Here is a 57,671-nt window from a genome sequence, read left to right on the forward strand (position 1 = left end):
ACGGGATAAGTGCTGAAAGCATCTAAGCATGAAGCCCCCCTCAAGATGAGATTTCCCATTCCGCAAGGAAGTAAGATCCCTGAAAGATGATCAGGTTGATAGGTCTGAGGTGGAAGTGTGGCGACACATGGAGCTGACAGATACTAATCGATCGAGGACTTAACCAATTTGAATGTATGCTTACTGTTATCTAGTTTTGAGAGAACACTCTCAATGGTTTGGTGGCGATAGCGAAGAGGTCACACCCGTTCCCATGCCGAACACGGAAGTTAAGCTCTTCAGCGCCGATGGTAGTCGGGGGTTTCCCCCTGTGAGAGTAGGACGCCGCCAAGCTTTTCTAAAATTTTATCATCGCGGGGTGGAGCAGTTCGGTAGCTCGTCGGGCTCATAACCCGAAGGTCGCAGGTTCAAATCCTGCCCCCGCAACCAAAAAATAAATGGTCCGGTAGTTCAGTTGGTTAGAATGCCTGCCTGTCACGCAGGAGGTCGCGGGTTCGAGTCCCGTCCGGACCGCCATTTTTATTGTAAACGAAACGATCATGTTTTCGTTTTTTTTGTGTTTTCTTTTAAATGCTGGCAGCTTGGTATCTAACCAAGCTTTCTTTTATATCGTTAAAGTCTTGGATATTGAAACATAATCCGATACACTAGAAAGAGCTGTATTTCACAAGAGCGTCAGAAAGGGAGACGGGAGATATATGGATGAGTTTGATTTGATTCACAGTATTACGCCGCATTCGCATTATCATCCTTCCGTCGATGTAGGGATCGGTGATGATGGTGCGGTTTATACAGCATCACCCCATATGCAGCAAATTGTCTGCCTTGATACAATGGTGGAGAATGTCCATTTTAAATTAGAGTATTCCTCTCCTCATGATATCGGTTATAAGGCGCTTGCTGTTAACATTAGTGACGTGGCGGCGATGGGAGGCATTCCGAAGTTTTATTTGGTGTCTCTAGCGGTTCCTTCTTGCTGGCAGAAAGCTGACGTCCAGGCAATGTATGAAGGAATGGCGGAACTGGCGAAACTATATCAAATGGATTTGATCGGGGGAGATACCGTCTCCGCTTCCGGTCAAGCCGTAATTACCGTTACTGTCATCGGAGAAGTTGAGAAGGATTGCGCTTGTCTGCGAAGCTCGGCAAGACCCGGAGATGTTGTGTTTGTTACAGGGGATATCGGTTCGTCCGCAGCAGGACTGTCTCTTTTATTGGGAGAAACACTCCCTTCTGCTTTTCATACGACTGATTATTTTATCCAAAAACATAAACGGCCCGTTCCGAGAGTTCAGGTCGGCCGCTTCTGCTCTCAGCTTCAGCGCGCGGCTCTGAATGATATCAGTGACGGATTGGCCAGTGAGCTGCATGAAATAGCTGAGGCAAGTTCAGTTACGATAGAAATTAAAGAACAACTTCTGCCGGTGCATCCGGATTTGCCTGAGGCAGATTCTGAGTGGAAGAAATGGGTGTTATTCGGCGGTGAAGATTTTGAATTGGTTGGAACGGTTTCTCAGCAAGAGTGGACCTCTCTGCTTGATTACTGCACTCAATCGGGCATTCCGATTGCGAAGATAGGAGCGGTATCTGAACGGAAGGAAGCATGTGTTCTTTTGACAGCTAATGATCAGAGACAAATCGTCCTTGAGAAAAAAGGATACAATCATTTTAAATAAGACGGGTGACTCACTTTGAAGACATTACAATGGAGAACGAAAAACCCCGAAGAAACGAAAGCCGTAGCCAAGCTGGCCGCTTCTTTGGCAAAGCCGGGAGACATTTTGACACTGGAAGGCGACTTAGGCGCGGGAAAAACGACTTTTACAAAGGGTTTTGCCGAAGGACTGGGAATCACGAGAGTGGTAAACAGCCCGACTTTTACAATTATAAAAGAATACCATGACGGTTCGCTTCCTCTATATCATATGGATGTGTATCGTATGGAGGATGAAAGCGAAGACTTAGGGCTTGAAGAATATTTTGAGGGACAAGGCGTCTGTTTAATTGAATGGGCTCATTTAATTCAGGGTCAGCTGCCTGCTGAACGGCTGCAGATCGTCATCACAAGAGCCGGTGATGAGGCAAGGGACATTACCTTTACGGCTTGCGGAACACGGTATGAAACGCTTTGTGAGGAGATAAATAAACATGACAATACTGGCAATTGATACGTCAAATTACACACTGGGTGCCGCGCTCGTTCGTGACAAAACGGTGATGGCGGAGTATATTACATATTTAAAAAAGAATCATTCCGTGCGGGCCATGCCTGCTGTCAATTCATTGCTGAAGGATTGCGGCCTAACACCGCAGGACCTTACGAAAATAGCGGTGGCGAAAGGACCGGGTTCGTACACAGGTGTCAGAATCGGTGTGACGCTGGCAAAAACATTGGCATGGTCGCTGAAGCTTCCGGTTTCCGCTGTCTCGAGTCTGGAGGTGCTGGCGGCTAACGGACGGCACTTTCAAGGACTGATCTGCCCGTTATTTGATGCCCGGCGCGGACAGGTATATACGGGGCTTTATGAATATCAGGACGGCCGATTACAATCCGTTCTTCCAGATCAGAATGTCCTTTTGACTGATTGGCTCGGCATGCTGAAAGAAAAAGCGTCTCCGGTTTTATTTTTAGGGCACGATACAGCCATTCATGAAGAAACCATTCTGCATGAATTGACATCTCAAGCAGTGATTGGAACGGCTGCACAGCATAATCCGCGGCCGTCAGAGCTGGCGTTTTTAGGCTTGGAAAAAGAGGAAGCGGATGTCCACAGCCTTGTTCCGGATTATTTGCGTCTGGCAGAGGCTGAAGCGAAATGGATGGAATCTCAAAAATAGGGTGATAGGGATGAAAACGAAAACGGCGATTCGAAGCATGCGTCCGGAAGATATTGATCAAATTTATGAAATTGAAACAGCATCCTTTACTTCTCCGTGGACGAAGGATTCATTTTATCATGAGCTTTTGGAAAATCCGTATGCCCACTACCTTGTCATTGAAAAGGACGGCTGTCTGGCGGGGTATTGCGGAATCTGGATTATTATAGATGACGCGCAGATTACGAACATAGCCATTAAGCCGGAATATCGGGGCCAATCATTGGGAGAAGCGCTGTTTCGCTCTGCGATAGAATTGTGCAGAGAAAAAAAGGCAAGAAGGCTCTCTCTCGAAGTCAGGGTCTCAAATCATCCCGCCCAATCCTTATATAAAAAACTCGGTCTTCAGGCCGGTGGAATCAGAAAACAATACTATACAGATAACGGGGAAGATGCGTTATTAATGTGGGTGACATTACATGAGTGAAAAACAAGATATTTATGTACTAGGAATCGAAACAAGCTGTGATGAAACAGCGGCCTCAGTCGTAAAAAACGGGAATGAAATTATTTCAAACGTTGTCGCTTCTCAAATTGAAAGCCATAAACGTTTCGGCGGGGTCGTGCCTGAAATAGCGTCCAGACATCATGTGGAGCAGATTACCCTTGTGATTGAGGAAGCTCTTTCAAAAGCGGAGATGGGCTTTGATGATCTTGATGCGATTGCCGTAACGGAAGGACCCGGACTTGTCGGAGCCCTGTTAATCGGAGTCAATGCGGCAAAGGCGTTAAGCTTTGCCCATCAAATACCGCTAGTCGGTGTCCATCACATTGCGGGTCATATTTATGCAAACAGGCTGATAGGAGAGCTTCAATTCCCGGCGCTTGCTTTGGTTGTGTCAGGCGGACATACGGAATTGGTTTATATGAAAGAGCACGGTTCATTCGAGGTTATCGGTGAAACGCTGGATGATGCCGCAGGCGAAGCTTACGATAAAGTGGCAAGAACGATGGGGCTTCCTTATCCGGGAGGGCCGCAGATTGATAAGCTGGCTGCTGTGGGAACGGATTCCATTCCGCTTCCGCGTGCGTGGCTGGAAGAAGGGTCTTACAATTTCAGCTTCAGCGGCCTGAAGTCAGCCGTGATTAACACGCTTCATAACGCCTCGCAAAAAAATGAGGTGATTCCTCCGGAGGATCTTGCCGCAAGCTTTCAGCAGAGTGTCATTGATGTACTGACGGCAAAAACCTCTAAGGCCGCGAAAGAATACGGGGTTAAACAAGTGCTGCTGGCAGGGGGCGTAGCCGCTAACAAAGGGCTGAGAGCCGCACTGCAGCAGGAATTCAGTCATTCGGGAGATCCCGAGCTTATCATCCCGCCGCTTTCTTTATGCACGGACAATGCAGCGATGATTGCGGCTGCCGGAACCGTTGCTTTTGAAAAGGGGATTCGGGGCTCATATGATATGAACGGACAGCCCGGCTTGGAATTAACATCCTTTGATCGTCTCACGTTGTAAAACGTGAGGCTTTTTTTTACTTATTAACAGATAATTCTAACATATCCACAGGATTGTGAATATATCCAGAAATCCAGGCTGGATAAGAGGCTATAAGTTGTTAGTAAAGTGGATAAAGTCAGAAAATTTTGTGGATAGTGTGTATAACACGCTTACTTACATGGCTGACAAGGAGGATAGCTGTGGATAAAAAAGCACCCCTTAAAGAGGTGCTTGACTTTTTCTATTCTTCTGAGGAGAGTTCCTCCCATTCTGCTAATAAGTTTTCGAGCTCTTGATTCAGAGCTTCATTCTCCGCGTGAATGGTCTGTACCTTTTCATGATCCTGATACACGTCAGGATCGCACAGCAGCTCCTCATTGGCGCTGATTTTCTCTTCGGCGGATGAGACGGCTGCTTCAATTTCTTCAATGCGTCTCAGGCGCTGCCGTTCTTTCTTCTTCCATTCTTTTTCTTCCTCGTAAGTTCTTTTCGTATCCTGTTTGACCTTGCCGGCAGGCTGAGCCTGCTCCTTTTCCTGCCGCTTCATTTCTTCCAGTTCCAGCTGCTGGGCTTTTTTCTCGGTGTAATAGTCATAGTCACCCAAATATTCTTCTGCATGATCCGGAGACAGCTCCAGCACCCTTGTGGCGATCCTGTTAATAAAGTAGCGGTCATGCGATACAAATAACAGGGTTCCCGGATAGTCGATCAGGGCGTTTTCCAGCACTTCTTTACTGTCCAGATCAAGGTGGTTTGTCGGTTCATCAAGGATGAGAAAGTTTGCTTTTTGCAGCATCAGCTTGGCAAGCGCGACTCTTGCTTTCTCACCGCCGCTTAGAGAACGGACAGGTTTCAGGACATCGTCTCCGCTGAACAGGAAGTTGCCGAGGCATGTCCTGATCTCTTTTTCCGGCATGTCCGGATATTCATCCCACAGCTCGTCCAGCACGCGTTTGGACGAGGTCAGTTCAGCCTGCTCCTGATCGTAATAGCCGATTGTGACATTGGAACCGTACGTGATCGATCCGGATTCCGGACTGATTGTATTCATAATGGTTTTCAGCAAGGTTGATTTGCCGATTCCGTTCGGTCCGACGAGGGCGGCGCTTTTACCTCTTGTAATGCCGAAGGTCAGGTTTTTCAAGAGCGGAGGCTGGCCGTCATAGCTGATGGAAACATCCTGTACGCGCAGGACGTCGTTTCCGCTCTGTTTTGTAATGTCAAAACGGAAGGCGGCTGATTTTTCATCCCCGAGCGGCTTTGCCATGACGTCCATCCGTTCAAGCTGTTTTCGTCTGCTTTGGGCTCTTTTCGTTGTAGAAGCTCTGGCCAGATTGCGGTCGACAAAATCTTGAAGCTTGGCGATTTCGTCCTGCTGTTTTTCATACAGCTTCAGGTCTTTCTCGTACTGCTCAGCTTTTTGTTCTAAATAGGCGCTGTAGTTGCCGAGATATTTTTTACTTTCTGTCCGTGAGACTTCGTACACTTGGCTGACGACTTTATCAAGAAAGTATCTGTCGTGGGAGACGATCAGAATGGCGCCTGAATATCCCTGTAAATAATGCTCAAGCCATGTAAGCGTATCGATGTCGAGATGGTTCGTCGGTTCATCCAGAATAAGCAGATCAGGCTGGGTCAGCAGCAGTTTTCCGAGCGCAAGTCTTGTTTTCTGGCCGCCGCTCAGGCTTTGCACTTTCACGGAATCGTCAAATTTTCCGAAGCCGAGGCCGTGAAGGATAGATCGGACATCCGCTTCATATTGATAGCCGCCTTTATCCTTGAAATCCTGCTGAAGCCTGTCATAGGTTTTCATCAGCGTCTCAAGCTCCGCGGGGGCGGCCGTGGCCATCTTTTCTTCAATAGAGCGCATTTCTTTTTCCATTGCTTTCAGGAAATCAAAAACGCTCAGCAGTTCTTCTTTTATGGTAAGCTGGGATTCCAAGCCTGTGTGTTGGGCAAGATATCCCATCGTTAATTCTTTCGGTTTGATTAATTCACCCTTTTCATATGAAAGGTGACCTGCGATAATTTTAAGGAGAGTTGATTTGCCGGCTCCGTTTCTGCCTACTATGGCGATGCGATCCCGAGATCTGACTTCAAGCTTTATATTGTTTAAAATAGGATCAGCGCCAAAAGATTTGGATAGCTGATTAATTTGTAAGATCATCATATTATTTCACCTCTGTTATAATAAGTTAAGTGTAGCTTATCAACCTGCTGTCAGCAAACAATACATCAGAATTGGAACATTATAGGATAAGACATCAGGGAGAAAATAGTGTATGATCAGAAGTAAGGAGAGTTTAAATATGAATGGATTTTCTCATTTTAATGAAGAAGGCCGTGCCCGCATGGTGGATATAAGCGATAAATCTTCAACAGTCCGTACTGCCGCTGCGATATCCAGCGTACACATGAAGCATGACGTGTACAGTAGAATCAAAAACCGCGAGATCGGAAAAGGAGACGTGCTGGCTGTCGCACAGGTGGCAGGAATTATGGCCGCAAAGCAGACGTCAGCGATTATCCCGATGTGCCACCCGCTTTCTTTAAGCAGCGTCGACATTTCATTCGGCTGGGAGGAAAAGGATTCCGAAGCCGTTCTTCATATACAGGCAAGCGTAAAAACGAAAGGGAGTACAGGTGTGGAAATGGAAGCGCTAACTTCCGCTTCAGTCTGCGCTTTGACCGTTTATGACATGTGCAAGGCGCTGGATAAAGGAATGGTCATCGGCCCGACCTGCCTCATGGAAAAAACAGGAGGCAAAAACGGTGATTTTAAAAGAGATGCATCTGAGTATAAAGTGGAGGACCAATCATGAACAAGGATCAATCAAAAATTCCACAGGCGACGGCAAAACGGCTGCCGCTTTATTATCGCTTTTTAAAGAATTTACACGCGTCAGGAAAACAGCGCGTTTCATCAGCTGAACTGAGCGACGCGGTAAAAGTCGATTCGGCCACGATCCGCCGGGATTTTTCCTATTTCGGGGCGCTCGGCAAAAAAGGATACGGCTATAATGTGGATTACCTGCTGTCATTTTTCAGAAAAACACTGGATCAGGATGAAACGACGAACGTCATTTTGATCGGTGTCGGGAATTTAGGGACGGCGTTTCTTCACTATAATTTCACAAAAAATAATAACACAAAAATATCTATGGCTTTTGATGTGAATCAGAGTAAAATAGGAACTGAGGTAGGCGGTGTGCCTGTCTTTGATCTTAATGATTTAGAGCTTCACATTAAGGATGAACCCGTGGCGATTCTTACCGTTCCGGCGGTTGCCGCCCAGTCAATCACCGACCGGCTCGTGTCGCTCGGAATCAAGGGAATCCTTAACTTTACGCCGGCCCGTTTGAATGTGCCGGATCACATTCGAATTCATCATATAGATTTAGCTGTAGAGCTTCAATCATTGGTTTATTTCTTAAAGCATTATTCTGTTTTGGAAGAAATTGAATAGCGAAAGGAGGAGCTGCACATGATCGGTCCTGGAAGCCTGGCGGTTATCGGTGTGGTGGCGGTGATTATTTTCGGTCCGAAGAAGCTTCCCGAATTAGGAAAAGCGGCGGGGGACACGCTTCGTGAATTTAAGAACGCTACTAAGGGATTAGCCGGTGAAGAAGAGGAAAAAAAGAAAGAAGAACAGTAAGATAGGATGACGCGTATGAGAGTGAATCAAATGACGCTTGTGGAGCATATTGCCGAACTTCGGAAACGATTGCTGATTGTGGCGTTATCCTTTACGGTTTTCTTTATTGCCGGCTTTTTTCTGGCAAAACCTATCATTGTGTATCTTCAAAAAGCCGATGAAGTAAAAGAGCTCACCCTTAATGCTTTTAACCTGACGGATCCGCTGTTTATCTTTTTGCAGTTCGCGTTTATCATCGGCATCATTTTGACTTCGCCGATTATTCTCTATCAGATTTGGGCGTTTGTCAGCCCGGGCCTGTATGAGAAGGAGCGCAAAGTAACACTCAGCTATATTCCGATTTCGATCGTGCTGTTTGTCGGCGGTGTGTCGTTTTCTTATTATATTTTATTTCCGCTGGTCGTTGATTTTATGAAGCGGGTCTCGAATGACCTCGATGTCAACCAGGTGATCGGGATCACCGAGTACTTTCATTTTCTGCTGCAGCTGACGATTCCGTTCGGACTGCTGTTTCAGATGCCGGTGCTGATCATGTTTTTAACGAGACTCGGTGTTATCACGCCGATGTTTTTATCGAAGATCAGGAAGTACGCGTATTTTGTGCTGCTTGTGATCGCCGCGATGATTGCGCCGCCTGAGCTGCTGTCTCACTTGATGATTACCATTCCGCTTTGCATTTTATATGAGATCAGCATTCTTATCTCAAAAGCGGCGTATCGGAAAAGGCAGACCAGCAGTGAATCCGATCAGGACGTATCAGCATAAAAAAAGCCATTTCTCAATGATGAGAAATGGCTTTTCTTTTATTTTTGATTTTTCTTCACTTTAAATGAGAAAGCGAACATTTTAAACGAGATGCTGATATTATAAGCGGCGAAAACCATCAGCAGTATGGAATAAAAAGACCACATGCTTCCCGGAGAGCTTGCGGCCAAATACGTAAAGATACAGCCGACTGCGAAATAAATCAAGCCCCAAGTCATTGGGTTCCTCATACAAACAATCCTCCAATAATTAATTGCATTTGCTCACTATGCTGTTCAATATATTTTTGGGCGGGGCCGAGCTGCATGACCACGACAATGGTATTCATCATGACATGGGCGAATATCGGCACAATAATCCGTTTCGTCTGCACATACAAGAACGCAAAGGTAAAGCCCATGGCCGTATACAGCAGCAGGTGCGTGAGGTCTTGATGCACAATGCCGAAAATGACGGAACTGATCAGTCCGGCGATAAAGAAATTCGTTTTTTCATATAATACACCGAAAATGATCTTCCGGAAAATGATTTCTTCAAGAATCGGCCCGACGATAGAAGAAACGATAATCATGAGCGGCATGGCTTTAATAATGTTAAGAATGGCTTTCGTGTTTTCGGAACCGCTGCCCACATGAAAGACATACTGCTCAATCATCCCGGCGATTCCCTGAGAAAATAAAGCGAGCCATATTCCCGCGACCGCCCAGAGAATGGACATGCCGGCGGATGCTTTCTTCCCGTTTCTTAATGTCTGCTTCGGCGCGGTTCTCAAAATCAAGAGAACGATAATCAGGCAGATAAAAAAGCTTACGACGGAATAAATCCCCTGAGCCATGGTGAGGTTCGCATTCGTAGGGTGTCCGCCCGCATAGCCGAATTTGTACATTAAAGGAATGCCGATCAATGCGGAAAGCTGCATGATAACATATGTCAAAATGATATACCAATACTGTTTTCTCAAATGATATGTACTCCTTTATCCTATAAAATCAACTTATTTGTTCTTATTGTAACACAAGTGAACTTGACGTGAAAAAAGGAGAAAATCAGTGTGAGAGAGAATCATGTAAGCGTGAAAATTTTTTATTCTTATGACTTGAAATTGGAAGTGAGATTCTTTATTATAATAACTGTGTTAGCACTCTTTAGAGCTGAGTGCTAAAATTACATATTCATACTATTGAGGAGGTTATTACATTGTTAAAGCCATTAGGTGATCGCGTTGTCATTGAACTCGTAGAATCTGAAGAAAAAACTGCCAGCGGAATCGTATTACCGGATTCTGCAAAAGAAAAGCCGCAAGAAGGCAAAATCGTGGCAGCCGGTTCAGGTCGCGTGTTGGAAAGCGGAGAGCGCGTTGCTTTAGAAGTAAAAGAGGGCGACCGCATTATCTTCTCAAAATACGCCGGTACTGAAGTGAAATACGAAGGTACTGAATACTTAATCTTACGTGAAAGCGACATTTTAGCTGTAATCGGCTAAGCAAATAAATATTTTTAAAAATTCGAGGAGGTTTCGTTAACATGGCAAAAGATATTAAGTTTAGTGAAGAAGCACGCCGCGCTATGCTTCGCGGTGTCGATGCGCTTGCTGACGCTGTAAAAGTAACTTTAGGGCCAAAAGGACGCAACGTGGTTCTGGAGAAAAAATTCGGTTCTCCGTTAATTACAAATGACGGTGTGACAATCGCAAAAGAAATTGAACTTGAAGATGCGTTTGAAAACATGGGTGCGAAGCTTGTAGCTGAAGTAGCCAGCAAAACAAACGACGTTGCCGGTGACGGTACGACGACTGCGACTGTACTTGCGCAGGCTATGATCCGCGAAGGCTTGAAAAACGTAACTGCGGGAGCTAACCCTGTCGGTGTGCGTAAAGGTATGGAACAAGCCGTGACTGTAGCAATCGAAAACTTAAAAGAAATTTCTAAGCCGATCGAAGGCAAAGAGTCTATCGCTCAGGTTGCTGCGATCTCTGCTGCTGATGAGGAAGTCGGAAGCCTTATCGCTGAAGCAATGGAGCGCGTAGGAAACGACGGCGTCATCACAATCGAAGAGTCTAAAGGATTCACAACTGAGCTTGAAGTTGTTGAAGGTATGCAATTCGACCGCGGATATGCGTCTCCTTACATGGTGACTGACTCTGATAAGATGGAAGCGGTTCTTGACAATCCTTACATCTTAATCACAGACAAAAAAATCACAAACATTCAAGAAATCCTTCCTGTGCTTGAGCAAGTTGTACAGCAAGGCAAACCATTGCTTCTGATCGCTGAAGATGTTGAAGGTGAAGCTCTTGCTACACTCGTTGTCAACAAACTTCGCGGCACATTCAACGCTGTTGCCGTTAAAGCTCCTGGCTTCGGTGACCGCCGTAAAGCAATGCTTGAAGACATCTCTGTTCTTACAGGCGGAGAAGTAATCACAGAAGACTTAGGCCTTGACCTGAAATCTACTGAAATCGGACAATTGGGACGCGCTTCTAAAGTTGTGGTAACGAAAGAAAACACAACAATCGTAGAAGGCGCCGGCGACACTGAAAAAATCGCTGCACGCGTCAACCAAATCCGCGCTCAAGTGGAAGAAACAACTTCTGAATTCGACAGAGAAAAATTACAAGAGCGTCTTGCGAAACTTGCCGGCGGCGTAGCTGTCATCAAAGTCGGCGCTGCGACTGAAACTGAGCTGAAAGAGCGCAAACTTCGCATCGAAGACGCACTCAACTCAACTCGCGCAGCTGTTGAAGAAGGCATCGTATCCGGCGGCGGTACAGCGCTAGTCAACGTATACAACAAAGTCGCTGCAGTGGAAGCTGAAGGCGATGCGCAAACAGGTATCAACATCGTGCTTCGCGCGCTTGAAGAGCCGATCCGTCAAATCGCACACAATGCAGGTCTTGAAGGATCTGTCATCGTTGAGCGCCTGAAAAACGAAAAAATCGGCGTAGGTTTCAACGCTGCAACTGGCGAATGGGTAAACATGATCGAAAAAGGAATCGTTGACCCGACAAAAGTCACACGTTCAGCCCTGCAAAACGCAGCTTCTGTAGCAGCAATGCTCTTAACAACTGAAGCGGTTGTCGCTGACAAACCGGAAGAAAATGCCGGCGGCGCAGGAATGCCTGACATGGGCGGCATGGGCGGTATGGGTGGCATGATGTAATTAAACGGCGAAAACCCTTGATATAACAAGGGTTTGACCGTTTTTCATCACCCCAATCAGCCGAAAAAATAGCAAAAAGATAACATTCATTGAGGATGCTTCCAAAAGTCTGCTGGGACTTTGTGTGAGGCATCCTCTTTCATAATTCAAATTTAATATATCGGGAACTTTTGTTTTTTATTGGCTAAAAAAGAAAGGCCCTGTTAAGGGCCTTTCTTTAAGCTGCTGTTGTTGTCGTTTTATCTTTTCTGACAAGTCCCATGATACCTGGAATAATAAGAAGAACAGCAGGCAGTAAATAGAACATTGATATACAAATTACTCCGCCAATTCCTGAGATAAGAAGCAATACTCCTCCGACTTTAGGTTTCTTCTTAACTACTACCGAAGCGACAATACCCAAAATTGATAAGACAACAGCTCCCCAGCCTAAACCAATGATTTCGCTTGTACCGCTTGAATTAAAAGAGGCATCAAGTCCACCAATAATCAATGCCATGATCGCTCCAATAAAACCAAAAATTCCACCCAATAATCCTAAAACAAATTCAGTTGTTCTTTTCATTATTAAACTCTCCCTTACTTAACTGGTACTGTAATTGATACAGCTTTATTTTTCATGAAGTCTATGTGACAACATATCCAAGGTTCAATTTAATTTCTTTTGACTTTATCAACATCATTTTTTTCATCTGAATAGAGAATTCAAATACGCCTTTTTGTTTTATTCCGCCTTGGACTTCTCCATCAGTTAAGAACATGTTTGCAGCTAATTGCCAATAACGGCATTTCCTTGGTCAGGATAAAAGGTCAGGTTTTTGTCAGTTGTATTTTTGATGTATATTCCGACGTTTACCTTGTCTCTCATGATCTTTATATCGCCCAGCTTAACTCATGCCCAGTGCTTCAGCATATTGTTTGCTTGTATCGACTTTTTTAGAACAGTCATCTTAGTCTCTCAAGCTTTTTTATTTTTTGAATCACTATCCCTGTGAGACATCATTTGTCGAGCTACTACAAGCCGCTAAAAACTAAGGATAGTACTAAAGACATGAATAAAAAGAGTTGCTTTTTCACCTAAAACCCCCAGTTTATATAATATAATACCTATATATAATCGGCTATAATCAATTAAATTTCAAGGGGATATTACCACTTTTTCTAAAAAATTCTTAGCGGAAGAAATTAAGCTATAAAATATCACTTGAAATATCAAAGTTGGAAATCATTCAACTTACTGCTAGCTTTAAACATTAAAGACCACATACAGTTTGACATCCTATTAAGTTTTAGTGTAGCCCTAGTACTGGTTTTATCATTTTGACGGATTTGTTATCCCATCACTGCTAAACATTGATTCAAAAATATTTATTAAAAACTAATTTTTCATGATGTTAGGAGGAATAATGCCAATAAACAGCAAAAACCCTTGTTATATCAAGGGTTGGATATTTGATTTCCATCTAAATTGCTCATGCATTCTAGCAAAAAAGACCTTATCAGTTGAGTAAACTGATAAGGCCTTATTTATAAATAAGGTGTGAGGGAGTTATCTAAGACGGAACTCACACTTTCCTAACTACAATGTGACTTCATCATTTCCTTCAAGCACCATTCTCAGCTGCTCCACCTCACCCCGAATCCCAATCCCAGGCTCCCACGAATCAATCAAACGCATCGCCTTCTGATTCGATTCCATCGCTTTCTTATTTTCTCCTTTACGATACAACAGCTGTGCCATTCCGTAATAGTAATAGATCAACTCAACTTGATTGGCGTTGTGTTTGTCATAGAGCATTTGTTCAAAGGCTTTTTCCGCTTTTTCGAGCTGATCACACTTCACGTAAGCCATGCCGAGGTTGAAATAGGCTTCTATCGTTTTTTCGCCGCCGTATGCGGCGCTGGTTTTGTTTGCCGCTTCGTATAATATGATGGCTTCTTCGTAGTGAGAGCGGGCGAAACTCAGGTCGCCGCGAACCAGAAGAACTCTGTGGCGGATAATGGGGGAGACGGGCTGATCTTTGATTCCGTCCAGCATTGCTGCCGCTTTGTCCGGTTCTCCGATTTTTAACAGCAGCCTCGATTGCAGGGCGGTTCCCCATACTTTCAAGTCGTCGTGATCCGGTGCGCCTGATTGTTCGAGTATTTTCAGGCCGGCTTCTATTTGCCTGAGAGCTCCGTCTGAATCGTTGACTTCCATCAGCGCCCACCCTGCCGTGTCGATCCGAAAGTAAGCTTCCCGCGTGTGTTCGCCTGATTGACGGGCGGCATCGGCGGCTTTTAATCCGTATTCGATTCGCAGAGGCAGGTTGATTCTGCTTAGAAAATGGCTGGTGCGGATGATGAGTTTAATCAGAATGTCATGTTGTCCGGTTTCGCCCGACCATTCGATGACCTTTAGGATGTTCGGCCATTCCTTTTTCATTTGCTCTAAATTCCGTCCCAGCAAGTAGCTCCAATAGACGGAATTGGGCTGTTCCCGCTTTATATGGGTTTCCGCATAATCAATATAATAATGCGCCCAGCGGCTGCGGGCTTCTTTTGCAAATTCGTGATTTTCGGATAAGTGCTGTTCTCCGTAAGCGACAACGGTTTGATGGGCTGCATATTTAATACTTCCTTCGCTTCGTTCCGGCTGTATTAAAGCATATGACCTCATTTGCTCAATCGCGTAATGACACCGCCGGACGTCTAATCCGGCCGCTTGAGCCAAGCTTTTCTCATCAGGGGGCTTAGCGAAAAAGCAAAGCGTCTGCCATAGTTTTCGTGTGTCTTCATGACATCTGCCCCATGTGCGGCCAAAGAGAACCTCAAACAATTCCAATAATGAGTAGCCCGCTTGTTTAAGTTCTTGAATGAGCTGGGGAGCGGGGATGTCGTCGTCTGACATGTATGCAATGCTCAGTGCCATGGCCTTCGGGTTGCCGGCGGCTGCCGAGATGAATTCATTTTTAAGGTCAGGCGATAGCTCCAACAGCTGCTCCAGCTTTTCCCGTTTTTGCGGGAGGTTGCATGTTTGCAGACAGCGGTTCACTTCTTGATGAAAAAAATCAAGGGCATCCGTTTGTTCAAGGCCGCTCAGCTGGATGGCCGCCAGTTCCCCGAAGCCGTCCCGGTAAGTCTGTTTTACGTTTTCCCGTGCCGTAAGGAGGACCTTTACGCCTTGCGGAAGGCCGATGATAAATTCGTGAATGTCACGTTCCGCTGTATCAATGCTGTCAACGATCAGCAATACCGGTTTTTCGTTTGAATGAGCGGCTAATGCATTGCGGACGATGAACCGTTTTTCGTTGATGGATTTGTCGATTTGTTCTGTGCGTCCGAGCTGATAGGCGATTGTGTTTAAAAAATCGCTGAAGCTCAATCCTTTCCAGTCCGCGCTGATCCAGATGATGCTGTTGAATGCCGGCCAATCTGGTGAACCGCCGGCACAAAGGTAGGCTGCTTCAAGAGCGATTGTTGTTTTTCCCATGCCGGCCCAGCCGGTGAGTAAACAGACCGGTGACGGAGACAGCATCCATTGCCGGATCGCCTCTATATCAAAGTCGCGGCCGATAAAGTTTCCCGTCCGGCGTGACGGTAAGTTATGCGTGACGGAGTTTCTTGTAAGCGCATTCGTTTCGTGGCTTGGTCTGTCATGAAACAGCCGCTTTACTGCTTTTTCAACATCGTCATCACTCGGCGCTCCGAATGATCCGTCTTTCCGGAGTATTTTTGCTTTTTTTAGACAAGACGCCGTCCAAACGGGCAATGCGGGTTTGATGACGGGAATGGTGGTGGTTTCCAGAAGATCGGTCAGCCATTCAGAATCCATATCAGTCTTTTCTATAATGATCCAGATCATGCCGAACAGCTTTCCGTCGTCAATTCGTCCGGGAATGTAGTTTGCGCCCATCTGTCCGATCCAGCTTTTGATCGTGTTAGAGGAAACGCCTAATCGGAGTGCGATTTGATCTATATAAGACTGTCCTGCTTTTTCGTTCTTTTTCCTTCTGACTTTATAATCAGGATGAAGTTTCAGCGATTTGACGGCAGGTGCCAGCAGTTCTGCAAAATGTGTCCGGTTTTCAAGTTCAGCCATTAGCCTGCACCTCCTATTAGTACTATTTTATCAATTCAGTGTTTTTTGTATATGAAAAAATAAAAAGTACAGTGCGGCTGTCCTTTTATACAGCAGGAAAGGCTGCTGAATGTATGGAAAAGCAGATAAAATAGGGGCAGTAACAGAGAAAACAAAAATGTATGCACTTACATTTCAAAGCAGAGAAAGGATTTTGCCAAATGACTCACACAGTGCCTCAAAACATGAAAGCGGCGGTTATGCACAACACGAGAGAAATCAAAATCGAAACATTGCCCGTGCCTGAAATCAATCATGATGAAGTGTTGATTAAGGTGATGGCTGTCGGAATTTGCGGATCTGATCTGCATTACTATACAAATGGCAGAATAGGCAATTATGTAGTGGAAAAACCATTTATCCTCGGTCATGAATGTGCGGGAGAAATTGCCGCCGTCGGATCGTCTGTCGATCAATTCAAGGTGGGAGACCGTGTCGCCGTCGAACCCGGTGTCACATGCGGACGCTGTGAGGCGTGTAAGGAGGGGCGTTATAACCTTTGCCCGGATGTACAGTTTTTGGCGACACCGCCGGTTGACGGCGCGTTTGTCCAATATATCAAAATGCGCCAGGACTTTGTTTTCTCGATTCCGGATTCACTATCCTATGAAGATGCGGCTTTGATTGAACCGTTTTCTGTCGGCATTCATGCGGCCGCGAGAACGAAGCTTCAGCCCGGTTCAACAGTTGCGATCATGGGAATGGGTCCTGTGGGGCTGATGGCCGTTGCGGCAGCGAAAGCATACGGGGCAGGCACAATCATTGTGACCGACTTGGAGCCGCTGCGGCTAGATGCCGCGAAAAAAATGGGCGCAACGCATGTCATCAATGTCCGGGAACAGGATGCCGGTGAAGAAATCAAAACGATCACGAATGGCAGAGGCGTTGATGCTGCCTGGGAAACAGCGGGGAATCCGGCGGCATTGCAATCCGCACTGGCTTCCGTGCGCCGGGGCGGAAAACTGGCGATTGTCGGTTTGCCTTCTCAGAACGAGATTCCGCTCAATGTGCCGTTTATTGCAGATAACGAGATTGATATATACGGAATCTTCCGTTATGCGAATACGTATCCGAAGGGAATTGAATTTCTCGCTTCCGGCATAGTGGACACGAAGCATCTTGTAACGGACCAATATCCGTTGGAGCAGACGCAAGAGGCGATGGAACGGGCCTTTCAATACAAAAATGAATGCTTAAAAGTGATGGTGTATCCAAATCGCTGAGTGAACGGGGAGGATCTTTGCATTCTCCCTCTTGCTTATCAAAAATGAAAACGGATTCTTGGGGTGGGAAATGATGATTGAAACAGAAAAAGCAGCGGCAGTAAAGACGAAATATCGCGGCCTGTCCTGGATGGAACGGATCGGCTACGGATTCGGCGATATGTCGTACAATATTATCTTTCAGTTTGTAAACGCATACTTATTATTCTACTATACAGACGTCGGCGGCATTAAGCCTGCGGTCATCGCAGCTTTGTTTCTTATCGTAAGGGTGCTGGACGCTGTTTTTGACCCGATTATGGGCGTGATTTTAGACAAGACGAATACAAGATGGGGAAAGGCAAGGCCGTATCTTTTGTGGGTGGCGTTTCCTTTTGCGCTATTTACGTTCTTATGCTTCACGACCCCTCATTTCGGCGAGACGGGGAATATGGTTTATGCGTACATCACTTATATTCTGCTTGGGATGTCCTTCAGCATGCAGACGATTCCGGTCAACAGCTTAACGGGGCGGATGACGAATTCCGTGGAGGAACGGACGGTTCTGACGACGACCCGGATGATTTTGGTTTATATCGGAATCCTGTTATCGATTTCCTGTGCGACACCGCTTGCGGACGCCATCGGCGGGAAAGATCAGGCGTTTGGATTTCAGATGACGGCGCTCATCTATGCGGCTGTCAGCATCGTTTTGAATCTATTTAGTTTCTTTACTGTACGGGAGCGGATTCAGCCTGAAAAAAGAAAAAAACAAGGAATGAAAAAGACGTTGTCTGTTTTGTTCCGAAACAAGCCTTTGCTCATTTTGGTTTCTGCATTTTTGGCGTTTGCGATTGGGTTTAACATTAAGCTCAGCACGATGGTGTACTATTTTACGTATAACGTCAGCCATAAGGAATTTGTGTTTTTAGGAACCGTGTTGTTTTTCGGCGCGGCGCTGATCAGCAATCTGTTTATTCCTTTCTTTTCTGAGAAGCGGGGCCGGAAGCAGGTTATGATCATCACGGCGGCGCTATCGCTGATTTCTTATGCGGGCCTTCAGTTTACATCGTATTCTTCGCTGCCGCTTATTTTCTTTTGGCTTTTCGTTTCGGGATTTTTTACGACGCCTTTAAATACGCTTGCTTGGGGAATGGTTGCCGATTGTGTCGATTATGCGGAATGGAAAACCGGAGTCCGGGCTGATGGCGTGGTGATTTCGAGCATGAGTTTCATCAATAAGCTCGGAGTTGCGTTAGCCGGGTCATTTTCGGCCGTTTATCTCGGAATCGCCGGATATGCCGCGAATACCGATCAGACGGCCTCGTCATTGAATGCGATTAAAAATATGAATGCGCTCATCCCGGGATTGTTCATTCTGCTGTCTATTATTCTTATTTCTTTTTATCCTTTAACTGAAAAAAAATATCAGCAGATGATGTCTGATCTGGAGCAAAGGGCTGCCAGATAAGTATACGTAAAATTTAAAATATTCTATGTAAACGGTTGTATTTATGACAGAAAGCACTATACTGAAACTATAATCGAGAATTGACAAATGAGTGTGATAATGTGGGAAGCCAATCTGTTATTTGTATTGGAGAGTTGTTAATTGATTTCTTTTGTACCGATGTGGATGTTGATTTGACGGAAGGGCGCAATTTCTTAAAAAGTGCCGGCGGCGCACCGGCGAATGTGTCGGCAGCGATTGCTAAGCTGGGCGGAGACGCGGCTTTCAGCGGAAAAACAGGCAAAGATCCGTTCGGGTATTTTCTGAAGCAGACATTGGACGCCGCACATGTCGATACCTCTATGCTCGTCATGGATGAGAAAGCGCCTACAACGCTTGCGTTTGTTTCATTAAAACAAAATGGGGAGCGCGACTTTGTGTTTAACAGAGGAGCGGACGCTTTGTTAACGCTGGATGATATTGATCTGGAAAAGGTAAACGATGCGAAAATCCTTCATTTCGGATCAGCGACGGCATTGTTATCTGATCCGTTTTGCTCAGCCTATTTACGGCTGATGTCGATTGCGAAAGACAATGGACAGTTTATTTCCTTCGATCCTAACTACCGTGAGGATTTATGGAAAGGAAGAGTTTCAGAGTTTATAAACACCGCAAAAAAAGCCGTTGCCGTAAGTGATTTTGTGAAAGTCAGTGACGAAGAGCTTGAGATCATCAGCGGTGCGAAGGATCATAAAGAAGGTGTTGCGGTTCTTCATGAGCTCGGGGCCGGCATTGTTGCGGTGACACTCGGGAAAAGCGGTACCCTTCTTTCAAATGGGAAGGATATTGACATCATTCCGAGCATTCCGGTGACATCAATAGACTCAACGGGAGCGGGAGATGCGTTTGTCGGCGCGGCGCTGTATCAGCTGGCGCGCACGGATGAGATTCAGACGGCAGCCGAAGATTCTGCGAAGCTGCGTGATATTGTCTCATTTGCCAATAAGGTGGGGGCGCTCGTGTGCACTAAAATCGGTGCGATTGATGCTTTGCCGAGCTTAAAAGAGGTTGGAGTGACTCTGTAAAATATCGAGGATGCTTCTTGAAAGTCATCGGACTTCGGGAAGCATCCTCTTTATTTAGGTCTGAAACCCTTTTCGATATACGGTATACTTTAGAAAAGCATCCAGTAAATTGAACCGATGTGAAGTACATACAATCACGTTTTTATCAGTTCTGAGTAAAACCAAGTTTCTGCTGCTGCCGTCATGTATAGTGTGACGGCCCATGATATTGAACCGCGGAGGAATGTTTTTCATGAAACATGTTTTTCTTATTGTGCAATGCGCGTTTTCTGTTTTTTGTTTTCTCTGTCTCGCCGCTGTGAATTGGTATCAGGGGAGTGAGCTTGTTTCTGATTCGTTTGATTGGAATGATACGGCGAAATTTTCAAAGCTTTTGAATGGGACGGATACGATTACAAGTCCTGAACAGATTTCGCAGCTTGATTTCTTTGTGTATGCTGCGAAACATTATCCGTTAATAAGCGGGTTGATGATCGGGCTGTTTGTTTATTTTTTGTTCTCACTGTATCTGGTCATAAAGAATTTCCGCCGGCACAAATGGGCTGGATGAGACTATTTTCATATAAAAATACATAAATTCATGAGAAAATGAAACTTTTTTCGAAAAAAACAGTATAGATAACTATGAACTTGTTACTATTTAATTTTGGGAGGAAAATGAAAAATGAGTATTTTAGGAAGATTTAAAGACATCATGTCAAGCAATATCAATGCGCTGCTGGATAAAGCTGAAAACCCTGAAAAAATGGTTGATCAATATTTGCGGAATCTGAACAGTGATTTAGGAAAAGTGAAAGCGGAGACGGCTTCTGTCATGGCTGAGGAACAGCGGGCGAAAAGAGCGTTAACAGAATGCCAGGCTGATGCCGAAAAGATGGAAAGTTATGCGATGAAAGCGTTGCAGGCCGGCAATGAAGCCGATGCGCGGACATTTTTGGAAAGGAAAGCGGCTGTTGAATCAAGACTGACTGAGCTGCAGACGGCTTATCAGCTCGCTTCTTCCAACGCGTCTCAAATGCGCAAAATGCATGACAAGCTTGTCGCTGATATCGGAGAGCTTGAGTCGCGCCGAAATGCCATCAAAGCGAAGTGGTCTGTGGCAAAAACGCAGGAGAGAATGAACAAATTGGGGTCCTCTGTGTCAAATGCGGGCCAATCGATGACAGCTTTCGGCAGAATGGAAGACAAGGTCAACCAAGCGCTTGATCATGCCAATGCGATGGCTGAGCTGAACGCGTCTCCGAAAGACGATATTGACGAGCTGACGGCTAAATATGACAGCAATCAAAGCAGTGTCGATGATGAATTGGCGGCGCTTAAGCAGAAAATGCTTTTCAGTAAAGATCAATAGACAGCGGGCTGCAGCTTTGTCCGATATAAAGAGAAAGTGAGAGAAACAGAATGATCATTTCTTATAAATGCCCGAACTGCGGCGATGATATGGTCTTTGACAGTTCATCCGGCATGCTGACATGTCACAGCTGCGGGCGGCAGGATCAGATTGAAAGCCTGCCAAAGGAGTATATAACGACGAGATTTTCCGAAAATGAGGCGAACGAGTACCGCTGTGAAAATTGCGGCGCGGTATTAATGACTGAGGCGGAAACGACGGCCACGACGTGCGGGTTTTGCGGAGGAGCCGCCGTTCTCGCCGACCGATTATCGGGAAATCTCGCGCCTTCGATGGTGATCCCTTTTACGATCAGCAAGGAAGAAGCCATGAGCGCTTTTAAAAAGTGGTGCCGAAACGGCCGGCTGACACCGAAAGGATTTATGTCTGCCGATCGGGTGAAGAGCATAACGGGCATGTACGTGCCGTTTTGGATGTTTGATTTAAACAGCAAGGTTCAGGTCAATGCCGTTTGTACGAGAGTGCATCACTATGAAGATGGAGAATACCGGGTGACGGAGACCGAGTATTACAACGCGTACCGCGATATCAATCTTGATTATCTCAAAATTCCGGTCGACGCTTCAGAAAAAATGAATGATGAATTAATGGACAAATTGGAGCCTTACTCATACAGTGAGCTGAAGGAGTTTAATACGGCCTATTTAGCGGGATATATTGCGGAAAAGTACAATTATACCGATGACGATCTCTTTCCGCGGGCGAAGGATAAAATCAGCCATTATATTGATTCTTATATCAGATCCACCTTCTCCGGATATACGACGGCTGACATTACGGATGAGCAGATTCAGACCGATAAAATCAGCAGCTTTTACGTACTGCTTCCGGTCTGGATGGTCAGCTACGACTATGAGCGGGCTGAGCACATTTTTGCGATGAACGGGCAGACGGGCAAGGTTGTCGGCAAACCGCCGATCAGTGCCGGAAAAGTGGCCGCGTGGTTCGGCGGCATAACCGCCGGTGCGTTTTTAGCATTAAGACTCGTCTCACTTATGATAGGAGGCGGTTTTTGATGAAAGTATCGATAAAAAAAGCGTGTCTCTTCTGCTTCGTCCTTTTTCTGATGCTGTCTTTTGGTTTACATACATCGGCGTCTGCCGCGGAACAGAAGCAATATGTTTATGACAATGCTCATTTATTAACGAAGGATGAAACGAAGAAACTTGAGGAATTGGCCGGGAAGCTCGGGGCAAAGCGCCATACCGATTTTATCATTCTTACCGCAAACGGAACGGGCGGTAAGGACATCGAGCAGTACGCCGGTGATTTTTATGACAGTCATTTTAGCGAAAGCACGGCGATATTGACTATTGATATGAAGGATCGGGAAGTATTTCTCTCCGGATATAAAAAGGCGGAGACGTATTTGAACAGCAGCCGGCTGAATACGATCAGAAATACGATCTCGTCAGATATTTCCGCAGGCCATTATGAAAAGGCGTTTCAGACCTACATCAAGATGGCTTATAAAGATATGGGGAAAAGCCCGGACGACAAGTCTGACAATCTGCTGCTCACATGGTGGTTTCAGCTCATTCTTGCCGCAGCCGCGGCCGGCATCGCCGTCACCGTGATGGTGTACAATTCCGGCGGCAAGGTCACCGTCACCGGCAGCACGTATATGGACCACGATACGTCTGAAGTGCTGAGCCAGCACGACACATATATCCGAACCGACGTTACAAGGGAAAAAAAGCCTGATAAAGATAATGACAATGACGGCGGAGTCACGAGGGGCGGCACGAGTTACAGCGGAAGCAAGGGAAGTTTTTAAATTATATGTAAAGGATTTGAGCATACATGGGTTTTTTCAGAAATCAGTTAGCAAATGTGGTGGAATGGGAAGAATTCAGAGATGACATGGTTTTCTATAAATGGAACAACCGTGAAATTAAAAAAGGCAGCCGTCTGATCATCCGGCCGGGACAGGATGCCATCTTTTTATACAACGGGAAGATTGAAGGGATTTTCCGTGATGACGGCGATTATGATATCGAATCAGAAATCATTCCGTTTCTATCTACACTAAAAGGGTTTAAGTTTGGCTTTAACAGCGGCATGCGGGCTGAAGTGCTGTTTGTGAATACGAAGGAGTTCACCGTGAAGTGGGGCACAAAAAACGCTATCAACATTCCGGCGGCAGGTATGCCGGGCGGTATGCCGATCCGCGCAAACGGCACATTTAACTTCAAGGTCATTGACTACATCGGATTGATTGATAAGATTGCGGGTGTCAAAGACAGCTATTTAGTGGAGGACATTAAAATCCGGATTACGTCTATTCTCGATCAGCTTTTGATGAAATGGATCACCAGAGAAGGAAAAGACATGTTCAATCTGCAGTCGAATTCCTTTGAAATCGGAAAAGGGATTCAAGAAGATCTTGATATGCAGCTGATCGGAGACGGCATGTCGATTACGGGCTTCAATATTATGAGCTTTAACTATCCGCAGGAAGTTCAGGATATGATTACGAAAAACGCTTCTTACGGCATGGTGGGCGATGTGAACCGCTATCAGCAGATTTCCATGACGGACGGAATGTCATCCGGCCAAATGAGCGGAAGCGGCGCCGCCTCAGACATGGCAGGCATGATGATGGGAATGAATGCGGCAAATCAAATGATGAACCAAATGAACCAAAATCAGCAGAACCAGCCGCAGCAAAATCAAAGTCAGCAGAATCAGGGGACGGCACCGGCGAACGGCTCGGAAGGAGCGGCTAAGCCGAAATTCTGTCCGAACTGCGGAACGAAAACGGAAGGCGCGAATTTTTGCCCGAATTGCGGACAGAAGCTTGCGTGACGATATACGAAAAAGAGGCCTTTTTTGGGCCTCTTTTTTTGTCATGATTTCATTGTTTGAACGATGAGGGATGTCAGCGCTTTTGATCCCTCAGGTATGAGATGGACGCCGTCCGGTGTGAAGTATTCAGGGTGCTGCAATGCTTTTGCGTGCCAATCGACAAGCGTCACATTTTTCCGTGACTCGGCCTGCCGGCGCAATGACTCGTTTACTTTGCTTTCCCACTGCCGCGGCACACGTGTGTTGACAAGATAGATATCGGCTTTTGAAAAGGAGCTGATCAGTGATTCAATTTGGCTGTTTGTGAAATAGCCGTTCGTCCCTAACTCGATGATGACCGCTTTGTTCGGCTGATTAAATGACGCATATTCCGAAGTAAGCTGGAGTGCTTGAGAGACTTGTCTTCCTACCTTTCCGTCGATGGTGACATGAGGGAGGGACTGCCGCAGGTATGACGCAATGTCCAGCATCACCGAGTCACCGATAGCCAGCACGTCTTGCTGAGGCTGTGTTTGTTTTGGATCAGCCGTTTTTTGAGATGACCGTTCCTTTTTCTCTTCGTTTTTCTTTGTATTTGATTTGTCTGTTGGTTCTTTCTTGTTTGTGTCTGACGCGGTGTCTGTTTTTTCGCCGCTGTGTTTTTTCTTGCTGTCATCTTCTTTTGCAGGCTGATCGTGATCGGCCGTTTCTTGCTGATCATTTTGCGCGTACGTCCATTGCGGCTGTTTTTTCTCTTCGGCTATTCCTGACAGCCCGCCCGCAAATACGAGAATGGCGGCAAGAATGAGGCCGAGCGACATTCTGCTGATGACAGAGGACGTCTTCCATTCCAAAAAGCGGTTCAGAAACACGCGGCGTAAAAATGGCCGGAAGCCCGCAGTGCGGATCGGCTGTTCAATGAAATGGTAAGATAGCTCGGCAAGAATGAAAGTGGCGCCGATTCTGACGGCGCAGTGCCAATAAACCGGATTTCCGATTTCCTGCACGGGTGTGCTCAGTACGATAACCGGGTAATGCCAAAGATAGATTCCGTATGATCTCGTTCCGATCCAGCGAAGCGGCTTCCATGAAAGAACATGTCCCAAAAAGCTGCTCGGATGGCATAAACATGCGACAAGAACCGCTGCGGTGATACTGATCAAAAGCATGCCGCCCTTGTACAAGAAGGGTTCATATTCATCCGTGTAAAAGACGCAAAGCAGCAGCGCGGCAAAAGCCGCAAGCTCCGTCCCGTGAAGCAGGTGTTTCATGCTGCTCGGCAGCCGTTTGGAAGATAATCGTTTCATCGGCCACACTAAAGCTAAAGCGCAGCCGATCAGCAATTCAAATGAGCGGGTATCCGTCCCGTAATAAACGCGGCTCGGATCTCCGCCGGGCACATACATCATACTCATTACGACTGCCGAACATAACGCGAGGAACATGACCGCGGCCGCAAGCCGGGCCCGTGTTTTACATATGTACATTCCCGCAAGCAGCAGGAAGGGCCATATGATATAAAACTGTTCTTCAATCGCCAGCGACCAAAGGTTTTTTAATGGCGAAGGGGAGCCGAAGCTGTCGAAATAAGAAAGCTGATGAAAGATAAACCACCAATTGCTTATGTAAAAAAGTGAGGAGACCGCATCCCCGCGTACGGTATGCAGGAGCTCGCTGTTAAACAATACGACCCAAATGACCGTCGTGATAATCATGAGATAAGCCGCCGGCAGAAGCCGCCTGATCCGGCGCACCCAAAAATCACGCAAATCAAGGGTGATGGCATTGCCTTGGGCAGGCAATATAATAGATGTAATTAAATAACCCGATAAAACAAAAAAGATATCAACACCAATGAAACCGCCGTCGGCCCAGTTAAAATTCAGATGATATGCGATAACTGCGAGGACGGCAAAGGCGCGAAGTCCATCCAGTCCGGGAATATAGCGGTGATGCAGTGACTTGTCTGACATGGTATTCCTCCAATAATGTGTGCGGAAATTCTCGCTGTTTTGCGGATGGCTATGGCAGATTTCTGTACAGTCTTCCATTTGTTCCGTTAATTAGACGCATTCGGAAGGGGATTTTGTTTCAGAAAAAATGAATGAAATGCTGTGATTTTCTTAAACTTTTCAGCCCCCGTCCGGCGTCTGATATATGAAAAGGGTCCCTTGTGCATCTTGGCTGTTGCGGGACGAAAGAAAAAATCCATGATCTGCGGATATCATGGATTTTTTTCTTTCTTTATCTGATGTAGCGGTCTCCGACAAGCAGCTTGGAGATGACGGAGGTCGGTATTGTAAACTCTGTAACGCCCATATATCCGGGTGCCGCTTCGTATTCATCAAATGAGATGACAAGTTTGTGCTTATCTGTAATATAAAAATTCTGGTCGGCGCGGATCGCTTTAAAAGGCTCCGACATATCATTATCTTCGACCCAGTATATTTTATTCGGATCTTCTTTCATCTGTTTTTTCATTTGTTCTTTAATATTTTCGCTGATGACTTTAATATAACGGTCATCTTTAAATAAGCTCTTTAACGTAAGCACGGCCTCATTCTTTTTATCAATCGTGATGTAACGGCTTTGCGTATAAGAGGAAGCTTGCGTTTTTTCGATATCACGGCGGATTGAGATCAAATCCGCTGTGTCAGTAACGGTTTCATAATCGCTGTAAATACTGAGGTGGCCTTTTTTGCTTTTTGAGGTCGCCTTCATAAATTCCTGATACAGCTCTTTGCTTTCTTTCATATAATGCCGGTTGATGCTGTCTTCGAGTTTATGATCGGAAAGGCCGGACAGAGCGGGCGTTTTCACATCAATGCTTGATTGGTTCTTTTCTTCCTTCATCTCCGTGAATGTGATGGCTTGGACGACTTTGCCGATGACGGGGATTTTAGACATGGCTTGTGCGGCATCCGGATTGATATTGACAACGGCGGTAAATAAGACGGCCGCAGCGACTGCCGCGGATGTCGGCCACATCACGATTCGTTTTTTCTTCGGTTTTTGCTGAAGGGCTTTTTCGACAATGCTGTCCAGTTCCTTAGGAATGGGTACGCTTTTATACTCTTCTCTTAATTGTTCTAATCTCTTTTCCATTAAGAAAGATCCTCCTTCGTCAGCTGAATGCGCATGAGCTTCAGCCCCCTGTAAAGGCGTGTTTTGACGGTGTTGATGTTTTCCCCCGTGATGTCCGCGATTTCTTCTAATTTCAGGTCTTCAAAGAAACGCAGAATGATAATGGTTTTATATTGATGCGGCAGGTCATCAAGCGCTTCGTGAAGGTCTGTGTCTTTGTAGTGATCTTCCTTTCCGCGGCTTAAAAACTCGATCGTTTCATCGTCCATCACTTTCAGTTTTTTCTGTTTGCGGAGAAAATCAATGGCCGTGCGCACTAAAATTTTATAAAACCAGCTTTTGATCACATCGGGGTTTTTGACGGATTCGACCGATGTCAGCGCTTTTTGAATTGATTCTTGAACAATATCTAACGCGTCATCCTTGTTCTTTACGTAACTGTACGCCAGCCGGTAAAAGTCTTCCTTGCGCTCAGTTATGCACGTCACAAGCGACGCTTTGGCTGTTTCGTTCTTCATTGCTTCAAAGGGCTCCTTTTTTTAAAATACGTATCATAGGCTGCTGCCTAAGGATAGACGGGACAGGGTGAAAAATAGTTTGCGCAGAGGGGATCATTTTTAAAAGGAAAAGGAAGGAAAGACGATGAGATAAAAAAAAGAGCCGGAACGGCTCTTTTTCGGATGTGTTGATATTCAGCTGAACGGTTTAGTTCGGTTTGACTAAGATTTTCACTTGGTTTTTCTCTTTGATTAAAGCACCGAAGCCTTCTTCAATCAGATCGTCGAGCACGATTTTTTTCGTGACGAGCTTATCTGCTGAGAAGTACCCCTCTTTCATCAGTGCAAGAACGGAAGGGAAGATGTCACGGTATCCGATAATGCCTTTTACGGTCCGTTCTTTGATGACGATATCGTTCGGATGAATTTCCGCTCCTTTTTCCCAGATGCTGACGATAACCGTTTCACCGGCAATGTTTGTTGACTGGATCGCCTGGCGGAGAACGACAGGAACGCCTGTTACTTCATAAGAAACATCAACGCCGCCGTTTGTGCGTTTAGCGATTTCTTCAACGACATCGTCCGTTTTTGACGGATCAATGATGATAGCGCCGAGTTCTTTCGCTTTTTCCTGACGCTCCGGTGAAAGTTCAACCGCGTAAATATCTGTGGCGCCGGCCGCTTTCAGGGCTTCAATCACAAGCAGCCCGATCGGTCCGCAGCCAAAAACTGCCGCCTTGTCGCCCGCTTTTAATTTGCTTTGGCGGACGGCGTAAAGCGCTACCGCTGACGGCTCAACAAGCGCGCCCTGTTCGTAAGAAAGCTCTTCAGGAAGCTTAAACAGCAATTCTTCGTCAACGGATACATATTCAGAAAATCCGCCGCCGCCTCCGGCTAAGCCTAAGAATCCCATTTGTTCATCAAGGTTATAGGCTCCCTGATGTCCGTGTGTGGCAAAAATCGGTTCCACGACGACACGGTCGCCGACGCTGTAATTTTTGACGCCTTCGCCCACTTCAACGACTTCTCCTGAGAATTCGTGACCCATCGTGACGGGCGCCATTTCGTTTGTTAACGGATGAGGTTTGCCGACCGGAATAAAGATCGGGCCTCCCAAATATTCATGAAGGTCGCTTCCGCAAATCCCGCACCATTTGACTTTAATTTTGACTTTACCCGGTTCTGCTTTAGGTTCATCAATGTTTTCGATTCGAATGTCTTTTTGATTGTGCCATCTTGCCGCTTTCATTGATTATCACTCCTAGTCTGATTGAAACGAGTATAGGTACATGATCAATATGAACCACGGTTAAAAGGAATAAAGTGCCTGCTTCCTAAAGCCTGATTTTTCTCAAAATATATCATATTATGCAACTATCAATAGGCCTTATAAAAAGTCCATATTGAATGCAGAAATACTCTATGAATATTATAACGCTAATGAATTAAATTTTGTAGTATAATTTACCATGGAATTATATAGAACAGGAAATTGTGCCGTCGTTGTGTGCATGTCTCATCACGTTGTAATGAACATGTAAAGTGATTGAAATATTATAATCGTCTTCTTGGTGTATAATTTTGCCTAGAATAAAGAATCAGGAGGACGAAAGCTTGAAGAAGTTATTCTTAGCCTTATTGATTTTAGCAGGAAGTACGCTGGGAGCGATCAGTTACTCTTCTGATGCAAGTGCTAAAAAAGTGAACGGAAATATTACATGGTATAATGGAGTCGGTAAAAAAGGATCTTCCGGTAAAAAACTGGGACACTGGGATTGCGCGACAAAATTAGGATTTGACGTTCCGAGAAACGGAACGAAAATCAGAGCTTATGCGAAAGCAAAACCGAAAAAGGTTATCACCGTATACAAAAATGATGTAGGCCGTCTGCCGAATGCCGTATTGGATGTCAGCCCGAAAGCGTTCAAAGCGCTCGGATATCCGTTAAGCAAAGGAAGAGTATCCGGACACTACAGCTATTAAAATAGACCATCTTAAAAAGCAAGGACTCTGATTCTTGCTTTTTCTGATTGACGGAGAGATTGATAATGAAGAAGAAACGATGGATCTGGATGTTGCTGGCAGCCGTTTTGGCGGCGGCGGTCATCGCGTCCGTTTTACTGATTAAAGGAAAAAGCGACGGCGGCGGAAAAGCCGTTGTCTCCGGCGGCCATGACAAGCTGCTTGTTTCCATTACAGACAAAGATCTGATGACGAAATATTACGAGGACGGCCGCGTGCTGTATGAGGAAAAGCTTTCGGCATATCCGGCGTTTGCGCTGGATGACGCCCATCAGGTGCTCTATTTTGTCGGGAATAATGACCAAAATGAGATGCGTCTCTATAAGCTTGATCTGAAGACGAAAAAGAAGACGGTGCTTTATAAAGGAACGGCAAGCGCTGACAGTCTGTTTTTATCAAAGGATCTGACGCACATTTATTTCCGTCTCGGAAAAGCGGATGAAGATATTTTCCGTCTCGCATCTTTTGATTTGAAAACGAAACGTTATGAAAATCTGTATCCCGCCGCCGATGAGAAAGACGACAGTGTAAGCAGCTTCTTTTATAACCGCAGCCAAAACGATTTTGCGCTTCTGCATTATTCCGTAAAAGAGGATTATCAAAAAACGGATGAGGCAAATGAGAAGGGGATTGACCCTGAACCGACGAATATCCGGTTTGCAGCAGGAGCGGGCGAACACCTTCAGGATCTGACAAACCTTGAACAGTTTATCAGCGACGTGGCGGTGTCACCGGACGGAAAGAACCTTGTCTTTACATCTTATACCCAAAAAGGGACGGAACAAAAAGCGTCCATCCGTCTGATGAATGTCAAAACGAAAAAAGATGAAACGATTATCTCAAACGGGAAGGACTTCGCTCCGCTGATTGATGCCCAGCCTCAGTTTTCTAAAGACGGCAGCATCATTTATTTCATGGCGGAAGCAAAAGGCGCTAAGCGTCTGAAGGATGAAACGGGGCGGAATGCGAAGGTCCGGACCATTTATGCTTATCATTTGGATACGAAAAAATGCGAAAAAGTCTGGGAAAATGACAACGGCATTATCAACAGTTTTTCCGTCATCCAATCATGAAAAAAACACTCAGCGCCCGCTGGGTGTTTTTTAATGAACAAAGCTGGCTGCGGCTGAGGCGAGCCATTTGAAAAAACGGAGAATCGGAACGGCAAAATGAAGCGTTTCGATGAATGACTGTGCGGCAAGGTTCATTTTCCGCCGTTTTGCCATTTCCTTCAGATCTTTCTGCTGCCGATCGTTTTTCATGTTCATTGCTCCTTTGCATCATAAAAGGAAATGATAACGCAAAGGCCTCTCATGAGACATGGAGGCCTTCTCTATGTTGAGACTCGTAAAAGGGAGGTCTAACTTGATGCCGTTTGGTTATTGTTTTGGAGATTTACCAACGAACGGACGCCGTCGATCATTTTACTGCCGCAAAGGGGGCAAGTCGGGGTATCACTGCCGGCAAAATTCTTTCTGCTCCAGCCGATACAGTCCTCTTTTGTGCATTCCCACGTACTGACATCTTCTTTAGGCAGCGGTTCCTGATTACGTTTGTTGTAGTAAGACATAAAGTCACTTCTTCCCTTATGAATTTTCGTGCACTCCTTCATTGTCTCATACTTTTCCCTAATCTCCTAATTCCTTTTTCTATCCAGATTTCCAATGAGGGTGCATCGTCTTCCTGTTATTACAGTATATGCAAATAAGTGTCTTTTTATTTTTTCTTTTTGGATAAATAAAAAATCCCCTTCTCTAAAAGGGGGGATATTTGTTTACTGCTTATTCGTGACGTCCATCGGTCTCATCATGTCGTAATCTTCATGTTCTAGAATATGACAGTGCCATACGTAGCGTCCGCTGTAAGGAGCGAAGGTCGCCGCGATTCTGATGACCTCTCCCGAGTGCGCCTGCACGGTATCTTTCCAGCCTTTTTCACTTGGAGGAGGCGGGACGGCGGGGCCTGTATACACAATGTCGCCGAATTTGTTATAGCGCTCTAAGTCAAAAGGACGCCGGTCAAGGATTTGGAAGGAAACAAGGTGCAGGTGTATCGGATGGGTTCCCCCCATCGGATTGATAATCGACCAGATTTCCGTTGTGCCGAGCTTCGGCGCTTCTGTCACAGGATCATGCCATCGCTTGTTATTCAGCGTCAAAACGGGCCGGCCGTATTTGTCTTGCGTATTTGTGAGTTTAAGCGTCCTGATATTGTGTATTCTCTTTGATGTCACATTAGGCATTGTTGAAAGATATTTAGGCTTCCGGCTTGTGTCTGCTCCCTTCAGCGGTTTTGTGACGCGGAATTGCATCACATTGGCGTCTGTATCCGGATCGGCGTCGCCCCCGCAGCCGGTGCCGTTCGTTAAAATGATATGTTCTCCGTCAAAGGCGGAGAAATCGATGAGCACATCATACCGCTCTGCCGGGGCTAAGCTGATAGATTGTGTTTTGACAGAGCGGGGAAGCAATCCGCCGTCAGAACCGATTTGAATAAACTTCCCGCCGTTATTGAGCGAGAGAGAAAATGTTCTCGTATTGGAGGCATTAAGGATGCGGAAACGATATGTCCGCGGTTCAACTTCCATATACGGCCACGCTTTACCATTGACGAGAATGGTATTTCCGCAAAAAAACGGGACGATGGAAGGGTCGGGCAGCGTTTCGGAAGGGTTAGCAGGTCCGCTCGGGTAAGACAAGGAACCGTCGTCATTTAATGTGCGGTCCAAAATCATAAGCGGTACGTCATACTCTCCGGAGGGAAGCTTCAGCTGCTTTTCTTTTCGCTCGCGAATGATATACATCCCGGCAAGCCCGGCGTACACATTGAGCCTCGTAATCGCCATGGCGTGATCGTGATACCATAACAGAGCCCCGCGCTGTTTGTTTGGATAATGGTATACCTCTCTCTCAAAATAAGGACCCGTTTCCTTAAAATCCTTTGTGAACCATGCTTCCGGGTAGCCGTCGCTGTCCGGCGGCGTTGCTCCTCCGTGTAAATGGACGACGGTTTTGACATCGGGTTCCTGATGGCCGCTTTCTGAATGGTGAATGGTATGATCCACGGGCAGAAAATGCTTATCCGGAAGGTCATTCATCCATTTAATATAGACGTTTTCATCTTGGTTCACGTCGATCGTGGGGCCCGGAAATAAACCGTTATACCCCCACAGCCGGGTCGGCGGGAGATCGCGGTGCAGCTTGTGAAAGCATTCCTTCATGGTGACTTCATAATACGTGCTGCCGTCTGATTTCTTCTGCGGCTGGAGTGTTTCGATAATCGGCAGTTCATCTGCAAATTTTTCTAGAGCCATTTTTCATCCTGTCCTTATCATTTATTGAAATCCTGTACTACAGTTAATGCTGCCTTGAACAGGTTGGTTAAAAAAACACCCGCCCTTTTTTGAGGGGGGTGTTTGCGGTTATTGCGCAATCCGGCTTTCGGAAGCGCTCTCTTTCGGTTTTTGTTTTTTGCGGAATACATATGAGGCAAGTACCAGCAGAGTAATAAATCCTGTCAGTAGAAATTCAGACCGCATTGAACTGATAAACAGCATAGATAACAAGATGGCGCAAATGGCGATGATCGTCAGGTAGGTTAAGTACGGATAAAACCACATTTTGATTTTAAGAGATTCAGGGTTTGTCCGTTCGATTTTCTTTCTCATTCTCAGATGTGAGACGGCGATGACGAGATAGACGAGCAGTGCGATCGCCCCTGATGAATTGACCAGGAACAAAAATACGGAGTCGGGAGAAAAGTAGTTCATAACAACGGCAATATAGGAGAAAAAGGTGCCGGCGATAATGGCTTGAACCGGTACGCCTCTTTTGCTCAGTTTCATAAAACGCCGCGGCGCTTCATTTCGCTCTGCCAGTGAATACAGCATCCGTGACGTCGTATAAAGCCCGGAGTTCAGGCAGGACAGAACGGCTGTCAGGACGATGAAATTCATGATTTGAGCGGCTGCGGGAACCCCGATATGGCTCAAAACGGCAACGAAGGGGCTTTCCAAAATATTGGCTGAATCCCACGGCAGCAGTGTGACCACAACCGCAATGGAGCCGACGTAAAAAATAATGATCCGCCAAACGACTGAGCGGGTCGCCTTTGTGACGGATTCGACCGGATTTGACGTTTCTCCCGCTGCGATTGCGACGATTTCAGATCCCATGAAAGAAAAAATGACAACGACGATGCCGAGCAGAACGGAACTTGGACCTTTAGGGAAAAATCCGCCGTGTCCCGCCAGATTTTCCAGCCCGACCGGTTTGCTGCCGGGGACGATTCCGAAAATGAACGCAAATCCTGCGATTAAGAAGACAACGATCGTCGCTACCTTCACTAAGGAAAGCCAGTATTCAAATTCGCCGAACGATTTAACTGAATAAATATTCGTCAGTGTTAACAGCACGGTCAGAAGCAGACTCGTCAGCCATAACGGAATGCCCGGGAACCAGTACTGTATGATTCCGGCGCCTGCAATGGCTTCAATGGCAATGACGATGACCCAGAAAAACCAATACAGCCATCCGATCGTAAAACCGGCCCAAGGACCGATGGCGTCATGCGCGTACTGTGAAAACGAACCGCTTGTCGGGTTGACGGAGGACATTTCCCCCAGCATTCTCATAATAAAAATCACTAATAATCCTGCTAAAGCGTAGGAGACAATCGCTCCGGGTCCGGTGGAATGAATGACGGATCCGCTTCCGACAAATAATCCGGCGCCGATCACGCCGGCAATTGAAATCATAGTCATATGCCGGGTTTTTAATCCCTTTGATAAAGAGTTAGGCTGATTCATTCTTTGCCTCCTTTTGGTTTGTTTATGCTGAATATTCAGACAAGTATTATTCTATCATAAATGCCACAGGCAGTTGAAAATGATGTAAGAAAATATGACATTTTTTCTCGTCCGTACAGCAGAAAGTGCCGGAAGGAAAAGAAATAATTTTCTGTTATTTCTGTGTTTTAATGGTTTTGAAAATAATTCCATGAACATGGGTTGGCGAGAATCCTTGATACGATTGGGATGAGAGGGGTTTTGTGAATGAAAATAAGTTTCCTGAGTGCATAAATGTTCTATGCTTACTATTTTTCTGTGGAAAGTGAATCATGTTTCTATAGACCCACTGTGTCCTCGCTTTGTATGATAATGAAGGAAAAATTGAACGGGAAGGAGGATTTTCAGTGGAGAGATATCATGAATTGAAAAAAGGCGAAACCGGAGCGATTGTCAGTATTGGCGCATATGCGGCATTGTCGGCTGTGAAGCTTGTGATCGGTTATTTGTTTCACTCAGAAGCGCTTCGGGCCGACGGTTTAAATAATGCGACTGATATCGCGGCATCTGCGGCTGTTTTCATCGGTTTGCGCATCTCTCAGAAACCTCCTGACGAAGATCATCCTTACGGCCATTTTCGGGCGGAGACCGTCGCGTCACTCATTGCTTCCATTATTATGATGCTTGTCGGAATGCAAGTGCTGTTCAGCGCCGCGCAATCTATTTTTTCCGTTAAAGAGGAAACACCGGATATGATAGCCGCCTGGACGGCCGCGGGGAGCGCCGTCGTGATGCTGATGGTCTGCCGCTATACGAAAGGGCTTGCCAAAAAGGTAAACAGCCAGGCCCTTTCAGCTGCGGCCGCTGATAATAAATCAGATGCGCTCGTCAGTATCGGCACGTTTATCGGAATTTTTGCTTCACAGTTCCATTTGGCTTGGGTGGATACGGTTACCGCGTTTATCATCGGGTTGATCATCTGCAAAACCGCGTGGGATATTTTTAAGGAATCCTCTCATTCGCTGACTGACGGTTTTGATGTCAAACATATTTCTGATTATAAAAAGACGATTGAACAGATTGCGGGCGTCAGCCGTTTAAAAGATATTAAAGCGAGATATCTGGGCAGCTCCGTTCATATTGATGTCGTCATTGAAGTGCCGTCAGATCTGAACATTAAAGAGAGTCATGAGATCGCAAATGAGGTAGAACGCAAGATGAAAGAGGAACATGCCATTGACCATTCACACGTTCATATGGAGCCTCTCCAGCTGAAATAAAGCTTCCTTTCTAAAGGGAGCTTTTTCCTTTTTCAGACTGGAAACAATTCGCTGGAAACGTTTTTTTATACTGTTTATATTTTGTGGTAAAGTTAGGTTACGATAATTGAAATTTGAGAGATGACTAGGAGGAGAAGAATGGCTTATAAAGAAGAGCTGCATCCGCTGCTGGAGAAAGCCGTTGAGCATATTGAAAACATCATCATAGGAAAACGGGATATCGCCATACTCAGTCTGGCCGCCATTCTCGCAAAAGGGCATGTGCTGCTGGAAGACGTGCCGGGAGTCGGAAAAACGATGATGGTCCGCGCTTTGGCCAAGCTGATCGGAGCTGACTTTAAGAGGATTCAGTTCACGCCGGATCTTCTGCCGTCAGATGTGACGGGTGTCTCTATTTATAATACGAAAACGATGGAATTTGAATACCGCCCTGGACCGATCATGGGGAATATCGTGCTGGCTGATGAAATTAACAGAACTTCTCCGAAAACGCAGTCTTCCCTGCTTGAGGCAATGGAGGAAGGGAATGTTACGATTGACGGAAAGACAATGCGGCTGGCTGAGCCGTTTTTCGTCATGGCCACACAAAACCCGGTTGAATATGAAGGAACGTATCCGCTTCCCGAAGCCCAGCTTGACCGGTTTTTATTTAAGCTGCGCATGGGCTATCCGACTGCCGAGGAAGAGCTTCAAGTTCTGTCTTTGCAGGAAGGGCGCAATCCGCTTGAAACAATCGAGCCCGTCATTTCTAAAGAACAGTTTATCAGCCTTCAGCGAAAATTGGAGCAGGTGCGGGTGGATGATGGAATTAAAGCGTATATCGTCGGCATTACTCAGCATACCCGCCGGCATCCGTCCGTACATCTGGGCGTAAGTCCGCGCGGTTCAATCTCATTAATGAAAGCCGCGCAGGCGTACGCGCTGCTTCATGACCGCGATTACGTCATTCCTGATGACGTCCAGTATTTGGCTCCGTATACGCTGCCGCACAGAATGATCTTGACCGCCGAGGCGAAATTTAACGATGTGACCCCGGAAGCGGTTATAGAAGACATCATGCAAACGGAAAAAGTCCCCGTCCAAAGGATGTCGGTCCGCTAATGAGAAGGAAGATGCATTGGCTTCTATATGGCTGGAAGCTGCTTATGTTGGCCGTACTGACGGCGGCTGTCTTTTCTTATGCCATGTTTCAGGGCGGATTTGTGAGCTGGTTTTTATTTTATGCGTTTTTGCCGTTTACCGTTTACGCCGGGCTGGTCGCTGTGTACCCGTTACGGGCGTTTCAGGTGACGCGTGACGTGTCCTCCGCCCAGTTAACCTCAGGCGACAGGCTGTCTGTCACCATCAGGCTGACGAGGCGCCTGCCGTTTCCGCTGACATATATGGTCATTGAAGATGTGATGCCGGAAACGCTTGGCGAGAGGCGCAGTGCGAAACAGCTCGTGTTTCCGTGGTTTCAAAGGAAGCTGACGTTACAATATGAGCTGCCGCAGGTGCCGCGCGGAGAGCATCATTTACATACGATAAGAGTGCGGACGGGAGATGTTCTCGGGCTTTTGGACAAGACGGCGTCGTTTTCCGTAACGGATACGGTTCTGGTTTTCCCGGCGTACGGGTCTGTTCACTATAAGCCGCAGGTCTCATCCGGAGAAGAGGGTGCGGCTGCCGGCGCTCCGTTTCAGGTACACCGCTCCGCAATGGCTGCGAGCGTCAGAAATTATCAGCCGGGCGACCGGTTTTCCGCACTTGACTGGAAAACATCGGCGCGGCGAAATGAGCTGATGACGAAGGAATTTGACCCGCTGCAGAGTGTGAATATGATTCTCTTTTTGGACTGCAGGCCGTCCCCATCGTTTGAAGCCGCGGTATCAGCTTCGGCATCCCTGCTTTACACGGCGCTTGTGAAGGGCTCTCCCGCAGGATTTATTTCATTGGGGAGCGACCGGACCGTATTTCCCGTCCGGGAGGGAGACCGGCATTTCAGAAAGATGCTGCGTTACCTGGCATCAGCTTCAGAATCGGAAGAAGCCGATGCAGGCGGGCGTTTAGGAAAAGAGCTGGCGGATCCGCGCGTCCGCAAAGCTTCCATTGCCGTCGTGACGGGCAGTCTTACAGAAGACCTTCTCAAACAGGCTGAGCCCGGCCGTGCTGACATGACGGTGTTTTTGGCGAAAGAAACGAATGCCGCGCTTTCGGAGAAAGAACGGAAACTCGCTCTTATCTTCGCTCAAAAAAATATTAAGGTGCAAATGATCAGGGACAAACGGGTGTCCCATGTTGTTTAGAAAGAGAGGTGGCGCGCCATGCCGCATGACGAGAACCAGGGAAGCAGGCTGAGTCTGCTGCTGTTTTATTTTCTCGCTTTTTTATTGTTATGGGAATGGCTCAGGCCGCTGCACAATTTTACAGATACAAAACATACCGGTTTTTTCATCGTTTTTATCGGTTTGGCATTTCTGCTGTCATTCTTCCGGATGAGGTGGTACGTCACCGTGCCGTCCTGCATTCTGTTTACGTTGATCAGTATTCACATCTTGTTTTATAAAGGTTCGGTTTTTCAGCCGGAATGGCTCGTTTCTTTTTTGCGGGACGTGATGCAAAATGCCCGCCACATCGGGTCCGGAAGATGGAATGACATGAATCCGTCATTCCGCACATTGCTGTTTTTTGTGCTTTTATGGCTGCTCGTGTATTTGCTGCATTACTGGGTGATCTATCAGCGGAAAATATTATTCTTTTTTATCATGACGGTGGCGTATATCACCGTGCTTGATACGTTTACTCCTTATGATGCCGCGTACGCCGTCATCCGGATCGTCTTTATCGGCTTTTTGATGATGGGGCTTTTGTATATGGAGCGCATCCGGCTTACGGAACACATAGCGTTTAAAAAAAGATTGATACTCAAATGGTTTCTGCCGCTGATGCTGTTTATCTGCGCTTCCGTCGTGTTCGGGCTGGCGGCTCCGAAATCAGACCCGAACTGGCCGGACCCCGTGCCGTTTCTTAAAAAAATAACAAACCACAAAGAAGTGCCCGCCGCCGAAAGCAAAATCGGCTACGGCAATCATGATGAAACATTGGGCGGCCCTTTTCAGCAGGATGATACGCCGGTTTTCACATGGAAGGGAAAAGAACGGGCGTACTTCCGGGTGGAAACGAAGGATACATACACGGGGAAAGGCTGGGTGGAGACCGATCAGGGCATGTCCTATAAACTGAACGGAGGCAACGTGGAAGATATATGGTTTGACCGGAGTGTGCAGACGAGACGATATACGGCACAGGTGTCCATTGATGAGAATTATCTCTATAATCACGTCATGTATCCGATCGGCGTCTCCAATATTAAACCGAAGCACTCGATTCAGCTTGAAATGAACGGAAACACCGAGCAAATTATGCCGGTCAGTGAACAAGTGGGCAACATCCGCAATATGGGACGGTACACGGTGACTTTTCAGGCGCCCGTCTTTAAGCTGAATGATCTCAGAAAAGTGAAAGTGAAACGATACCGTGAGCAGAATCAATTCAATGACCGTTATTTACAGGTCCCCGACAGCCTTCCGAAAAGAGTGAGACAGCTTGCGGACAGACTGACGCGGGATCATCATAATATGTTCGATAAAGCGAAGGCGATCGAGGATTATCTCGGATCTTCCGCATTTTCGTATAATACACAGGATGTCGCGGTTCCGGAGCACAATCAGGATTATGTCGATCAATTTCTGTTTGAAACGAAAAGAGGATATTGTGATAACTTTTCATCGGCAATGGCTGTGCTGCTCCGCTCTGCGGGAATCCCCGCCCGTTGGGTGAAGGGCTATACATCCGGCGAATATAAAGGGGCAGGCGACCATAATGGCCACATTTATGAAGTCACAAACAACAACGCCCATTCGTGGGTAGAAGTGTATTTTCCCGATCAGGGCTGGGTGACGTTTGAGCCGACAAAAGGCTTCACCAATCCGACGGAGTTTACGTCAGAGCAAAATCATACCGCGGCAAAAGACAGCGGAGGCTCAGCGGGGAATTCGGATTCATCGTCTGACAAGCAGCGTCAGGAAACAAAGCCGGAAAAAGAAAAAACACCGAAAAAGCGGGATCACCGTGCGGCACCGCAGCCTGTGATCCGCAACAAAACCGCGGCACAGCTGTGGCCGTATGCAGCCATCGTCATCGTGATTTCAGCCGCGGCGGCACTCGCCTGGCTGTTCCGGGCGCGCTGGATTCCGCACGTTACAGCAGCCAGATTGAAGCGGCGTACGGATGAAGACGTCTTTTTCGACGCATATGCCGCGCTGCTCCGCCAGCTGAAACGAAAAGGATTCAGCAGGGGAGACGGAGAAACGCTGCGCGATTTTGCCGCGAGGATTGACGAGGCGTACCATACAAACGACATGTCCGAGCTGACGCTGCTCTATGAGCGGGCCTTATACCGCAGGGATAATGCAGCGGAGCTTTGGAATGAATCGGGACAGTTGTGGGAAAATATAATTAAAACAAGATAGTCTTGACCGCATATCGTCCTGTTGTTAGAATAAATGAATGTTAAATGGGAGCCCGGGAGCGTTAAAAAGCCGGGCTTCCGGACAAGTCTTGCGCGACAGAGGGCTGAACGTGTGTCCTCCGTTTTTTCTGTGTCAAAAACTTAGAGGAGATTAGGTGACAACCATGACGAAGTTAGTGAATGAAATGATTCTTGTTCTTGATTTCGGCAGTCAGTATAACCAGCTGATTACCCGCCGGATCCGTGAATTTGGCGTATATAGCGAGCTGCATCCCCATACGTTGACAGCTGAGGAAATCAAAGAAATGAATCCAAAAGGAATTATCCTTTCAGGCGGACCAAACAGTGTATATGATGAAGGATCTTTCCGCTGTGATGAAAAAATCTTTGAACTTGATATTCCTGTATTGGGCATCTGCTACGGCATGCAGCTGATGACTCATTATCTCGGAGGAAAAGTCGAGGCGGCAAGCCAGCGCGAATACGGAAAAGCCAACATTCAGATTCAAGGAACCCCTGACTTGTTCAAAGATCTTCCGGAAGAACAGGTTGTGTGGATGAGCCACGGCGATTTGGTTGTAGAAGTTCCTGAAGGCTTCACTGTTGACGCAACAAGCCATCACTGCCCGAATTCAGCGATGAGCAAAGCGGACAAGAATTGGTACGGCGTTCAGTTCCACCCGGAAGTGCGCCACTCTGAATACGGCAATGATCTTCTGAAAAACTTTGTATTCGGCGTTTGCGATTGTGAAGGCAAATGGTCAATGGAAAACTTTATCGAAATCGAAATGCAAAAAATCCGTGAAACAGTCGGAGACAAGCAGGTTCTTTGCGCGCTAAGCGGCGGTGTTGATTCCTCTGTTGTGGCTGCTTTAATTCATAAAGCGATCGGCGACCAGCTGACTTGTATTTTCGTCGATCACGGCCTGCTTCGTAAAGGCGAAGCGGAAGGCGTCATGAAAACGTTCAGCGAAGGCTTTAATATGAATGTCATTAAAGTTGATGCGAAAGACAGATTCTTAAACAAGCTGAAAGGTGTTTCTGATCCTGAGCAAAAACGCAAAATCATCGGCAACGAATTCATTTACGTGTTTGATGATGAAGCGGACAAGCTGAAAGGCATCGATTACCTTGCGCAAGGAACGCTTTACACGGATATTATCGAGAGCGGTACTGCTACGGCGCAAACGATCAAATCGCATCACAATGTCGGCGGACTTCCTGAAGATATGCAGTTTGAACTGATCGAGCCGCTGAACACCCTTTTCAAAGACGAAGTGCGCGCGCTCGGCACAGAGCTCGGCCTTCCGGATGATATCGTATGGCGTCAGCCGTTCCCGGGCCCTGGACTTGGCATCCGCGTACTCGGCGAAGTAACGGAAGAAAAACTTGAGATCGTTCGTGAATCAGACGCGATTCTGCGTGAAGAAGTGGCGAACCACGGCCTTGAGCGCGACATCTGGCAGTACTTCACGGTTCTTCCTGACATCCGCAGCGTCGGCGTCATGGGAGATGCGAGAACGTATGATTACACAATCGGTATCCGTGCCGTAACATCAATTGACGGCATGACATCTGACTGGGCGCGTATCCCTTGGGATGTGCTCGAAGTGATTTCGACACGGATCGTCAATGAAGTGAAACACATCAACCGCGTCGTGTATGACATTACGAGCAAGCCGCCTGCAACGATTGAGTGGGAATAGTCAAAAGAAGCTTAGAATCCTTGGTTTATAAGGGTTCTAAGCTCTTTTTTCTTTTATAGCAACAATTGATCCAATATTATTAATTGAACCGTGAATTTTAAAGAAAAAGTATTCCACAATGGGATAATAATTAATGTTGTTTTAGAATAAAGTTTGTTCAAATTAAGCAAATTAAAGAAACCCTCTATTCAAATACAACTATTTCTCCGACATCTATAAATCCAAATCGCTTATAGATATTTTTTCCATCCTCTGAAGCCTGTAATACAACTGGTTTTTGTTTATCCTTTGTTTGCTTTAGAAGAAATTGAAACATTTCACTGCCAATTCCTTTACCTCTAAATGTTTCTTTTGTCATCACATCATAAATACCATAGCTATCTTTGGTTTCTATTAATAAACCGGTAGTTACAGGCATTTCATCTTTGCATCCAATAAACATCTGAACTTCTGAACCTAATTTTACTTGTGAAAACGTATTAAAATAACTTTCTAGTGCATCTTTTTCTGGTGTACCCTCAAATAAGCTCGTGAATATGTCTATATATTTTAAAAGTTCTTCATCATTTTTCACAGCAGTAATCATAAGCTGATGGGAAATTCTTTGCCCAACATTAAGAGTATTTTCAAGTTTCATCATTACATTACGTTCCGCTTCTTTTAGATCATATTCTTGTATAAGTTTTGTCCAATCCTCAGTTAAATACTGAGGATCAATCCAAATACTAAAGGGATATTTTTTATATGAAAAATTATCGATTCCATGTCTGATCTTAACTGTATTTTTGATATTTGGAGATTTCGGTAATATTACATTAAATGTATCAGTGGGGATTTTTGTATTTGCTATGATGAAATCTTCTTCCTTTGTAAGCTCTCCGCTAACTGTATGGGTAAATGATTTTAATTTTTCTTCCAAATTGTTTATGACTAATTGTTGATTTGTAATCATGTTTTTGCACCTTTCAATTCGATTTAGTGCGCTTTTTTTATTATAAGGTCAACTAAAACACTAAATCACAGTATTTACCCCCTCCCATAATATTCAGAACACGGGGGAGCAATATTTTTAATGGTAACTTCTAAATCAAGGAACTACAAACCCCAAAAGGCTTGATATTCAATAAATTAATTCTTATAATGTTTAGAAAGCATTGAATGGGAATAAACCAAGATAAAAAAACGTCTCTTTTAAAAAAGAGGCGTTTTTTTTCATCTTTTTGAAACCGTTTTGCCCCGATTCATATCTAACAGCATAGGAGGTGGATAAGGTGAAGGAAGAACGATTGATCAAAAAGGCGAAAAAAGGTGATGCCGCAGCCTTTGAAAAACTGATCACAGCTCATCAGGAGACTTTATATAAAACAGCTTATCTCTATTTGCATCACAAGGAAGATACACTGGACGCTGTTCAGGAAACGGCTTACAAGGCTTTTCTTCATATCGCGCAGTTGAAGGAGCCGAAATATTTTCAAACGTGGCTGATCCGGATTTTGCTTCATACGATTTTTGCGATGAGGAAAAAGCACGGAGACGTCATCCCGTTTGAGCCGCAACATGATACACGCGCGGAGAATAAGAACATTGAAGAATACATAGATCTTCGGAATGCCCTGGAAACGCTTGACGAACATATACAGCTGACCATTCAGCTTTATTATTTTCAAGATTTCTCGATTGCTATGATCGCTGAACAGACCGGTATGGCGGAAGGCACTGTAAAAACGCATCTGCACAGGGCGAGAAAAGCATTGAAGCAGGAGCTGGAAAAGGAGGATAAACATATATGGAAAAGCATCAAATGAAGCAATTGTATCAGGACATTGACGTGCCGAAAGCTGAATTGAAAAACGTGATACACAGCGCCGCAGTCCGTGCCGGAAAAGAAGGCGCCGTCAGACGGAGATGGGGACGAAAAGTGATAAACGGCCTCGCGGTTGCTGCTGCTTTGTTTATTCTGTATCTGTCCTCAGGCTTATTCATGCCCTCCGTTAACACGGCTATGGGAAACATTCCTGTTGCCGGACAAATTTACAGTCTGTTTCAGGATAAGGCAGGTTCTGCGCTGTTTAAAAGCAATTTGGTGACAAAACTGAATGAGAAAGCGGAATCACGCGGGATTACGGTGACAGTGAAAAGTGTGTATTACGACAGCGGACAGCTCGTTTACAATTTTACCGTTGACAATTTGAAATCAGATGAGGAGAGCATCTCTTTTCAAGTTGATTATAAAGATCCACGGAATATGTTAGCAGAGGATTATGACAGCAGTGATATGAAAAAAATGAAAGACGGGCGGTACGCGGGGCAGCTTCGCCTGTTCACGGACGGCTCAAAGCTGAAAGACGGTGATAAGCTTCCGCTTGTCATTACACAAATCAAGGATATCCCCGGAAATTGGCGCTTTACACTTCCGATCAAAAAACAAAAGTCCGTTTCTCTTGAAGGAACGAAAGCTGTGAATGTAAATCACGGATTATACCGCTTTTTCGATATCCGGGCGGAAAACGGAACGATGGGATCGGCTCTCCTGTATTCTATCGACTTTCAAGATGCAGCTAAAAATGATGCCATCTCGATTGACGAAGCAACGGATGATGCAGGAAACCATTATGAAATGACGATGTCGAATATTGAACTTGGCGGCAGAAAGAATCTTCCCGGAGGCGGGAAAAGAATACGCGGCCAAACTCAATTCAGCAAACCGATAGACCCGAAAGCGAAAACACTTTTCATAATGGGTAATTTAAAATCAGAATCAGAGCCGGGAGAAATCGTGCCTCTGAAAACAAAACTGCCTGTCAGTTATGAAACGAAACATCATCATGTCGGCATTACCGTCAAAAAGATCAAACAGCAAGGCAGACGGGTGATCGTCGATTATCAATTCACAGGAATTAATTACAGCAAAGCGGAAAAAGATCAGCTGATCAATGTCGGTGAGTCAATCGGTCTCGGCAATACGAAAAAAATGAAAACCTGGCCATCAGTTGATGAGTATGAAAAAGGCTATTATCTGAAAGGAAATAAGGCGAAAGTCATGAATCTTAAAACGGGTGAAATGGAATCCGTTTTTGAATTGGATGATTCATCCGATAAAGACTATTCGTTGCGCGATTTTTCATTCGATTCATATGCTTTGTACGTCAATCAAACGGTTATGAACTTGCTGGCGGATGACAGCGGAATCACATTCGCGGTGCCGGTTCGGCCTGCGGACGGAAAATGATGTATGGAAGGCGGCTTTTGCCGTCTTCCATTTTTGGTCAATTAACGAATAAACCAATTTTTTTTAACGGGATTGTTCGTTTTTTTATTGAGTTTTCAAAATTGAATTGATACAATAGACTCAGAAATCAAATATGCAGATATCGTATAATGGCGGGGATATGGCCCGCAAGTTTCTACCAAGCTACCGTAAATGGCTTGACTACGGATCAATCTCAATCGTTTGATATAAATAATCCATTCTTATTTATTCAGACTGAACGTATGTAGTCAAGCGTCCCAAATGTATTTGGGGCGTTTTTTATTTGGCGGATAACGGGCAGAATAAATGGGAGAGAATGAAGGAGGCAATTGGCTTGAAGCAATTTTTTCAGTTTGATGAGCTGGGGACAAGCTATCGTAATGAAATCATCGGCGGTTTAACGACCTTTTTGTCAATGGCGTACATTCTGTTCGTCAATCCGCTGACATTGTCTTTAAACGGTGTGAAAGGATTTCCCGAAGCATTAAAAATTGATCAGGGCGCGGTGTTCACCGCTACAGCCTTGGCGTCTGCGGCCGGCTGTATTTTAATGGGGCTCATTGCAAAGTATCCGATCGCGATTGCGCCGGGTATGGGATTAAATGCGTTTTTTGCTTTCTCTGTCGTCCTCGGCATGGGGATTTCATGGCAGGCTGCGCTTTCCGGCGTCTTGATTTCCGGAATTATCTTCGTGGCGCTTTCGCTGACGGGATTGCGGGAAAAAATCATTAATGCGATTCCGCCTGAGCTGAAATTAGCGGTCGGCGCGGGTATCGGTTTGTTTATCACATTTGTCGGTTTGCAGGGTTCGGGCATTATTGAAGCAAACTCATCGACTTTGGTGTCTATCGGCAATATTCACAGCGGTCCTGTGCTGCTGACGGTTTTCGGTGTTATTGTGACGGTCATTTTGATGGTGCTTCGCGTAAACGGCGGCGTATTTATCGGAATGCTTCTGACGGCGGTTGCCGGCATGGTCTGCGGACTGATTCCGGTTCCGACGCACATTGTCGGCAGCGTGCCGAGTCTTGCGCCGACTTTCGGACAGGCGTGGATGCATCTTCCGGATATCTTCTCCGTACAAATGCTGATTGTCATTTTAACTTTCTTGTTCGTCGGGTTTTTCGATACGGCCGGAACGCTGGTGGCTGTAGCGACACAGGCCGGGCTGATGAAGGAAAACAAACTTCCGCGTGCGGGAAGAGCGCTTCTGGCGGATTCAACATCAATCGTTATCGGAGCCGTACTCGGTACGTCTACAACGACTTCTTATGTTGAATCCAGCTCAGGCGTTGCGGCGGGCGCGCGCTCCGGCTTCGCGGCTGTTGTGACGGGCATTCTCTTTTTGCTGGCGATGTTTTTCTCGCCGCTTCTGTCAGTTGTCACCACGAATGTGACGGCTCCGGCTTTAATTATTGTCGGCGCGCTGATGGTGGCGCCGCTCGGGAAGATCGCCTGGGATAAATTCGAGGTGGCTGTGCCGGCATTCTTAACGATGATTATGATGCCGCTGACGTACAGCATTGCGACGGGGATTGCGATCGGTTTTATATTCTACCCGATTACAATGATCTGCAAAGGAAAAGGAAAAAGCGTTCACCCGATTATGTACGGGCTGTTCGTCATCTTTATCCTGTATTTCATCTTCTTAAAATAACGGAAAAACCGGCTGAGGAAAGCCGGTTTTTTGTTTTTGTCCTATTCCGTAAAACCAATACATACTATAAAACGTCATGTGGGTGTCCGGGTGAAGAAAACCGCTTGACTGTTTAAGGACGCTTCGGTACCTTATATAAGTGTTTTATTTTCTTGTTTAACAAATTCCGCCGTATTTTTTTGATAGGAGTTGCTGACATGACGGAAGAAAGAAAAGAAACGTTGGAAGAAGAAAAACAGCATCAGGGGACTGATGAAGAACCGCTGTCGAGAATGTCCAGAAATGCTGGACGTTATCAAAAGCAAAAGAAAAAAGAAAAGGAACGGCGCCCGGCTCCGGCTTTTACGGAAAAACTCGCTTCTGCATGGGCCGCGGTCAAACGTTATTGCCGTTTCGCGCTGCGCATTTTGACATCACCGGTGAAGGTCGTTGGGGAAGACGGCTTTTCCCGCTTTAAATATGCTCTTATTTCAATGCTTGTATTCAGTATCTTTTTCTCAATCGGAAATTGGTTTCAGCTGAGAGCAAGCCAGCAAAGGCCTCTCGGATACGGGGAGCGGCATCATACGTTTTTTGACGGCTTTACCGTCGTTCTCGTGTATACGCTCGTCTTTTTTGCCGCTGCGGCCGGGGCGGTCTGGCTTGTATCACGCTATATGATGAAACAGAAAATCACGATGCGGGATGCGGCCGCGGGGGTCGGATCGCTTTTGGTTCCGGCTGTCGCCTGCTCTATCGTGTGGATGATTTTCGCGATATTGAATCTGCCGGTCATCACCGTGGTGTTTACGGCGCTGACCTTGTTTCTGGCCGCCTCGGCGATGGTGCAGTTTGTGCAGATTCTATACAAATCGGCTGAAAAGCCTGCGGCTGACGTGATGTACTGTATTTCCGCGGCGGTTATCATCATGCTCGTTTTTACGGCTGTGACATGGCCGCTTATTTCAGAGTACTTTACTGCTTCGCTGATCCCTTTATAAGTCGAAATTTGTCTTTCACAATGTTTACAAATTTTTCTGATAAAGCGTGTTGTTTTGAAAAGCCGTCCGATATATGATGGGAGCAACAGCAATTCGAAAGCGGCACTACTCTTTATGATTCGGAAAGGGATGATGAAGATGGCCCCGTTGTTGCGAGAAGCCATTAATCGGAAAAAACAGCACCTGAGGACAAAGCTGATCCGCTCAGGGTTTTATCAAGACCATGTTCAGGAACTGTCCGGATACACGCTGAGTGAACTTGAAAAGGAATATGAAGCCGTCAAACGATTGAAAAAAGCCGAGCTTCACTGATAAGAGCTTGAAAGTCTGCCTTGCGGGGCGGGCTTTTTTTTCTTTTGAAAATGATGAAAAGAGGGTAAACTATCCTTAATTGAAGGATTGATGCTTTTCAAAGTATCAGAGGAGGGGAATCAGTGATGCAGACGATTTTATCCAACAGTATAGGTATGGTTCTCATTATTCTCATCATTAACATTATATATGTCTCTTTCTTTACGATCAGGATGATTCTGACATTAAAGGGACAGCGCTATTTCGCCGCAGGCATCAGTACGGTTGAAATCCTTGTGTATGTGACCGGCTTGAGTCTTGTGCTCGGCAATCTGAATCAGATTCAAAACGTCATTGCCTATGCGCTTGGCTACGGCCTCGGCGTCATAGTGGGAATGAAAATTGAAGAAAAACTGGCGCTCGGCTACATAACAGTCAACGTCATTACGAAAGAGCTTGATCTGGACCTGCCGAAACAGCTCCGGGAAAAAGGATACGGGGTTACAAGCTGGGTTGCGGGCGGACTTGAAGGAGACCGGACCGCCATGCAGATTCTGACGCCGCGCAAATATGAGCTTCAGCTTTATGATACGATTAAAACGCTTGATGAAAAAGCGTTTATCATCGCTTTTGAGCCGAAAGCGATCCACGGCGGATTCTGGGTGAAAGCAGTGAAAAAGAGGAGAATTAAGGAATGACAAAGCCAAAGAAGAAACGGTTTGAAGTAACGGAACATGAAACGATTGATACCATTCTCACTTTAATGAAGGAAGAGGGCTATATGCCCGTCCGGCGGATGGAAGAGCCGATCTTTACAGAAAAGAAAGAAAATGGATCAATTCAAGTCGTTCCTTGCGGGAAAAAAATCGTATTTGAAGGGAAATTGATCTAAACACGAACATTAAAAGAAAGAATTTTTATATCGTTCGATAATGTCGTTGACATTATCTAAGTCCGTTGTTAAGATAAACATGAAATCAAAACACGACCTCATATAATCTTGGGAATATGGCCCATAAGTTTCTACCCGGCTGCCGTAAACGGCCGGACTATGCAGGAAAGTGATAAACAGCTGACATGGATATCGCAGAAGCGAACGACTGACGATACGCGCGCCATGCCCGGTTTGTATTGCTTCCTCATAGTTGCAATATAAGCCGGGCTTTTTTTTCTGAAAAACAAAGCATGAGAAGGTGGGAACAGAATGCAGCCGCTAGCAGGAATCATCATGGGAAGCACTTCCGATTGGGAGACAATGAAACATGCATGCGACATACTTGACGAACTTCACATTCCTTATGAAAAACAGGTGGTATCCGCGCACCGGACGCCTGATTTGATGTTTGAATATGCAGAAAGCGCCAGAGACAGGGGCTTAAAAGTCATTATTGCCGGAGCCGGAGGAGCGGCGCATCTGCCGGGAATGACGGCGGCCAAAACGACGCTGCCGGTGATCGGCGTACCGGTTCAGACAAAATCGCTTAACGGGCTTGATTCTCTTCTGTCTATCGTACAGATGCCAGGCGGCGTGCCGGTCGCGACGACGGCGATCGGGAAAGCGGGCGCAGTGAACGCGGGTCTGTTAGCCGCGCAAATTTTGTCGGCATTTGACGACGACATTGCGGATAAACTAGAGGCGAGAAGAAATGCGACAAAACAAACGGTGCTGGAAAGCAGTGATCAGCTTGTCTGATAAAAAAACGATTTACCCCGGCGCCGTTATCGGCATTATCGGAGGCGGACAGCTCGGAAAAATGATGGCTGTCGCCGCAAAACAGATGGGCTATAAAGTCGCTGTCGTCGATCCCGTGAAAGACTCGCCATGCGGACAGATCGCCGATATTGAGATTACCGCCCAGTACAATGACCGTGAAGCGATTCAAAAATTGGCCGGAGTCAGTGACATCATTACGTACGAATTTGAAAATATCGATTACGAGGCGCTCAACTGGCTCAAAGAACATGCATATCTTCCCCAGGGAAGCGAGCTGCTGCTCATCACCCAAAACAGGGAAACGGAAAAAAAGGCGATCCAGTCAGCAGGCTGTCAAGTCGCGCCTTATCGGATCGTAAACAGCGGACGGGAGCTTGAGGAAGCCGTTCAGGCACTGGGGCTCCCGGCGGTGCTGAAAACATGCCGCGGCGGATATGACGGCAAAGGCCAATTTGTCATTAAGGAAGAAGGACAGACAGATGAAGCGGCTGCGCTGTTAGAAAACGGCACGTGCATACTTGAAAGCTGGGTATCGTTCCGGATGGAGCTTTCCGTTATCGTGACGAGATCGGTGCACGGTGAGATTTCAACCTTTCCGGCTGCTGAAAATATCCACAAAAATAATATTCTGTTCCAAAGCATCGTGCCCGCGAGAGCGGAGGAAACGGTTCAAAAGCGGGCAGAGGCGCTTGCCGTTCAGCTCGCGGAGAAATTGGAACTTGTCGGGCCCCTTGCGGTGGAAATGTTCGTCACGGAAGATGGAGACCTTTTGATTAATGAACTGGCGCCGCGTCCTCACAACTCCGGGCATTATACGCTCGACCTTTGTGAAACGAGCCAATTCGAACAGCACATCAGAGCGGTCTGCGGACTTCCTCTCGGCAGAACCGATCTTCTCAAACCGGGAATGATGGTGAATCTGCTCGGTGATGAAGTGAAGCTTGCGGAGGAGCATACGGAGCTTTTAAAGGAAGCCAAACTGTACCTGTACGGAAAACATGAGATTAAAAAAGGCCGCAAAATGGGGCATATGACATTTTTGCGGAAGCCTGATGAAACATGGATTCAGGACATCACGAACATATGGATGAAAAGAGACGGAGGACGAGCATAATGATCGAACGTTATTCAAGACCTGAAATGTCCGCGATCTGGACGGACGAAAACAGATACCAGGCATGGCTGGAAGTCGAGATTTTAGCCTGTGAAGCCTGGGCTGAGCTTGGCGTCATTCCGAAAGAAGACGTCAAAGTCATGCGCGAAAACGCGTCTTTCGACATCAACCGCATTTTGGAAATCGAGCAGGATACGCGCCATGACGTCGTTGCATTCACCCGCGCGGTTTCAGAATCATTAGGCGAAGAAAGAAAATGGGTTCACTACGGCCTGACGTCAACAGATGTCGTGGATACCGCTCTTTCCTATCTATTAAAACAGGCGAATGAGATCTTGCTCAAGGACATTGAGAGATTTGTTGACATTATAAAAGAAAAAGCGAAAGAACATAAATACACGGTCATGATGGGCCGCACGCACGGCGTACACGCGGAACCGACAACATTCGGCCTGAAACTCGCGCTTTGGCACGAAGAAATGAAACGCAACCTTGAACGTTTCAAGCAGGCAAAAGAAGGGATCGAAGTCGGGAAGCTTTCCGGCGCGGTCGGCACATATGCAAATATTGATCCGTTCGTAGAGCAGTATGTCTGTGAAAAACTCGGCCTGAAAGCGGCGCCGATTTCCACTCAGACATTACAGCGCGACCGTCATGCGGATTACATGGCAGCACTGGCTTTGATCGCGACGAGCATTGAAAAATTCGCAGTGGAAATCCGCGGTCTGCAAAAGAGTGAAACACGTGAAGTGGAAGAGTTTTTTGCAAAAGGACAAAAAGGCTCATCGGCTATGCCTCATAAACGGAACCCGATCGGGTCGGAAAATATGACGGGCATGGCGCGCGTGATCCGCGGGTACATGCTGACGGCATACGAAAATGTACCGTTATGGCATGAGCGTGATATTTCTCATTCATCAGCTGAGCGCATCATTCTTCCTGACGCGACAATCGCGCTGAATTACATGCTGAACCGATTCAGCAATATCGTCAAAAACTTAACGGTATTCCCGGAAAATATGAAACGCAACATGGACCGCACACTCGGTTTGATCTATTCTCAACGCGTGCTGCTTGCTTTAATCGACACGGGTCTGCCTCGTGAAGAAGCATATGACACGGTTCAACCGAAAGCGATGGAAGCGTGGGAAAAACAAGTGCCGTTCCGCCAGCTTGTCGAAGCGGAGGAAAAAATCACGTCCCGTCTCACACCGGAACAGATTGCCGATTGCTTTGACTACAATTATCATTTGAAAAACGTCGACTTGATCTTTGAGCGTTTAGGTTTATAGAAGAAGCCAGCCGGAGGCGGCTTCTTCAGCCGCCATAGATTGAATATTCCCAACATTCGGGTTAGGAGGCCTTCCGTGAATATTGTGAACAATAATCTTCTTTATGAAGGAAAAGCGAAACGAATTTATCAAACTGAAGACGAACAGATTCTCCGCGTGGTCTACAAGGATTCCGCAACAGCCTTTAACGGTGAGAAAAAAGCGGAGATCAGCGGAAAGGGCCGTCTGAACAATGAAATTTCAAGCCTGATTTTCAAACATCTGCACGCCAAAGGAATTGACAACCACTTTGTGGAGCGTGTTTCAGAATCAGAGCAGCTTATCAAAAAAGTGACCATCATTCCCCTTGAAGTCGTGGTCAGAAACATTGCCGCCGGAAGCATGTCGAAACGTCTCGGCATCCCGGAAGGAACTGAGCTTCCGCAGCCGATTATCGAATTTTACTATAAAGATGACGCACTCGGTGATCCGCTCATCACAGAAGATCATATCTGGCTTTTAAAAGCGGCGGCTCCTGAGCAGGTGGAAACGATCAAATCGATTACAAAACAGGTGAATCAAGAGCTGCAGCATATTTTTGAAGACTGCGGCGTCAGATTAATAGATTTTAAGCTGGAATTCGGCTTAGACGCAGAGGGACGGGTGCTTTTAGCGGATGAAATTTCTCCTGACACGTGCCGTCTGTGGGACAAAGACACAAACGAAAAGCTTGATAAAGATTTGTTCAGACGGAACCTGGGAAGCTTAACCGACGCATATGAAGAGATTTTCAAAAGACTGGGAGGCATTTCATAATGTATAAAGTGAAAGTTTATGTCAGCTTAAAAGAAAGTGTGCTCGATCCTCAAGGAAGCGCGGTGCAGCATGCATTGCACAGCATGACCTACAATGAAGTGCAGGATGTGCGCATCGGAAAATACATGGAGCTGACGATTGAAAAATCTGACCGCGATCTTGACGCGCTCGTGAAAGAAATGTGTGAAAAGCTTCTTGCCAATACAGTCATTGAAGACTACCGATATGAAGTTGAGGAGGTTGTCGCACAGTGAAATTTGCGGTGATTGTGTTACCCGGCTCCAACTGTGATATTGATATGTTCCACGCCGTAAAAGACGAACTCGGCGAAGAAGTCGAGTATGTCTGGCACGAGGAAACAAGCCTTGACGGATTTGACGGCGTGCTCATCCCCGGCGGGTTTTCATACGGCGACTACTTGAGATGCGGCGCCATCGCCAGATTCGCAAACATCATGCCGGCTGTGAAAAAAGCGGCTGCCGAAGGAAAACCGGTTCTTGGCGTCTGCAACGGATTCCAGATTCTGCAGGAGCTCGGACTTCTGCCCGGCGCGATGAGACGCAACAAAGATTTAAAGTTCATCTGCCGACCGGTTGAATTAATCGTGCAGAACGGCGGCACGTTATTCACATCTTCCTATGAAAAAGGACAATCGATTACGATTCCGGTTGCCCACGGCGAAGGCAATTTCTACTGTGATGACGAAACGCTTGAAAGATTAAAAGAAAACAATCAAATCGCCTTCACATACGGCGGCGATATTAACGGAAGCGTCAGCGGCATTGCCGGCGTCGTGAATGAGAAAGGCAACGTATTAGGCATGATGCCTCACCCTGAGCGCGCAGTCGATGAACTGCTCGGCAGCGCAGACGGTCTTACATTGTTCCGGTCTATCGTGAAAAATTGGAGGGAAACTCATGTCGCTACTGCTTGAACCAAGTAAAGAACAAATAAAAGAAGAGAAACTCTATCAGCAAATGGGTGTCAGTGATGACGAGTTCGCACTCATTGAATCTATTATCGGAAGATTGCCGAACTACACGGAAATCGGGATTTTTTCCGTCATGTGGTCAGAGCACTGCAGCTATAAAAACTCAAAACCGGTTTTACGCAAATTCCCGACTAGCGGCGAACGCGTGCTGCAGGGTCCCGGAGAAGGCGCGGGAATCGTTGACATCGGTGACAATCAGGCGGTCGTGTTCAAAATTGAATCTCATAACCATCCGTCAGCGATTGAGCCATACCAAGGTGCTGCGACGGGAGTGGGCGGCATCATCCGTGACGTTTTCTCAATGGGCGCCCGTCCGATAGCTGTATTAAACTCTCTTCGATTTGGTGAGCTCACTTCACCTCGTGTGAAGTACTTGTTTGAAGAAGTAGTGGCGGGAATCGCGGGATACGGAAACTGTATCGGAATTCCGACGGTCGGCGGAGAAGTGCAGTTTGACGCAAGCTATGAGGGCAATCCGCTTGTCAATGCAATGTGCGTCGGCTTAATTGATCATAAAGATATTAAAAAAGGCCAGGCGAAAGGTGTCGGCAACACGGTCATGTACGTCGGCGCTAAAACGGGCCGCGACGGCATACACGGCGCTACTTTCGCATCGGAAGAAATGTCAGATTCATCTGAAGAAAAACGTTCCGCGGTGCAGGTCGGCGATCCTTTCATGGAAAAACTTCTCCTGGAAGCATGCCTTGAAGTCATCCAATGCGACGCTTTAGTCGGCATTCAGGATATGGGGGCGGCCGGTCTGACAAGTTCGAGTGCTGAAATGGCAAGCAAAGCTGGCTCAGGCATTGAAATGAACCTTGATCTCATTCCGCAGCGGGAAACAGGTATGACCGCTTACGAAATGATGCTTTCAGAGTCTCAGGAACGCATGCTTCTCGTCATTGAACGCGGACGTGAACAGGAAATTGTCGATATTTTTGATAAATATGATCTTGAAGCGGTTTCCGTAGGTCATGTTACGGATGATAAAATGCTCCGCCTCCGCCATAACGGAGAGGTTGTTTGCGAGCTTCCGGTCGACGCGCTGGCGGAAGAAGCGCCTGTATACCACAAGCCGTCAGCAGAACCCGCGTACTACCGCGAGTTTCAGGAAACGGAAGTTCCCGCGCCTGAAGTAAAAGATGCGACAGAGACGCTTTTTGCCCTGCTGCAGCAGCCGACAATCGCCAGCAAAGAGTGGGTGTACGATCAATATGACTACATGGTGCGCACAAATACGGTGGTCGCTCCGGGCTCTGACGCGGGAGTGCTCAGAATCCGCGGCACGAAAAAAGCGCTGGCGATGACGACGGATTGTAACGCCCGTTATTTATATCTAGATCCAGAAGAAGGCGGGAAAATCGCAGTTGCCGAAGCGGCGCGCAACATCGTATGCTCCGGCGCCGAACCGCTTGCGGTCACGGATAATCTGAATTTCGGAAACCCGGAAAAACCTGAAATTTTCTGGCAGATCGAAAAAGCGGCCGACGGCATCAGCGAGGCGTGCAATGTTCTCAGCACTCCCGTCATCGGCGGTAACGTATCACTTTATAATGAATCGAACGGAACGGCGATCTACCCGACGCCTGTTATCGGCATGGTCGGCTTAATTGAAGATACCGCTCATATTACGACACAGCATTTCAAACAAGCGGGGGATCTTGTATACGTGATCGGCGAAACAAAACCTGAGTTTGCCGGAAGCGAACTGCAAAAAATGACAGAAGGCCGCATTTACGGCACAGCGCCGCAAATCGATCTTGATATAGAGCTGTCACGCCAAAAAGCATTGCTTGACGCGATTAAAAAAGGTTTCGTTCAATCAGCGCATGACGTATCAGAAGGCGGCTTAGGCGTAGCGATTGCAGAAAGCGTCATGACGACGGAAAACCTTGGCGCCAACGTGACTGTAGCAGGAGAAGCGGCATTATTATTCTCTGAATCTCAATCCCGCTTCGTCGTTTCAGTGAAAAAAGAACACCATGAGGCGTTTGAAGCGGCTGTGGCCGATGCGGTTCATATCGGTGAGGTAACGGCTGACGGACTTCTGGCGATTCAAAACCAGGACGGACAACAATTGGTTCACGCGCAAACGAAAGAACTTGAGCGCGCGTGGAAAGGAGCTATTCCATGCTTGCTGAAATCAAAGGCCTGAATGAAGAATGCGGTGTGTTTGGCATCTGGGGACATGAAGAAGCTCCGCAGATCACATATTACGGCCTGCACAGCCTCCAGCACAGAGGACAGGAAGGCGCGGGAATTGTCGCAACTGACGGTGAAAAACTGACGGCGCATAAAGGACAGGGGCTTATTACCGAGGTTTTTCAAAACGGCGAACTGAGCAAAGTGAAGGGAAAAGGCGCGATCGGGCACGTCCGTTATGCGACGGCAGGCGGAGGCGGATATGAAAATGTCCAGCCGCTCCTATTCCGTTCGCAAAACAACGGCAGCCTCGCGCTCGCCCATAACGGCAACTTGGTCAACGCCACACAGTTGAAGCAGCAGCTTGAAAACCAAGGGAGCATCTTTCAGACTTCCTCCGATACGGAAGTGCTGGCTCATCTGATTAAACGCAGCGGACACTTTTCGCTGAAGGATCAAATCAAAAATTCGCTATCTATGCTGAAAGGCGCTTATGCCTTTTTAATCATGACTGAAACAGAAATGATCGTAGCGCTTGACCCGAACGGACTCAGACCGCTGTCAATCGGCATGATGGGCGATGCTTACGTCGTCGCATCAGAAACATGCGCATTCGATGTGGTCGGCGCGACATACCTTCGCGAGGTAGAGCCGGGCGAAATGCTGATCATCAATGATGAAGGCATGAAATCAGAGCGTTTCTCCATGAATATCAACCGTTCCATATGCAGCATGGAGTACATTTATTTCTCAAGACCTGACAGCAATATCGACGGCATTAACGTGCACAGCGCCCGGAAAAACCTCGGAAAAATGCTTGCCCAGGAGTCCGCGGTTGAAGCGGATGTCGTCACAGGCGTGCCTGATTCCAGTATTTCTGCGGCCATCGGCTATGCCGAGGCAACGGGCATCCCGTACGAACTCGGTCTCATTAAAAACCGTTATGTCGGCAGAACGTTTATCCAGCCGTCACAGGCTCTCCGTGAGCAAGGCGTCAGAATGAAGCTGTCCGCCGTCCGCGGTGTTGTCGAAGGAAAACGGGTCGTCATGGTTGATGATTCCATCGTGCGCGGGACGACAAGCCGCCGGATTGTCACAATGCTCAGAGAAGCGGGAGCGACAGAGGTGCACGTCAAGATCAGTTCACCGCCGATCGCTCATCCGTGCTTCTACGGCATCGACACATCAACCCATGAGGAGCTGATCGCTTCCTCTCATTCCGTGGAAGAAATCCGCCAGATCATCGGTGCTGACACGCTTTCTTTCTTAAGTGTAGACGGATTGTTAAAAGGAGTCGGCCGAAAATTTGAAGACACCAATTGCGGACAATGCCTCGCTTGTTTTACGGGCAAATATCCGACGGAAATTTATCAGGATACAGTGCTTCCTCACGTAAAAGAAGCGGTGCTGACAAAATAAAATCTGAAAATGACATAAAGGCAGCGGGAATTCAGGCTGCCTTTCTCTTTCTGCCTTTTAAGGAGAAACGAATTGATAAGGAGTGATAGGGATGTCTGATGCTTATAAAAATGCCGGAGTTGACATCGAAGCCGGGTATGAAGCCGTCAAACGAATGAAAAAACACGTGGAGCGCACGAAAAGGCTCGG

56 protein-coding genes, 2 tRNA genes, 2 rRNA genes and 2 riboswitches (2 of these 62 only partly in view) are annotated in these 57,671 nt (G+C 46.5%); of the genes, 46 read left to right on the forward strand and 14 right to left on the reverse strand.

Features of this window, described 5'->3' with window-relative positions; genetic code table 11:
* The 9 genes from NYE62_RS03095 to tsaD form a co-directional block, all read left to right on the forward strand.
* A 23S ribosomal RNA gene (locus NYE62_RS03095) occupies nt 1–167 on the forward strand; it begins 2,763 nt to the left of the window's first position.
* Nucleotides 168–217: 50 nt separating this feature from the next.
* Nucleotides 218–333 (forward strand): 5S ribosomal RNA (gene rrf / locus NYE62_RS03100).
* A 19-nt stretch (nt 334–352) separates the two neighbouring features.
* Nucleotides 353–429 (forward strand) — tRNA-Met (locus NYE62_RS03105).
* A 10-nt stretch (nt 430–439) separates the two neighbouring features.
* Nucleotides 440–516, forward strand: a tRNA-Asp gene (locus tag NYE62_RS03110).
* 182 nt (nt 517–698) lie between these two features.
* Nucleotides 699–1,676: a thiamine-phosphate kinase gene (gene thiL, locus NYE62_RS03115; RefSeq protein ID WP_342497224.1), complete on the forward strand. Its 978-nt coding sequence runs from the start codon at nt 699–701 to the stop codon at nt 1,674–1,676.
* A 15-nt stretch (nt 1,677–1,691) separates the two neighbouring features.
* Nucleotides 1,692–2,168 carry a tRNA (adenosine(37)-N6)-threonylcarbamoyltransferase complex ATPase subunit type 1 TsaE gene (gene tsaE, locus NYE62_RS03120; RefSeq protein WP_325085229.1) on the forward strand — a complete coding sequence of 159 codons (477 nt, stop codon included), beginning with the start codon at nt 1,692–1,694 and terminating at the stop codon, nt 2,166–2,168.
* Complete coding sequence (tsaB, locus tag NYE62_RS03125) at nt 2,149–2,838, forward strand: tRNA (adenosine(37)-N6)-threonylcarbamoyltransferase complex dimerization subunit type 1 TsaB (RefSeq protein ID WP_007408854.1); 690 nt, start codon at nt 2,149–2,151, stop codon at nt 2,836–2,838. The genes tsaE and tsaB overlap by 20 nt, the downstream gene beginning before the upstream one ends.
* Before the next feature lie 10 nt (nt 2,839–2,848).
* On the forward strand, nt 2,849–3,304 hold the full coding sequence (rimI, locus tag NYE62_RS03130) for a ribosomal protein S18-alanine N-acetyltransferase (RefSeq protein ID WP_209387945.1): 456 nt from the start codon (nt 2,849–2,851) through the stop codon (nt 3,302–3,304).
* Nucleotides 3,297–4,337, forward strand: a complete 1,041-nt coding sequence (gene tsaD, locus NYE62_RS03135; protein WP_007408855.1) for a tRNA (adenosine(37)-N6)-threonylcarbamoyltransferase complex transferase subunit TsaD — start codon at nt 3,297–3,299, stop codon at nt 4,335–4,337. Before rimI ends, tsaD begins: the two co-directional genes overlap by 8 nt.
* Before the next feature lie 223 nt (nt 4,338–4,560).
* Here the strand turns inward: tsaD and NYE62_RS03140 are convergent, their stop codons facing one another.
* On the reverse strand, nt 4,561–6,489 hold the full coding sequence (locus tag NYE62_RS03140) for an ABC-F family ATP-binding cassette domain-containing protein (RefSeq protein ID WP_342497225.1): 1,929 nt from the start codon (nt 6,487–6,489) through the stop codon (nt 4,561–4,563).
* Nucleotides 6,490–6,628: 139 nt separating this feature from the next.
* On the opposite strand from NYE62_RS03140, the gene moaC reads away from it, so the two are divergent.
* Genes moaC through tatC form a run of 4 tightly spaced genes read left to right on the forward strand, consistent with a single transcriptional unit; the run spans nt 6,629 to nt 8,739 of the window.
* Nucleotides 6,629–7,141 carry a cyclic pyranopterin monophosphate synthase MoaC gene (gene moaC, locus NYE62_RS03145; RefSeq protein ID WP_003155986.1) on the forward strand — a complete coding sequence of 171 codons (513 nt, stop codon included), beginning with the start codon at nt 6,629–6,631 and terminating at the stop codon, nt 7,139–7,141.
* Nucleotides 7,138–7,785 (forward strand): redox-sensing transcriptional repressor Rex, encoded by a 648-nt coding sequence (locus NYE62_RS03150; protein ID WP_003155984.1) that lies wholly within the window; start codon nt 7,138–7,140, stop codon nt 7,783–7,785. The genes moaC and NYE62_RS03150 overlap by 4 nt, the downstream gene beginning before the upstream one ends.
* An 18-nt stretch (nt 7,786–7,803) precedes the next feature.
* The gene (locus NYE62_RS03155) at nt 7,804–7,974 is read left to right on the forward strand and encodes a twin-arginine translocase TatA/TatE family subunit (protein ID WP_003155981.1); all 171 of its coding nucleotides are present in this window, start codon (nt 7,804–7,806) and stop codon (nt 7,972–7,974) included.
* A gap of 6 nt (nt 7,975–7,980) precedes the next feature.
* Nucleotides 7,981–8,739, forward strand: a complete 759-nt coding sequence (gene tatC, locus NYE62_RS03160) for a twin-arginine translocase subunit TatC (protein ID WP_094032596.1) — start codon at nt 7,981–7,983, stop codon at nt 8,737–8,739.
* A gap of 38 nt (nt 8,740–8,777) precedes the next feature.
* On the opposite strand, the gene NYE62_RS03165 is transcribed toward tatC, so the two are convergent.
* Complete coding sequence (locus NYE62_RS03165; protein WP_003155975.1) at nt 8,778–8,969, reverse strand: YdiK family protein; 192 nt, start codon at nt 8,967–8,969, stop codon at nt 8,778–8,780.
* A complete protein-coding gene (locus tag NYE62_RS03170) occupies nt 8,966–9,700 on the reverse strand; it encodes a type II CAAX endopeptidase family protein (protein ID WP_060674399.1) in 735 nt (244 codons plus the stop codon). The genes NYE62_RS03165 and NYE62_RS03170 overlap by 4 nt, the downstream gene beginning before the upstream one ends.
* A 236-nt stretch (nt 9,701–9,936) precedes the next feature.
* Here NYE62_RS03170 and groES point away from each other — a divergent pair, with 236 nt between their 5' ends.
* Both groES and groL read left to right on the forward strand, forming a co-directional pair.
* A complete protein-coding gene (gene groES, locus NYE62_RS03175) occupies nt 9,937–10,221 on the forward strand; it encodes a co-chaperone GroES (protein ID WP_003155970.1) in 285 nt (94 codons plus the stop codon).
* A 41-nt stretch (nt 10,222–10,262) separates the two neighbouring features.
* Complete coding sequence (gene groL, locus NYE62_RS03180) at nt 10,263–11,897, forward strand: chaperonin GroEL (RefSeq protein WP_003155941.1); 1,635 nt, start codon at nt 10,263–10,265, stop codon at nt 11,895–11,897.
* Between the two features lie 217 nt (nt 11,898–12,114).
* Here groL and NYE62_RS03185 read toward each other — a convergent pair whose 3' ends face one another.
* Nucleotides 12,115–12,462, reverse strand: coding sequence for a DUF4064 domain-containing protein (locus NYE62_RS03185; RefSeq protein ID WP_014417068.1), 348 nt, complete (start codon nt 12,460–12,462; stop codon nt 12,115–12,117).
* Between the two features lie 1,014 nt (nt 12,463–13,476).
* The gene (locus tag NYE62_RS03190; RefSeq protein ID WP_342497226.1) at nt 13,477–15,978 is read right to left on the reverse strand and encodes an NB-ARC domain-containing protein; all 2,502 of its coding nucleotides are present in this window, start codon (nt 15,976–15,978) and stop codon (nt 13,477–13,479) included.
* Nucleotides 15,979–16,178: 200 nt separating this feature from the next.
* Between NYE62_RS03190 and gutB the strand changes: the two genes are divergently transcribed.
* The 8 genes from gutB (at nt 16,179) to NYE62_RS03230 (ending at nt 23,973) form a co-directional block, all read left to right on the forward strand.
* Nucleotides 16,179–17,240, forward strand: a complete 1,062-nt coding sequence (gutB, locus tag NYE62_RS03195) for a sorbitol dehydrogenase (protein WP_342497227.1) — start codon at nt 16,179–16,181, stop codon at nt 17,238–17,240.
* A gap of 73 nt (nt 17,241–17,313) precedes the next feature.
* Nucleotides 17,314–18,690, forward strand: a complete 1,377-nt coding sequence (locus NYE62_RS03200; RefSeq protein WP_031378835.1) for an MFS transporter — start codon at nt 17,314–17,316, stop codon at nt 18,688–18,690.
* A 101-nt stretch (nt 18,691–18,791) separates the two neighbouring features.
* The gene (locus tag NYE62_RS03205) at nt 18,792–19,754 is read left to right on the forward strand and encodes a carbohydrate kinase (RefSeq protein ID WP_342497228.1); all 963 of its coding nucleotides are present in this window, start codon (nt 18,792–18,794) and stop codon (nt 19,752–19,754) included.
* A gap of 232 nt (nt 19,755–19,986) precedes the next feature.
* Complete coding sequence (locus NYE62_RS03210; RefSeq protein ID WP_342497229.1) at nt 19,987–20,304, forward strand: YjdJ family protein; 318 nt, start codon at nt 19,987–19,989, stop codon at nt 20,302–20,304.
* A 114-nt stretch (nt 20,305–20,418) separates the two neighbouring features.
* Nucleotides 20,419–21,105, forward strand: coding sequence for a PspA/IM30 family protein (locus NYE62_RS03215; RefSeq protein WP_138091797.1), 687 nt, complete (start codon nt 20,419–20,421; stop codon nt 21,103–21,105).
* A 50-nt stretch (nt 21,106–21,155) separates the two neighbouring features.
* Nucleotides 21,156–22,181 carry a TFIIB-type zinc ribbon-containing protein gene (locus NYE62_RS03220; RefSeq protein ID WP_047935395.1) on the forward strand — a complete coding sequence of 342 codons (1,026 nt, stop codon included), beginning with the start codon at nt 21,156–21,158 and terminating at the stop codon, nt 22,179–22,181.
* Complete coding sequence (locus tag NYE62_RS03225; RefSeq protein WP_342497230.1) at nt 22,181–22,942, forward strand: TPM domain-containing protein; 762 nt, start codon at nt 22,181–22,183, stop codon at nt 22,940–22,942. The genes NYE62_RS03220 and NYE62_RS03225 overlap by 1 nt, the downstream gene beginning before the upstream one ends.
* Before the next feature lie 26 nt (nt 22,943–22,968).
* A complete protein-coding gene (locus NYE62_RS03230; RefSeq protein ID WP_342497231.1) occupies nt 22,969–23,973 on the forward strand; it encodes an SPFH domain-containing protein in 1,005 nt (334 codons plus the stop codon).
* Between the two features lie 41 nt (nt 23,974–24,014).
* Here NYE62_RS03230 and NYE62_RS03235 read toward each other — a convergent pair whose 3' ends face one another.
* From NYE62_RS03235 to NYE62_RS03250, 4 genes are all read right to left on the reverse strand, one after another.
* Nucleotides 24,015–25,925, reverse strand: coding sequence for an acyltransferase family protein (locus NYE62_RS03235; RefSeq protein WP_039252506.1), 1,911 nt, complete (start codon nt 25,923–25,925; stop codon nt 24,015–24,017).
* A 271-nt stretch (nt 25,926–26,196) separates the two neighbouring features.
* Nucleotides 26,197–27,057, reverse strand: coding sequence for an anti-sigma-V factor RsiV (gene rsiV / locus NYE62_RS03240; RefSeq protein WP_015416955.1), 861 nt, complete (start codon nt 27,055–27,057; stop codon nt 26,197–26,199).
* Nucleotides 27,057–27,554, reverse strand: coding sequence for an RNA polymerase sigma factor (locus tag NYE62_RS03245; protein WP_003155802.1), 498 nt, complete (start codon nt 27,552–27,554; stop codon nt 27,057–27,059). Before NYE62_RS03245 ends, rsiV begins: the two co-directional genes overlap by 1 nt.
* A gap of 187 nt (nt 27,555–27,741) precedes the next feature.
* Nucleotides 27,742–28,782: a 2,3-butanediol dehydrogenase gene (locus NYE62_RS03250; protein WP_007408876.1), complete on the reverse strand. Its 1,041-nt coding sequence runs from the start codon at nt 28,780–28,782 to the stop codon at nt 27,742–27,744.
* Between the two features lie 365 nt (nt 28,783–29,147).
* Between NYE62_RS03250 and NYE62_RS03255 the strand changes: the two genes are divergently transcribed.
* Nucleotides 29,148–29,516 (forward strand): RlpA-like double-psi beta-barrel domain-containing protein, encoded by a 369-nt coding sequence (locus NYE62_RS03255; RefSeq protein WP_007408877.1) that lies wholly within the window; start codon nt 29,148–29,150, stop codon nt 29,514–29,516.
* A 65-nt stretch (nt 29,517–29,581) separates the two neighbouring features.
* A complete protein-coding gene (locus NYE62_RS03260) occupies nt 29,582–30,628 on the forward strand; it encodes a PD40 domain-containing protein (protein ID WP_007408878.1) in 1,047 nt (348 codons plus the stop codon).
* Nucleotides 30,629–30,658: 30 nt separating this feature from the next.
* Here the strand turns inward: NYE62_RS03260 and NYE62_RS03265 are convergent, their stop codons facing one another.
* The 4 genes from NYE62_RS03265 to gabP all read right to left on the reverse strand — a co-directional run bounded on the left by NYE62_RS03265 (nt 30,659) and on the right by gabP (nt 34,362).
* Nucleotides 30,659–30,817 carry a hypothetical protein gene (locus tag NYE62_RS03265; RefSeq protein ID WP_003155794.1) on the reverse strand — a complete coding sequence of 53 codons (159 nt, stop codon included), beginning with the start codon at nt 30,815–30,817 and terminating at the stop codon, nt 30,659–30,661.
* A 98-nt stretch (nt 30,818–30,915) separates the two neighbouring features.
* Nucleotides 30,916–31,125: a cold-shock protein gene (locus NYE62_RS03270; protein ID WP_007408879.1), complete on the reverse strand. Its 210-nt coding sequence runs from the start codon at nt 31,123–31,125 to the stop codon at nt 30,916–30,918.
* Between the two features lie 204 nt (nt 31,126–31,329).
* The gene (gene cotA / locus NYE62_RS03275; RefSeq protein ID WP_039252495.1) at nt 31,330–32,868 is read right to left on the reverse strand and encodes an outer spore coat copper-dependent laccase CotA; all 1,539 of its coding nucleotides are present in this window, start codon (nt 32,866–32,868) and stop codon (nt 31,330–31,332) included.
* Nucleotides 32,869–32,976: 108 nt separating this feature from the next.
* Nucleotides 32,977–34,362, reverse strand: coding sequence for a GABA permease (gene gabP / locus NYE62_RS03280; RefSeq protein ID WP_144464647.1), 1,386 nt, complete (start codon nt 34,360–34,362; stop codon nt 32,977–32,979).
* Nucleotides 34,363–34,748: 386 nt separating this feature from the next.
* On the opposite strand from gabP, the gene NYE62_RS03285 reads away from it, so the two are divergent.
* From NYE62_RS03285 to guaA, 5 genes are all read left to right on the forward strand, one after another.
* On the forward strand, nt 34,749–35,621 hold the full coding sequence (locus NYE62_RS03285) for a cation diffusion facilitator family transporter (RefSeq protein ID WP_199022394.1): 873 nt from the start codon (nt 34,749–34,751) through the stop codon (nt 35,619–35,621).
* Nucleotides 35,622–35,759: 138 nt separating this feature from the next.
* A complete protein-coding gene (locus NYE62_RS03290) occupies nt 35,760–36,722 on the forward strand; it encodes a MoxR family ATPase (protein WP_039252491.1) in 963 nt (320 codons plus the stop codon).
* Complete coding sequence (locus NYE62_RS03295) at nt 36,722–37,906, forward strand: DUF58 domain-containing protein (protein ID WP_199022395.1); 1,185 nt, start codon at nt 36,722–36,724, stop codon at nt 37,904–37,906. The genes NYE62_RS03290 and NYE62_RS03295 overlap by 1 nt, the downstream gene beginning before the upstream one ends.
* Before the next feature lie 18 nt (nt 37,907–37,924).
* The gene (locus NYE62_RS03300) at nt 37,925–40,132 is read left to right on the forward strand and encodes a DUF4129 domain-containing transglutaminase family protein (protein WP_342497232.1); all 2,208 of its coding nucleotides are present in this window, start codon (nt 37,925–37,927) and stop codon (nt 40,130–40,132) included.
* A gap of 163 nt (nt 40,133–40,295) precedes the next feature.
* Nucleotides 40,296–41,837: a glutamine-hydrolyzing GMP synthase gene (gene guaA, locus NYE62_RS03305; protein WP_007408887.1), complete on the forward strand. Its 1,542-nt coding sequence runs from the start codon at nt 40,296–40,298 to the stop codon at nt 41,835–41,837.
* A 184-nt stretch (nt 41,838–42,021) separates the two neighbouring features.
* On the opposite strand, the gene NYE62_RS03310 is transcribed toward guaA, so the two are convergent.
* The gene (locus NYE62_RS03310; protein WP_251257721.1) at nt 42,022–42,789 is read right to left on the reverse strand and encodes a GNAT family N-acetyltransferase; all 768 of its coding nucleotides are present in this window, start codon (nt 42,787–42,789) and stop codon (nt 42,022–42,024) included.
* A gap of 319 nt (nt 42,790–43,108) precedes the next feature.
* Between NYE62_RS03310 and NYE62_RS03315 the strand changes: the two genes are divergently transcribed.
* The 16 genes from NYE62_RS03315 to purM all read left to right on the forward strand — a co-directional run.
* Nucleotides 43,109–43,642, forward strand: a complete 534-nt coding sequence (locus tag NYE62_RS03315; RefSeq protein WP_342497233.1) for a sigma-70 family RNA polymerase sigma factor — start codon at nt 43,109–43,111, stop codon at nt 43,640–43,642.
* Entirely contained in the window at nt 43,624–45,066 is a 1,443-nt protein-coding gene (locus tag NYE62_RS03320) for a DUF4179 domain-containing protein (RefSeq protein ID WP_342497234.1), read from the forward strand. Before NYE62_RS03315 ends, NYE62_RS03320 begins: the two co-directional genes overlap by 19 nt.
* A gap of 122 nt (nt 45,067–45,188) precedes the next feature.
* A riboswitch (purine riboswitch) is annotated at nt 45,189–45,290 on the forward strand.
* A 131-nt stretch (nt 45,291–45,421) separates the two neighbouring features.
* Nucleotides 45,422–46,744, forward strand: coding sequence for an NCS2 family permease (locus NYE62_RS03325; protein WP_007408891.1), 1,323 nt, complete (start codon nt 45,422–45,424; stop codon nt 46,742–46,744).
* 197 nt (nt 46,745–46,941) lie between these two features.
* A complete protein-coding gene (locus NYE62_RS03330) occupies nt 46,942–47,724 on the forward strand; it encodes a hypothetical protein (RefSeq protein ID WP_014304542.1) in 783 nt (260 codons plus the stop codon).
* 138 nt (nt 47,725–47,862) lie between these two features.
* Complete coding sequence (locus NYE62_RS03335) at nt 47,863–48,036, forward strand: Fur-regulated basic protein FbpA (protein WP_003155777.1); 174 nt, start codon at nt 47,863–47,865, stop codon at nt 48,034–48,036.
* Between the two features lie 122 nt (nt 48,037–48,158).
* Nucleotides 48,159–48,713, forward strand: coding sequence for a DUF5698 domain-containing protein (locus NYE62_RS03340; RefSeq protein WP_016937019.1), 555 nt, complete (start codon nt 48,159–48,161; stop codon nt 48,711–48,713).
* A complete protein-coding gene (locus tag NYE62_RS03345; RefSeq protein WP_003155772.1) occupies nt 48,710–48,907 on the forward strand; it encodes an NETI motif-containing protein in 198 nt (65 codons plus the stop codon). Before NYE62_RS03340 ends, NYE62_RS03345 begins: the two co-directional genes overlap by 4 nt.
* 78 nt (nt 48,908–48,985) lie before the next feature.
* Nucleotides 48,986–49,087, forward strand: a riboswitch (purine riboswitch).
* Between the two features lie 132 nt (nt 49,088–49,219).
* On the forward strand, nt 49,220–49,708 hold the full coding sequence (gene purE, locus NYE62_RS03350) for a 5-(carboxyamino)imidazole ribonucleotide mutase (protein WP_007609846.1): 489 nt from the start codon (nt 49,220–49,222) through the stop codon (nt 49,706–49,708).
* The gene (gene purK / locus NYE62_RS03355) at nt 49,662–50,843 is read left to right on the forward strand and encodes a 5-(carboxyamino)imidazole ribonucleotide synthase (protein WP_042634928.1); all 1,182 of its coding nucleotides are present in this window, start codon (nt 49,662–49,664) and stop codon (nt 50,841–50,843) included. Before purE ends, purK begins: the two co-directional genes overlap by 47 nt.
* Nucleotides 50,843–52,135 (forward strand): adenylosuccinate lyase, encoded by a 1,293-nt coding sequence (purB, locus tag NYE62_RS03360; protein ID WP_007408896.1) that lies wholly within the window; start codon nt 50,843–50,845, stop codon nt 52,133–52,135. Before purK ends, purB begins: the two co-directional genes overlap by 1 nt.
* A gap of 75 nt (nt 52,136–52,210) precedes the next feature.
* Nucleotides 52,211–52,930, forward strand: a complete 720-nt coding sequence (gene purC / locus NYE62_RS03365) for a phosphoribosylaminoimidazolesuccinocarboxamide synthase (protein WP_015416969.1) — start codon at nt 52,211–52,213, stop codon at nt 52,928–52,930.
* Entirely contained in the window at nt 52,930–53,184 is a 255-nt protein-coding gene (gene purS / locus NYE62_RS03370) for a phosphoribosylformylglycinamidine synthase subunit PurS (protein ID WP_003155758.1), read from the forward strand. Before purC ends, purS begins: the two co-directional genes overlap by 1 nt.
* Nucleotides 53,181–53,864: a phosphoribosylformylglycinamidine synthase subunit PurQ gene (purQ, locus tag NYE62_RS03375; RefSeq protein WP_007408898.1), complete on the forward strand. Its 684-nt coding sequence runs from the start codon at nt 53,181–53,183 to the stop codon at nt 53,862–53,864. Before purS ends, purQ begins: the two co-directional genes overlap by 4 nt.
* Nucleotides 53,848–56,076 carry a phosphoribosylformylglycinamidine synthase subunit PurL gene (gene purL, locus NYE62_RS03380; protein WP_241458028.1) on the forward strand — a complete coding sequence of 743 codons (2,229 nt, stop codon included), beginning with the start codon at nt 53,848–53,850 and terminating at the stop codon, nt 56,074–56,076. The genes purQ and purL overlap by 17 nt, the downstream gene beginning before the upstream one ends.
* The gene (gene purF / locus NYE62_RS03385) at nt 56,052–57,482 is read left to right on the forward strand and encodes an amidophosphoribosyltransferase (protein ID WP_007609856.1); all 1,431 of its coding nucleotides are present in this window, start codon (nt 56,052–56,054) and stop codon (nt 57,480–57,482) included. The genes purL and purF overlap by 25 nt, the downstream gene beginning before the upstream one ends.
* Before the next feature lie 91 nt (nt 57,483–57,573).
* A protein-coding gene (gene purM, locus NYE62_RS03390) for a phosphoribosylformylglycinamidine cyclo-ligase (RefSeq protein ID WP_015239317.1) crosses the window boundary here: on the forward strand, nt 57,574–57,671 show its 5' end (the start). 943 nt of this gene lie beyond the right edge of the window; the window shows 98 of its 1,041 coding nt (coding positions 1–98); the start codon lies at nt 57,574–57,576; its stop codon lies beyond the right edge, outside the window.

Origin of the sequence: Bacillus sp. FSL K6-2861, from assembly GCF_038630725.1 — a bacterium.
GTDB classification, from domain to species: Bacteria; Bacillota; Bacilli; order Bacillales; family Bacillaceae; genus Bacillus; species Bacillus velezensis.

What these genes read in the sequence shown, in the direction of transcription:
- purF (WP_007609856.1), top strand. Translation starts at nt 56,052, where the DNA reads ATGCTTGCTGAAATCAAAGGCCTGAATGAAGAATGCGGTGTGTTTGGC.
- NYE62_RS03335 (WP_003155777.1), top strand. Translation starts at nt 47,863, where the DNA reads ATGGCCCCGTTGTTGCGAGAAGCCATTAATCGGAAAAAACAGCACCTG.
- NYE62_RS03190 (WP_342497226.1), bottom strand. Translation starts at nt 15,978, where the DNA reads ATGGCTGAACTTGAAAACCGGACACATTTTGCAGAACTGCTGGCACCT.
- NYE62_RS03330 (WP_014304542.1), top strand. Translation starts at nt 46,942, where the DNA reads ATGACGGAAGAAAGAAAAGAAACGTTGGAAGAAGAAAAACAGCATCAG.
- tsaD (WP_007408855.1), top strand. Translation starts at nt 3,297, where the DNA reads ATGAGTGAAAAACAAGATATTTATGTACTAGGAATCGAAACAAGCTGT.
- purS (WP_003155758.1), top strand. Translation starts at nt 52,930, where the DNA reads ATGTATAAAGTGAAAGTTTATGTCAGCTTAAAAGAAAGTGTGCTCGAT.
- NYE62_RS03345 (WP_003155772.1), top strand. Translation starts at nt 48,710, where the DNA reads ATGACAAAGCCAAAGAAGAAACGGTTTGAAGTAACGGAACATGAAACG.
- NYE62_RS03310 (WP_251257721.1), bottom strand. Translation starts at nt 42,789, where the DNA reads ATGATTACAAATCAACAATTAGTCATAAACAATTTGGAAGAAAAATTA.
- NYE62_RS03225 (WP_342497230.1), top strand. Translation starts at nt 22,181, where the DNA reads ATGAAAGTATCGATAAAAAAAGCGTGTCTCTTCTGCTTCGTCCTTTTT.
- NYE62_RS03230 (WP_342497231.1), top strand. Translation starts at nt 22,969, where the DNA reads ATGGGTTTTTTCAGAAATCAGTTAGCAAATGTGGTGGAATGGGAAGAA.
- NYE62_RS03290 (WP_039252491.1), top strand. Translation starts at nt 35,760, where the DNA reads ATGGCTTATAAAGAAGAGCTGCATCCGCTGCTGGAGAAAGCCGTTGAG.
- NYE62_RS03210 (WP_342497229.1), top strand. Translation starts at nt 19,987, where the DNA reads ATGAAACATGTTTTTCTTATTGTGCAATGCGCGTTTTCTGTTTTTTGT.
- NYE62_RS03165 (WP_003155975.1), bottom strand. Translation starts at nt 8,969, where the DNA reads ATGAGGAACCCAATGACTTGGGGCTTGATTTATTTCGCAGTCGGCTGT.
- tatC (WP_094032596.1), top strand. Translation starts at nt 7,981, where the DNA reads ATGACGCGTATGAGAGTGAATCAAATGACGCTTGTGGAGCATATTGCC.
- NYE62_RS03215 (WP_138091797.1), top strand. Translation starts at nt 20,419, where the DNA reads ATGAGTATTTTAGGAAGATTTAAAGACATCATGTCAAGCAATATCAAT.
- NYE62_RS03270 (WP_007408879.1), bottom strand. Translation starts at nt 31,125, where the DNA reads ATGTCTTACTACAACAAACGTAATCAGGAACCGCTGCCTAAAGAAGAT.
- purK (WP_042634928.1), top strand. Translation starts at nt 49,662, where the DNA reads ATGCGACAAAACAAACGGTGCTGGAAAGCAGTGATCAGCTTGTCTGAT.
- NYE62_RS03265 (WP_003155794.1), bottom strand. Translation starts at nt 30,817, where the DNA reads ATGAAAAACGATCGGCAGCAGAAAGATCTGAAGGAAATGGCAAAACGG.
- NYE62_RS03235 (WP_039252506.1), bottom strand. Translation starts at nt 25,925, where the DNA reads ATGTCAGACAAGTCACTGCATCACCGCTATATTCCCGGACTGGATGGA.
- NYE62_RS03250 (WP_007408876.1), bottom strand. Translation starts at nt 28,782, where the DNA reads ATGAAAGCGGCAAGATGGCACAATCAAAAAGACATTCGAATCGAAAAC.
- tsaB (WP_007408854.1), top strand. Translation starts at nt 2,149, where the DNA reads ATGACAATACTGGCAATTGATACGTCAAATTACACACTGGGTGCCGCG.
- purL (WP_241458028.1), top strand. Translation starts at nt 53,848, where the DNA reads ATGTCGCTACTGCTTGAACCAAGTAAAGAACAAATAAAAGAAGAGAAA.
- NYE62_RS03295 (WP_199022395.1), top strand. Translation starts at nt 36,722, where the DNA reads ATGAGAAGGAAGATGCATTGGCTTCTATATGGCTGGAAGCTGCTTATG.
- NYE62_RS03140 (WP_342497225.1), bottom strand. Translation starts at nt 6,489, where the DNA reads ATGATGATCTTACAAATTAATCAGCTATCCAAATCTTTTGGCGCTGAT.
- NYE62_RS03185 (WP_014417068.1), bottom strand. Translation starts at nt 12,462, where the DNA reads ATGAAAAGAACAACTGAATTTGTTTTAGGATTATTGGGTGGAATTTTT.
- moaC (WP_003155986.1), top strand. Translation starts at nt 6,629, where the DNA reads ATGAATGGATTTTCTCATTTTAATGAAGAAGGCCGTGCCCGCATGGTG.
- gutB (WP_342497227.1), top strand. Translation starts at nt 16,179, where the DNA reads ATGACTCACACAGTGCCTCAAAACATGAAAGCGGCGGTTATGCACAAC.
- cotA (WP_039252495.1), bottom strand. Translation starts at nt 32,868, where the DNA reads ATGGCTCTAGAAAAATTTGCAGATGAACTGCCGATTATCGAAACACTC.
- purB (WP_007408896.1), top strand. Translation starts at nt 50,843, where the DNA reads ATGATCGAACGTTATTCAAGACCTGAAATGTCCGCGATCTGGACGGAC.
- guaA (WP_007408887.1), top strand. Translation starts at nt 40,296, where the DNA reads ATGACGAAGTTAGTGAATGAAATGATTCTTGTTCTTGATTTCGGCAGT.
- NYE62_RS03200 (WP_031378835.1), top strand. Translation starts at nt 17,314, where the DNA reads ATGATTGAAACAGAAAAAGCAGCGGCAGTAAAGACGAAATATCGCGGC.
- NYE62_RS03300 (WP_342497232.1), top strand. Translation starts at nt 37,925, where the DNA reads ATGCCGCATGACGAGAACCAGGGAAGCAGGCTGAGTCTGCTGCTGTTT.
- thiL (WP_342497224.1), top strand. Translation starts at nt 699, where the DNA reads ATGGATGAGTTTGATTTGATTCACAGTATTACGCCGCATTCGCATTAT.
- groL (WP_003155941.1), top strand. Translation starts at nt 10,263, where the DNA reads ATGGCAAAAGATATTAAGTTTAGTGAAGAAGCACGCCGCGCTATGCTT.
- purE (WP_007609846.1), top strand. Translation starts at nt 49,220, where the DNA reads ATGCAGCCGCTAGCAGGAATCATCATGGGAAGCACTTCCGATTGGGAG.
- NYE62_RS03150 (WP_003155984.1), top strand. Translation starts at nt 7,138, where the DNA reads ATGAACAAGGATCAATCAAAAATTCCACAGGCGACGGCAAAACGGCTG.
- gabP (WP_144464647.1), bottom strand. Translation starts at nt 34,362, where the DNA reads ATGAATCAGCCTAACTCTTTATCAAAGGGATTAAAAACCCGGCATATG.
- NYE62_RS03245 (WP_003155802.1), bottom strand. Translation starts at nt 27,554, where the DNA reads ATGAAGAACGAAACAGCCAAAGCGTCGCTTGTGACGTGCATAACTGAG.
- rimI (WP_209387945.1), top strand. Translation starts at nt 2,849, where the DNA reads ATGAAAACGAAAACGGCGATTCGAAGCATGCGTCCGGAAGATATTGAT.
- NYE62_RS03260 (WP_007408878.1), top strand. Translation starts at nt 29,582, where the DNA reads ATGAAGAAGAAACGATGGATCTGGATGTTGCTGGCAGCCGTTTTGGCG.
- NYE62_RS03320 (WP_342497234.1), top strand. Translation starts at nt 43,624, where the DNA reads ATGGAAAAGCATCAAATGAAGCAATTGTATCAGGACATTGACGTGCCG.
- rsiV (WP_015416955.1), bottom strand. Translation starts at nt 27,057, where the DNA reads ATGGAAAAGAGATTAGAACAATTAAGAGAAGAGTATAAAAGCGTACCC.
- NYE62_RS03155 (WP_003155981.1), top strand. Translation starts at nt 7,804, where the DNA reads ATGATCGGTCCTGGAAGCCTGGCGGTTATCGGTGTGGTGGCGGTGATT.
- NYE62_RS03220 (WP_047935395.1), top strand. Translation starts at nt 21,156, where the DNA reads ATGATCATTTCTTATAAATGCCCGAACTGCGGCGATGATATGGTCTTT.